Genomic DNA, 57671 nt, shown 5'->3' on the forward strand with positions numbered 1-57671 from the left:
TTATCTAATTCACCCAATGTTACTTTATCAAATCTCGGATCTTTTCTTAGACCTATAAGTACACCTGTTCTTCCAGTACCATTATCTTGTGTAACAAAAGTTTCTACATTTTCTGAAGTATAATTACCATTTTTTCTAGCATCTGCATTATTAACTGTCCAAGAATCAAATTTTGCTGTTCCATCAAATTTTCTTCCTGTAAATTCTAATGTCTTTCCTAAACCTATACTCTTTTCAGTACTTGTACTATGAGGTGCCATATCTGCTTTTACAATGAACGGATTTTTTACTTGTCCATATGCAACTGCATCATTATCTGCTTCCCCATTAGAAATACCTGTAATTTTTTTGTTATTAAGTTGCAAATTATCATTATTAACTCCAAGTACTACTTCTCCATTATTTCCTAATTTTATACTTCCAAAACGAGGTTTATTTTTTATACCTATTAAAATCTTTTGAGTATCACCACTTTTACTAACAAAAGTTTTTACATTTTCTACAGTGTGCATTGTATCTGAATTAGAATCTCCATCCCAAGTTTGTGGTGTTCCATCATCTTTAGTATCTGTAGATCCTATAATATCAATTTTTTTACTTAATTCAAAAGTTTGTTCTATTTTATTATCACCCTTAAATTTTATACTATTAACTCTTTTTAACTGTGCTACTGTTACAGCATCAGAATCTTCTCTTCCATCAGCTAAATTCTTAAGTCTTCTTTTTATACTTTCTGAACCAATTGAAAATGTTCTACCATTAGTATTAGAAATATTTGTTAAATATGAATCACTTTCATCTTTAACGGCTTTTGAACCATTACCAATTGCAACAGAATCATTATGTTCTACAATTGCACCAGATCCAATAGCTATTGAATTATCTTTTTTTGCCTTAGAATCTTTACCAATAGAAATTGCATTATTTATTCCAAATTCTTCAACTTTAACTATATGTTTATTATTAGAAGCATTTGGTACTGTTTGAAGATTTTTTCCTTCCTGTGTTATTTTTTTATTTTCTTCTCCTGCTGAAGCATTTTGTCCTATAGCAATATTTGAATTCCCAATTGATTTTGCTTGAGTTCCTACAGCAATTGAATTAGTTCCTTCATTATTTCTATTTAGTTCCTCTGCACCAATTCCCATTGTTTCATAACTATATTGACCTATTCTTGCATTATTACCTATAGCTATATTTTTTGTTCCTCTTGAATCTGCTCTATCTCCTATTGAAACTGATGTATTTCCTGATTTTGTATTTCCACCAAGTGAAACTGCCCAATCACCTGCTGTTGCATTTCTGCCTATAGATATAGCTTGTGTACCTGTGCTTTTTGCATACACCCCTAAAGCGATACTGTCTATTCCTTGTGCACCCTCATTATTAAAATTAGACGCTATTATTTCATTTTTTTCTGTATTTTTTAATACTTTATCTTTATTTTCTTTATCTTCATTTTTAGCCTCATAAATCTTATTTATTTCTTCATCATAATTAAAATTACCACTATTTTCTTGAATTATAATTTTCTTTAATTTAGATTTTTGTATAGCACTATTATTTTTATCTTTTTCTAATTCATTAACTTTATTATTTAGTCTTGTTTCATAGTCAGAATTTATACTATCTCCTCTTTTTTTTCTAACCTGAATTTCTAGTTGACGTGATTTATATTGTATATATTCTTGATAATTTTTTTCTTTTTGCTTTAAAGCTTCTATTTTCTTTAAATCATTTGATTTTTTATTTACTGCAAGATAATGAATATTATTTTCAAATGAAATATCATCATCTAATATACCACTTTGACTTAATTTTTCTTCTATAGCTCTTAATTGTGAAACATTTACAGCATCTGTTTCACGATAACCTGCTGCAACATTTGAAATTCTTCTTTCTGCTCCCTTAGATCCTACAGATAAAATCCCAACTTTACTTGATGAAGGAATTGAAAGTACACCTTTGGGTGACCACCCTTCTTTTTCTAAATCTGATACTGAATAATCTGTTCTTGATGAATGTCCTAATGCAACTGAATTATCTAATGTTGCTTCAGATAAAGCTCCTATTGCCATTGATCTATTCCCTGAATGTCCATAATCTTCATTTGTTTTATCAGTCATATTTTCAGTGTAATTATCTGCTCTTCTAACTTTAGCTCCATTACCTATTACTAAAGAATCTGTAATATTATTATTAGCATTTTTATAATCTCCTATAACAGAATTTGTACCTAAAATAAGAGAATTTCTAACACCTGGTGAAATAATTAAGTTATTTCCAACTCCAACATTGTTTCTAAGATTAGTAGACGTATCATTTTTATATGTTGCAATTTCATTTATTTTTCTTCTTACATGATCTGGTGCATCATCACTATGCGTATCTTTAGGTGATGAGCTAAGTATAAATACACCTGTACCTAATGCCACATTATTAATACCTGCTACATCATTTTTAGCACCTATTGATAAAGAGTTTTTACCCCAAACTCTAGCATCAGATCCTATTAGTGAAGAATTATTACCTTGTACAAAAGATCCTGTACCTAATGCTAAAGAATTATATCCCTTTTTTTCACCTGTAGAATCTTCATTACTTCCTACACCTGTTCCTACACCTATAGCTATACCGTTTTTACCTAATGCTTTTGATGAAGTCCCAATTGCAAGTGAATTCTTTGAATTAGCGTAAGAATATGATCCTAATGCCATTGAATTATTATCGATAGAATAAGAACCTCTTCCAAGTGAGATAGCATTATTCCCACTAGCTACTGATCTAGACCCTATAACTATTGCATTTTTACCATTTGTTACAACAACTTTACTTATACCATTTTTTTCTTGACTATTTGCTTCAACTATTCCATGTTCTTGTTCTATAAGATCTTCTATTTCATCTAAATAATTCTTATTAGGATTCTGCCCAAAATAATCACCTGTTTTTAATGGTTTAGGACTAATAATATTATTAGCTATACCATTTAAATCGTTTTTTAATAAATCTACTAATTTAAATTTTCTATTAACATTATATCCATTTGCAAAACTTTCTTCTTTATCAAAATTCATTTTAGTATTTGCATATACTTCAGAACCTATAGCTATAGATCCTTTCCCTCCTGCATATGCTCTGTATCCATAAGTCATACCACCATCTGCAATAACTTGTGATTCATTACCAGTAGAAACTGAATTATTCGCAAAAACTGCAGTTTTATTACCTAAAGCTATTGAAGATCTCCCTTCTGCTCTTGCAAGAGTTCCAAGTGCAGTAGATTCTTTTCCTAAAGCATAAGCAAGTGTACCAAGTGCTGTTGCTCCATTGTCATATGCAATAGATCTTGTCCCTATTGCAATAGCACCATGACCTTCTGCAAGTGTTGGAGACCATATTATATTACCTTTTTTATCTTCTTTTATTTTTAATTTTCCATTAACTTCTTTAAATCCATATTTCTCACCATCTGGATCTATAGCTCTATATAATTTTTTAAAATAGTGTTCTGCATCATATTCAGTAATTTTATTTGTATAAGTTTTTACATCATCAGAACCTATTGCTATAGAAGATCTCCCTCTTGCGTAAACATCATTACCTAATGCTGTCGCTTGTGATACCGCTATTGCTTTACTACCAACTGCTGTTGCTTGACCTTCTTTTGTAGAATCATCATCTAAATATTTTTTTTCTTCTTCAGTTAATCCATTTCTTTCAATTATTTGTCCCTCAGATTTAAAACCAATTACAACACTATAAGGTATATTTGAGTGAGAATCCTTACCTATCGCTACTGAATTATCCTTTGTTTCAGCCCCTTGTCCAATTGCAACTGAATATTGTCCCATTTTTTGAACTTGTGCTTTACCATCTCCATCACCCTTTGGATTTAAAGCTACGCTTCCTTTGGGAATTTCGTTCATATCATGCCATTCTCCAACTTTACCATTTTGAATAACTATATCTGCCAAGCTTATACTATTCGTCATTAAAAATATAAATACTAAACTTACTGTTATCCTTACTTTTTTCTTTAATGTTCTTTTTAAATATCGTTTCATTTCCTCTATATTTATATTTTTCATTTTTTTAATACCTCCATGTAGTTATACCTTGTTATATTTTTATATTCTTTATAAAATACATCTTGAAAATATTTTGTATTATATAATGTATTATTAATCATAAATTCTATTAATTTATCTTCATCTTCTTTTTTTATATGTACAGTTAATAATTGAATGTTATCATCAAATTTTATTGTTTTTAGCTCTTCTATGCTTCTATTTTTTAACTTTTCACTTTTTTTATCCAATAAAAATACTATTACATTTTCACTTAATTTTGATATTTTTTCCTTATTTTCTTCCAATTTATTTACATCTGGTAGCAGTAATATTAACTCATCTGCTATTTTTGTATTAAATTTATTTTTGACTAAGAAAAAATCTGCATATTGATATTCTACAGAGTATAAATCTACTTTTTTTTGGTAGTTTATTTCTCTTTCAAAATTATTTAAAATTCCTAAATAATTTTCACTAAAGCTTAAAAAACTAAAAAAATATAATATCATTATCAAAAATCTTTTCATATTCCCTCCTTATATCTTTATTCTTATATTCTTATTTTTTTTGAAATTGTCATTATTTTTTATAATATAAAATCAATATATTTTTTAAAATAATTTCATTTTTTTATTTTTGTAATATTTTTAAGAATATTTTTATATATTACCACCCCCCCCCCACATTTTTCAACTTTATTTTACATTATATTAGTCACATTTTTTAACTAAATAAAAAAAGTGAATATATACCCTGATTATATATCCACTTTTTTATTATATTCTTTTTTAACCTATTATATTAATCAACATCAAAATACAATCCATTCCCTAAACCTAATAGTTTTCTTGCAAACTTAATTGCTCCAACAGCAAATATCTTTCTTGAAAGGGCTGTATGTTTAATTTCTACTATTTCATCTTCACCTGCAAATATGGCTGTATGTTCTCCTACTATACTTCCACCTCTTACACTATGTATTCCAAGTTCATCTTTTTCTCTTTTTCCTACTCTATTAGTTTGTATCTTTAAATTTCTTACCTCTTGTATATTTTTTGCAAGTGTAAGTGCTGTTCCACTAGGTGAATCAACTTTTCTATTGTGATGTGCTTCAACAATTTCTATATCAAAATCTTCTAATAGTTGTGTTGCTAATTTAGAAAGCTTATTCAAGACTTTTACTCCAAGTGAAGTATTTGTCATCTTAAGTATAGGTATATATTTTGAAGCATTTTCTATAGCTTTCATTTCATCTTCTTTCTGTCCTGTTGTTGCAATTAGCAGTGGTTTTGAATACTCTTTCGCTAAATTTAACACAGTATTTGTTGCTAAATGATGAGAAAAATCTATAATAACATCAAAATCTTTTTCTATTTTTTTTACATCAAATGGGTCTATCATATCAACAAAAACATCTTCATTTTGTATACTATCTTTGACTATATTAGCCATAACTCCATTTCCAAACACTAAAATCTTCATTTTTTATACTCCTTTTCGTCATATTGACTTTTTTTGCAATCTGTTATATTATTTTATTATCAAAGCATTATATTAGGAGGACACAATGGTTAGTAAATCATTAACTTTCAATGGACCACAAGGTATGCACGCAAGACCTGCAGGTGCATTAGTTAAAAAAGCAAAAGAATTTGAAAGTAAAATTGAATTAATTTACAATGGTAACTCATTTAACGCAAAAGCAATAACAAAGCTTCTTTCAGCAGGGATTAAGAGTGGTGCAGAAATTACTGTAACTGCTGATGGTCCAGATGAAGAAAAAGCACTAGAAAGTGTTTCTGAATTTATATCAAATATTGTTGATTAATTTTTTAAAAAGCCTTTTTTAAGGCTTTTTTATTTTAAATAAATAGTCGTCAAAGGCTATAGAATTACAAACTAATTCTAATTCATCACTCTTTTTGTAATTACCATACTTGTCATCACCGATAATAGGGATGCCTAGATGAGCTAGTTGTACCCTTATTTGATGTTTTCTTCCTGTTAATATTTTAACACTAAATGTTATATTCTCCTTTTTAACATCAATAACTTCAAATTCACTAATAGATAAAAGTCCATTTTCATCTACTCTAACTTTATCCTCAAATGTTTTTAATTTTAACTCTACTCTAAATTTATCTCCCAACACATATTTACCATTGTTTTTAGTCTTAGCAATATATGTCTTTTTTACTTCTCTTTTTCTAATTAATTCTGTTACATGTCTTAGACTAACCTTATTCTTACAACCAATAACTAGGCCCTTAGTTTTTTTATCTATCCTATTTGCAAAGGAAATATTATACATCTCTGCTAAGCCCCGTTCGTTATCAGTACCTTTATGCATTGCAACATCTTTTGGCTTATTTATTATCAAATAGTTTTCGTCCTCGTAAACTACCCACTTCATATTTTTCGTATTAGCTCTTTTTTCTTCTTGTTTAAAGTCTAGATTAGAAATATATAAATCATCACCTACTTGTAGTCTATAGTCTTGCTTTTTCTTCTTGTTATTTACCTTTACATCGCCTTTTCGTATAGCCTTAAATATCTCACCTAAACTATTATTCTTACAAGTATTCTTTAAAAATCTGTCTAATCTTACATTCTCATTTTCTTTATCTATTACCATACTAATCTGAATTCATTTTAACGCTTTCAACTAATGCTATTAGCATAAAAGCCGTTAAATATGAGCTACCTCCATAACTTAAAAATAGTAAAGTTTTACCAGTAACAGGAACTAAACCTAGAGTCATCCCTATATTTATCAATGTATGTCCTAAAAATATTCCAACAACTCCATATATTATTACCCTTCCATAGTCATCATCTATTAATCTACTAATCTTTAACATATTAAAGATTAATAGAAAGTAAAGGAATATTACAAAACATGACCCTACAAACCCAGTTTCTTCAGAAATTACTGAGAATATGAAGTCAGTTTGTGGTTCTGGTAAAAATTTAAGTCTACTTTGACTTCCATGAAATATTCCAGTTCCAAATACTTCTCCTGAACCTATTGATATTTTAGACTGTGTTACATGCCAACCCTTATTCTTAATATCTTTTTCAGGATTCAAAAATACCTCTATTCTTGTTTTTTGATAGTCATCCAGTGCAAAGTGATATACTGGATAAGCAGACAAGATGACAATAACCCCTATTACAAGCAGTGGTTTAATATTTGCATCATTTAAAAAGAGGATACATAAGTACGAAAAGGTAATGATAAGTGTATTACCTAAATCGGGTTGTAGTAAAACTAGTGCTACTATAGGGAGTATTGATAGATATACTTTTATAATATCAAATAAGTTTTTTATACCTTTTCTAAACTTTGAGATTATTACATAAGACAAAACCATTATTGTTATTATCTTAACAAATTCAGACGGTTGTATTTGTACACCTGCTATAGATATCCATCTTTGTGCACCAAGAGTTTTTTTACCAACTAATCTTACTGCAATTAATACTACTATAGCTAGAGTATAAAGATAAAATATATATTTTTTTGTTGCCCTGTAATCAATAAACACAGATAGAAATAGTATAATAGTACCACAAAATATCCATAATAGGTTTTGTTTAACATAATGTGCTGACCTTGTTGCACTATATATAAATATGGTGCTTATGGTAACTAATATATATACTATTACTATAAGGGACTTATCTAATTTTGCAAGTCTATTCTTGTACTCACCAATATTAAAATTAATCTTCATTTGTTTTTACACCCTTTTTTAACTCTTCATATACTTCGCCTTTTAATTTTAAATTTTGATTTTTAAAATTAAATTCATCTAACCTATTTTCTATTGTTTTTGGAAAATACTTATTTAATTTTTTAGTGTTAATAGAAACATAGTAAATTACACGACTTGTATCCAATGTCTTTTCAACACTTTTTATACTTCTCATAAATAGCATAACTGTCATTAGAAAAAAAGTTATTCCAAACGAAAGTACAAGTCCTAGTAATGCCCCTACCAGCTTATTTATTCCACCCAAGTGTGCAGTTTCTAAAAATTTGTGTATAATACGAACTATGATATGTAGGACGATAAAGATAAATACAAATGAAACAATATATGTAAATACCTTACCATATTTATTACCCAATAAGTTTTCTACTATTCCTTGTATATATGGCACTAAAAATATTGATAGTAGGAAGTGACATACATCAAATATCATAAATATGGCACCTTTTTGCAATCCATATATTACCATTCCTACTGTTAATAGTATTATTACTATATCAAAAACCATATACCCCTCCTTAATATATATATTCTTTTTCTAATCTATCGGTGTTTCTACACATTATTTCATAGCTAATGGTATCGCAATCATCAGCGACCTTTGTTATACATATGTTATCACCATATATTTCTACGAAATCTCCCACCTTTATACTTCTATCTGCCTTTATCATCATTTGATCCATGCAGATATTTCCAATTATATCATAATACTTCCCATTAAAAAACACTTGACCGTTATTAGATATTCTTCTAGTTAAACCGTCAGCATAGCCTATAGATACTGTTGCAATAATATCTCCTTTTTTAGCTAAATATGTGTTCCCATAGCCAATATAGCTATCATACTTCAATTCCTTTATATAGCTAACCCTTGCATAAAGGCTCATTGCTTGTTCAAACTCTCTTGTCTTGTCTCCACCATAAATGATAATACCTATTCTACATAAATCATACATATCATTTGGTATATTTAAACTTCCATAGCTATTTAATGCGTGCTTGTATGGTATATCATATTTTCCTGAAATTTCATTGAATAAATCTATTTGCTTTTTAGTATATTCCTTATCATTTTCAGCAACAGATAAATGTGTAAAAATACCTGTAGGTTTGTAATTTTCTAAGACCTTCTCTATATCAACCTTATCAAAGCCTATTCTTCCCATACCAGTATCAAAAGCTATGTGGTATAGACAAGACTTACAATTTTTTTCTATATATTCTAATTCTGAAAAATTAGTTACAGTAAAATGTATTTTTCTTTTTTCTAGCTCCTTATACTCTTCTTTTTCTGTTGGACCTAGTATTAATATATTAATGTCTAATCCCATATCAGATAACTTTATTGCCTCTTTATATGTTGCAACTGCATACCATTTGATTCCCATGTCAAATAGCATACTAACAACTTTCTCATATCCATGTCCGTAGGCATTTGCTTTAACAACTGCCATAAATTTTTCTTTTGGTACAACCTTTAAAATCTTTTCTACATTTTTTCTGATTTTTCTCATATCTACAACTAACTTACAACGCATTTTGACCACCTTTTACTAAAGATATTATCTTTTGTATTACTTGTTCTTTAGTCATTTGACTTGTATCTATCACTGTTGCACCTTTAGCAATTCTTAAAGGAGAATTTTTTCTATTCATATCTTGATAATCTCTTTTTTGTATATCTTCTAGTATCTTATCATAACTTAGAGTTTTATCCTCTAAAAATCTTCTTTTTGCTCTAACTTCTACACTAGCTGTTAAGAATATCTTAAAATCTGCATTAGGAAACACAACTGTAGATATATCTCTACCATCTAATATTACAGAATGTGACTTAGAGATCTTTCTTTGTAAATCTACCATATATTCTCTAACTTCCTTAATTTTAGAAATATCTGATGCTTTTTTTGATATATCATTTGTTCTTATCTTCTTGCTTACATCTACCCCGTTTAAGTAGAAAGTTTCACCTGATTGTTTAATGTTAAAATCTTTTAAGACTTCTTTACTAAACTCTAAACTATTTTCTTCTAAATACAAGGCAAGTAATCTGTACATAGCTCCTGTATCTAAGTATTGTATATTTAATTTCTTAGCTATTTCCTTTGAAATACTACTTTTCCCACTACCTGATGGTCCATCAACTGCTATTATCATCTCTTATCCTTTAACTTAAATACTAATCCTATCCATTTATTTTTTATCTTCTCATCTACTAATTCTAATCCATATTCATTTGCATAAGATATGAATGAGTCTTTTTTTTCTTGTAATATACCTGAGAATATGACGTAGGTACTATCTGTCATACTTTGTATAATATTAGGTAATATCTTTTCTAATACATCGACTAATATATTAGATACAATTACTGAAAACTTTTCAAAACTGTACTTTTTAATATCCCCTATATACACCTCATAACCACTTGATATATCATTTTTCAAAAAATTATCCTTAACTACTTCTAGACAATTTTCGTCTATATCTATACCTACAACCTTTTTGTATCCTAGTTTTTTAGCTATTAACATAAGTATACCTGAACCACAACCTAAGTCAAGTAAACTATCTCCCCTAGCATATTTTTCAAGTAATTCTATGCAAAGAGCAGTTGTTTCATGTGTACCTGTACCAAATGCCATAGCTGGATCTATATGTATGACAATTTCATTGTCTTTTTGTTCATACTCTTCCCAGCTAGGATTAACAACAATATTTTCAGTTATTTTAGTTGTATGGAAACTCTTCTTCCACTCATCCTTATAGCTATCAGTATTTAACTCACTTGTGTATACCTCATAAATGATATCTTCTATTATTTTTATCTCATCTTCTATCATTTTTAATTTTTTTGTAAAAAATCTATTATTCGGTAAATAGAAGATAATTGCCCATACTTGATTTACTAATTGTATATTCTCAGTATAGTCTAATACATCATCACTAAAATTTTCTATTAATTCTAATTCAAATATGCCAAATTTTTTTAAAATTTCAAGTATATCATTTTTTGTTTTCAACATATTATTTGAGTAATATCTAATTAAAACTTTTTTTAATATCATACTTCATCGTACCCTAAATCTAATCTTTCTATACTTACACATTTAAATGTATTATCATCCACAACTACTTCTATACCATTAATACGTAGCCCTTCTTCACAAGGTACATATCTTTCAGAAAACCCTGTTTTTAGTCTTTTTAAACTTTCTCTCTTATTCATACCTAACACTCCATCGTGACCACCTGTCATCCCTATATCAGTTATGAACCCAGTCTTACCTACAAGTATCTTGTTATCAGATGTTTGTGTATGTGTATGTGTTCCATATATTGCTGTTGCAATACCTGCTAAATTCCAACCCATAGCTTGTTTTTCTGAAGTTGCTTCAGCATGAAAGTCTACTATTAAAACATCACATTCTTTTTTTAATTTAGGTGCTAACTCATCTATACTTGCAAAAGGACAAGGTATAGGTTGCATAAATACCTTACCTTGTAAATTAACTACTCCAACTTTAACACCCTTCTTATTAACCACAACATAACCATGTCCTGCATTTTGTGGATGATAGTTATATGGACGTATTATTCTTGGCTCTTCATTTAGGTATGAATAAATTTCTTTTCTATCATATGTATGATTACCAAGTGTTATTACATCAACACCCTTATCAAAAAATTGTATAGCAATCTTAGGTGTTATACCAAATCCTGCTGCTGCGTTTTCTCCATTTACAATAATGAAATCATAATTCTTTTTACGTTTTTCTAAAAATTTGTATAGTACTTCTCTACCAGGTTGACCTACTACATCGCCTACCATTAAAAATTTCATATATACCTCCAAAAAAATATAGCAGTCATACGACTGCCTTTATTATTTTGCATATTCTATAGCTCTAGTTTCCCTTACAACTGTTACTTTTATCTGACCAGGATATTGCATCTTTTCTTCTATTTCTTTAGCTATATCTCTTGATAGTATAACAGCTTGATCGTCGTTTATCTTTTCTGGACTGACTATAAGTCTTAATTCTCTTCCTGCTTGGATTGCATATGAATTTTCAATACCTTCATGAGAATTTGCAATTTCTTCTAATTGTTCTAATCTCTTTAAATAGTTAGTTAGAGTTTCACGTCTTGCACCTGGTCTAGAAGCTGATATGGCATCTGCTGCTTGAACTATTACTGCTTCTATGCTCTTTTGTTCCACTTCATCATGGTGTGATTCAACTGCATTTATTACAACTTCACTTTCTTTAGAGAACTTTCTTAAAAATTCTGCACCATTTATTGCGTGTGAACCTTCTTGTTCATGTGAGAAAGCCTTCCCTATATCATGGAACAATCCTCCTCTTTTTGCATAGTTAACATTAGCCCCTATTTCTGCTGCTATTGCTCCTGCTAAATGTGATACTTCTATACAGTGTTGTAGTACATTTTGACCAAATGATGTTCTGTATTTTAATCTTCCTAATGCTTTTAATACTTCTTTTGGTAATGTTGGAATACCTACTTCTAGTATTGCTTGTTCTGCTGCATCAAACATTGCTTGTTCTACTTCACTTGCAGCCTTATCAACCAATTCTTCTATCTTTGTAGGATGTATTCTTCCATCTTGTATTAATTTTTCTAATGCTATTTTTGCTACTTCACGTCTTACACCATCAAATGAAGATAAAACAACAGCTTCAGGTGTATCGTCTATTATTAAGTCTACTCCTGTTGCAGCTTCTATGGCTCTAATATTTCTACCTTCCTTACCTATTATTCTACCCTTCATTTCTTCACTAGGTAACTCAACTACGGTAATTGTTGCATCTACTACATAGTCTGAAGCTGACTTGTTTATCGCTGTTGATAAAATTCTTTTTGCTAATTTGTCTTTTTCTCTATCAAGTGTATATTCAAATTCTTTTATCTTAACAGCCTTATCGTGTTCTAACTCATCGTCCATTTTTGAAAGTATAATATCTTTTGCTTCTTCTTTTGTTAATTCAGCAATTTTTTCTAATTCACTAGATTGCTTATTTATCAATTCATCTAATTCACTTTGCTTCGTAATTAAAACTTCTTTTTGCTTTTCAAGTTTTACTTCTTTTTCTTCTATCTTTTGATTCTTATACTCTAAATTCTCTTCTTTTTTTGCAATCCTTGCTTCTTTTTGGCTGATTTCATGCTTCATTTGCTTTATTTCTTCATCAGCTTCTCTTTTAGTATTTAAAAGTTGTTCTTTAACTTTAATTACTTCTTCTTTTTTAAACGCTTCAATATCTCTTTCAACTTCTTTTTTAGTTGTTTCAAACTTCCTCTTGGCATCAATTATTTTTAGCTCTAATTCACTTAGTTCACCATATTTTTGAACAAATGTTTTCTTTATTGATTTTAATGAAACAAAAAAAGTAACAAGAAATATGACAGCGAATATTGCTATTACAATATAGCTTAACATATTTTCTCCTTTCTAATTTTGTTTTTCATAAATGTTTAAAATCTTCCATGTATTATTTATTTTCGTCCAAACGACAACAAAATACGCACTATTCATCCCAGATGTAAGAACAAGTAGTGTGTTTATTCTATCATTTGATACAACTTCTATTTTGTTATCTGGAACAAATACAAGTATATCAGATAAATCAGTTTTATCAATATTATTCATTATTATCTTATTTTTAAAACTATTTACGAAAAACTTATGTATATCTTTTTTGCGATTTTCTTTTACAGTTAGCATAAATTCATTTTTAGTCAAAAGAAAAGATTGACTAATTTTTTCTTTTTCAATGGGGTTTAAACTAACTGTTGTACAACCGCATAACATTATTAAAATTGTTGATATTATTATTCTTTTCACAATACCTCCACTTTTAATAGATTTTAACATATATAGCCATTTTTTTCAATAAAAAATTTAGAGCTAAATGTTGAAAATATTAGAAAATATGCAGTTTATTAAGCAAAAAAGACTATATATTATACAGCCTTTTTTATTGAATATTATATTTCTAATGCACTTTTAAGATCTTCCATACTTGAATACCTAGGTGAAGTAGGATCTTCCATAATCTTTTTTCCTTCCTTAATTGCCTCTATCGTACTTGCATTTGGTATGTTTTTACAGGTATTTTTTAACATATATTCCTCCATTCATTAATAGTATATATAAATATGTAAGATATATCAATATATTTTTTTAAATAACTGATATATATCTGAATTCTTTTTAACCTATATAGCTTAACATTCACCTACTTTCCTTTATACATTGACTTTTTTATCCTAAAAATATTTGATTTTTGTCTTTAAGTACTGATAAACTCTTGTATATTAAGGAGATGAAAATGACAAAAAAAATATTATTAGCTTTATTAATTATTCATGTCTCATATGCAAATAATACACACATTAAATTAAAAACATCATTTGAGACTAATTCAACAAAGGCACTTGGTAAAGATATTACAAGTATAAAGTACATACCAATAGAAGGTAAAATATATCATAAGACAAACCATGGTATGTTTAACGTTTTTTTTAAGTTGCGTGGAGAAAGAAAAAATATACATGTTCCAGATACAAACTTTGTATTTACAGACTCAAAAATGTATGCAGGAGCTCCAGAAGGACATATAGATGCTGAAGTTGATGAAAATAACTTAATTGATACTCTTCTAGAGGAACAAACTAAACTACAAAACCTTTACTCAGGTGTACACTTACACTATCATGGACCACACGAACATGATGAAATAGGACTTGATGAAGATCATTCAGATGAAGAAGAACATGAACATAATCATGATACTTTTTATCCAATAACTAAAAAATGGGTAAAACCTGTATTTTTAAATAATGACTTTCAGGCAAAAATTGGTGTAGAATATTTACCTAATTCATTGAATAAATTTGCATTAACATATATTCCAACCATATACAATGGTGATGATATTAGGTACTATAAGTCTTTCATATTTGATATTAAAAATACTAATTTAATAAAAGACAAATTTGCTATTACATTTAACCCTAGATTAACTACAATTAATCACTTTACACCATATATTTTAAATACAGGTGTACATTTACGTTATGCTATAGACAAAGACACTACAATAGGGTTAAGTGGAGTTAATAAATTCCAACTTGATAATTTGAAAGATTATCGTAATTTCAAAAATAGTATAACTCTTTTTTATGACTACAATAAGGAAAAATTCAGAGCTCATAAATTCTATGAGGTACTAGACCATGAACATGAAAAACTAGAGCAATATAAGTTGGAGTTTAAATTTGACCATACAGGTACATATACACTACCTGATAGTAAAAAAGAAAAATTAAAATATGCAAGTAAAGTAAATCAATACGAATTTAAGTTAAAACAAAAAATCAAAAAGCCTAACTTTCTAATTAAAGGTCTTACATTTGAAAATGTTACTGACTTAAATTACACTCTAGGATATATTGAAAATGCTCATAAATACTTAGGAACTTACAAGTTATACTCAATGCATAAACCTACACAAGCAGATAAAAACTTAAAGGTTGATGAAATATACAATAAAGAAAACCATTTACCAGAATTTTCACATACTTGGAGCAATGAAGATTTAAGTTTAATTGAAGGGCAAGTTGGTGTATTAAAAGGTGCAAAAATGTATTTTATAAAAAAAAGAAAAGAAGCAATATACTTTGATAAATACTCAAAAGAAAAAAGAATTAACCTATTTGAATTAAAAAATGTAACTAAGATAGATTACAATAACTTTAAACTTAAAAACTCTTTATACCTTTCAAAAGATAATTTCTTTAAAACTTTTGCACTAGATAATGAATTAACTTTAAGCTACCTATACAAAAATGGAATATTTGAAGCTAAACCATATATTACCCACAACTATGATGTATTTTACAAAAAAGATTTAAAACTCTACGACTACAATGTATTAACACCTGGTATAGATATTGGTATAAATTACAAAAAGGATAATTTTTCTCTAAAACTTGGTACTGATATTAAAAATGATTTTCAATTTAGAAGAGCAACTAAACTTGGTATAAATGATACATTAGGTAACCAAAATGAAATAGATAAATTAGTTAAGGGTTCTATCATATATGTTAAGCCATATTTAAAGGTAGAAAATAAATTTGGTGATCACTTAACAGTTAAAGGTGATTTTAGCTATGAATATATGAAGTCATTTGACGTTACAAGAGGTAGTACATATACGATGTATAAGCCAATAGAATTCAAACAACACAACATTAAAACTAAAATTAGTTTGCAATATGATTTATAGAAAATAAAGTGTGTAAGCCTCAAAACTTACACACTTTGCTTCATTAAAATGCAGGTATTATTAAACCATGATATTTTTCTTCTATGAACTTTTTAACTTTTTCTGAACGTAATGCTTTCATTAATTTCTTTATCTTTTCATCATTTTCTCTACCCTTTAATACTGTTACTATATTAGCATATGGTGAATCTTTGCTTTCAACTAATATTGCTTTATCTTGAGGTATTTTGCTTGAAATAGCAAAGTTAGTATTAATAACTGCACCATCAACTTCTTTTAATCTTGGACCTATTTGTTCAGCATTTAATGGTGTAATATCTAAGTCCTTTAAATCTTTTAATAATGTTAAAGCTCTCGCCTTATTTGTTGGATCATTAGGTATTAATATCTTAGCATGTTTTGGTAATTGTTTAACATCTGTATATTTATCTGAATAAAGTTTTAATGGTTCTAAGTGTACTGCTCCAACACTTACTAAATCAATATTGTTTTTCTTTCCAAATTCAATCATGTATGGTATATGTTGGAAGAAGTTAGCGTCTAAGCTCTTATCTTTTAAACCTAAATTAGGTTGAACATAATCATTAAATACAACTATTTTTAAGTCTATTCCTTCCTTTTTCAAATCATCTTTTACTGCTTCAACTATCTCTTTATGTGGAACTGGTGAAACTCCTATTACTAATGTATTGTTTTTCTTCCCTGAACATGACACTAATGTTAGTGTTAATAAAATAAATAATAAAATCTTTTTAATCATAATTATCTCCCTCTTCTTTCTTCTACTGTTTTTGCAATTTTTGTCCCTAAATATTGTATTATTTGTACCAGTAATATGATTATCACTGTTGATAGATACATTGTTTTTTGATCTGCTCTTTGATATCCTTCTATGACTGCCATATTACCTAATCCTCCACCACCAATTACACCAGCAATTGCTGTGTATGATACAAGTGAAATTAATGTTAGTGTTAGACCGTTAATAATAGCTGGCAATGCTTCAGGTATTAATATTTTAAATATTATTTGACAAGGTGTTGCACCTATTGAAAGTCCCATTTCAATTAGCCCCTTATCTACATCATTTATTGCATTTTCTATTATTCTTGCAACAAATGGTACACTAGCTATAGAAAGTGGTATTAAAAATGCTGTAGTTCCATATGATCTTCCTACTAGTAGTCTTGATAATGGTATTAATAGGACTATTAGTATTACAAATGGTATTGATCTTGTAATATTAACTAATAGTACATCTAGTATTCTATGATATATTCTATTTTCGCATAAACCACCTTTTCTTGTAGTTATTAATGATATTCCTAATGGTATACCTAGTAAACAAGATATTACCATTGAGACTAATAACATGTATATTGTTTCTAAAGTTGCATCAATCATTTTTTATACCTCCTATCAACTTCTTTGTGAATTCATTTTCTGGATTAGTAAATATTACATCCGTTTGTCCTTTTTCAATTATGTGCCCCTCCTTTATAACTGCTATTTTATTGCATATTTTTTTAATAACTTCCATTTGGTGTGTAATTACAACTATTGTAATTCCGAATTTTTTATTTATTCTTTGTAATAATTCTAATATATTATTTGCTGTTAAGGGGTCTAGTGCTGATGTTGCTTCATCTGATAAAATTATCTTGGGATTAGTAATTAATGCCCTTGCAATAGCTACTCTTTGTTTTTGACCTCCAGACAACTTCTTTATATACTCATCTTTTTTATCATACAATTCAACTAATTCTAGAACTCTTTCTATTTTTTGCTTATCGACATTACCAACTAATTCTAGAGGTAACTTGACATTTTCATAAACAGTTCTTGATTCTAATAAATTAAAGTTTTGAAAAACCATAGATATTTCTTTTCTAAATTTTCTTAAATCTTTAACACTTAAATCTTTAACAACCTTACCATCTACCGTTAATTCCCCACTATCTATATCTTCTAATCGATTTATAGTTCTAATTAATGTGGATTTACCTGCTCCTGATAAGCCAACTATTCCAAATATGTCACCTTTCTCTATTTTTAGCGATATATCTTTTAACACCTCAACATCTCCATATTTTTTACTTACATTTTTAAACTCTATCATGGTTACCTCCTAAAAAAAAATCAGACACAATTGTGTGCCTGATTCATCAATCAATAATCATACCTCTTTAATGATTGGCACACGCAAATTAGCTTGTACCAAATCAAATTTAGTTACAAGCTACCTACACATGTACATCATCATTAAAGTTAAAGCATAATTATTCATATATATTTTCCTCCGTTTTTTTCATTTATGGTGTCATTGTACAACAATTAAAAAAATATTGCAAGTACTTTTTTTAAAAAATATATGATAAAGTTATAGAAGTCCCTATTTTACTTGCACTATTGATACTCAAACTAGAAGCTAAAGTAAAATTATTATTCATCATATATCTAATCATACCTTTATATTCAAAGATATTTTTATTTGGATTTTTACCAATTAATTTAAAGTCTGTATTAGCCATTCTTGCGTTTAGTTGTATATATTCGCTTAAATTTCTTGTATACCCTATACGATTTATGAATGTAAGCTTATTATTCTTATACACAAGATCTAAACTAGGATTTAAATACCAACTATTTATCGTATTATTCCTTAATTCTAGCAATATCCCTTGCATTAGTGTATCTGTTGTACTTTCTTTTACATGTCCTATGCTTGTATTCATATACCTAAATGCTAATGAGGGGATAATAGACAAGTTTTCTGTTAACCCTAACACATATCCTGCTTTTAAGTCTAAGTTAAAAGTATCAGTATTAAACCTTGAATTTATTTCAACACTTCCATCATTAATATATCTTGTAGCCTTATTTATACTCTTACTATACCCTAAATTAGATAATAGATATATATTTTTGTATGTATAATCTCCTGTTAAATTTACACTAATTGCATCATTTTGTATATTATTTTTATTCTTCTCAAAAAAATTGTAATTCGAGTTATGCATACCAAGTGAAAGTCCCATATTAAAATCTTTAAACACTTTCTTTTTAATACCTATTGTGACTCCACTTACTCTTCTGTTAAACAAGGTATACTTCTTACCATCATTTAAATTAAATGAATTATATGTATTAAAAAATACACTATTAGGCACTACATTCTCATATTCACTAATATGATTATTAATTATTTCATTTTGTATATCAATATTTTCGCTAATAAAGCTTGAGTAATTGTCTGTAAATATTCTCTCCAGTGCCTCGGCTTCTGTGTCATTTCTTACATTTCTAAGTACTTTTGTATCCTTATACTCATCAAAAAACTTCTTTGTATTCATGTTATATGATGGTATATCTTTTAATTCTCCATCACTTAGATCTTTTAATTTCACTTTTTTATCTTTAATTTTATATACATTATCACTGACCTTTTCTACTCTTAAGAAAGTATTTTTAAGGCTATTTTCATCCATTTCTAATTTTTCATTACCCATTATCTTAGGTAAGTCTTGTTTCCCATCGTTTTGTACTACTAATTCTCCTTTTTGTACATAACTATTTGTTTGTATATCATCACTAATTATTGTCTTAGAATTAGCACTTGCATAGTAATTATTTACCTTTAGTTTCTTTCGTACCTCTAATACAGATTTATCATTTAAGACATCATTAGAAATATTTACATCTTTTTTATCTATTAGTAACTTTGATCCATTTAATATCTCATATTTAGACTTACTATCATTTTGTAAATTAAGTACTCCATCTAAAATTTGTGTTTTTGAAGTATAGTTCTGTTTACCAGTTAATATTAGAGTTCCTTTACCATCTTTTCTAAAATTAGCTGGGTTATAGTAATTGTGTTCTGAATTAAGTATGCCTGGTATTCTATAGTTATATTTCCCTACCTCTACATATTCATCCGCCTTATTTTTTTCTTTTAACCCACCTTCTATATCATTAGACCATGTATATGTTCCACTTGGTATATTAACGTACATATAGTAATTACCATACTCATCTTTTATCTTGTCTTTAGTGGAGTTATAGTATTTTTCTTCTTCAACTAAACCTAGATTAAATGCTCCAGGACCTTTTAATGCTTTTTCAAAATCAACATCGCCCCACCCATATTTATTATCTAGACTACCATTATTTTTTGCTGTAGTTAATATTACTTGCTTAATTTGGTTATACCTTAAAAAAGGATAACGTTTCTTTATTTCATAAGCTAGTCTTGTAACTCTAGGTGCTGCAAAACTAGAACCTGTCTTGCCAGATATATTACCATCTTCAAACACAACAAAAGATCTTAAAAGCATGGCTTTATAGTTAGTATCAATATCTTTTCTACTCTTATTACCCACATAAATTATGTTATTTCTAACTTCTTTTTGTGTTTCGCTATCTAATACTTGGTATACTGCTTGTAAATATGCACTAGTCCAATGATTTTCACCGCTATTACCTAGTGATTTTATACGTAACTGATTATTCTCACTACTCTTAACAGATATATATGGTTTATGCTTACTAAGTAAGCTTTTAGGATTGTGCTCTGATTCAGGATTTAAATAATCACCTAAATCTAGATTACTTCCTCTTCTTATACCATGTGATATATTAATTATCCCATTATACTCACCTTCACTATGGTGAAATTGTATATCATCGTTATTTATTCCATTTTTACCATGACTCAAAAATGAATCTAACACTAACTTAGCATGAGTTTCATTTAAATAATTATAGTTCGAAAATTTTTTTCTTAGTTTATCATTTAGCTGAGATACTATTAACCTTATATTCTTATTATCTTTACCTTCTATCTCAAAAAAATGAACTTCATTTTTTTCTTTCTTTTCTTTTTTTTCTTCTATTTTTCTTTCTTCTATTTTTCTTTCTTCTATTACTCGTTCTACTCTTTTAGGGGCATAACTAATATCTAAACTGCTAGTCCTCGCTACACCACCACCTGCACCAGAACATGATAATATATTTATTGCTAATATTAAATAACCTATTTTCTTCATCTATCTCCTCATTATTATTGCATCATCTGTATTATAGTAATTTTTTCTTAAAGATATTTGTTTAAATCCCATTTTTTTGTATAAACTTATCGCAGGTAGATTTTTAATATTGACTTCTAGCATAATAGGTTTAGTATCAGGTAGCATATTTAATAGCTTTTTAGCTAGTCCCTTGCCTCTATACTCTTTTTCTACTGCTATTTCAAATATTTCGTATACATCTATACTATCTATTAGTATCAAGTATGCTCTATTGTCTAATAAGTATGTTATATATTCCAACGATTCAAAGAATTTTTCATCATATTTTTTTGAAAAACTCTCATTATGTATTTTAGCTATACTTTTAAAATTCATCTCGTATAAATCCTATTCTATTTAATGGCATCCATCTTAAGAATAATCTTCCTTTTATTCTACTCTTCTTTACATATCCAAAGTATCTTGAATCTTCACTATTATCTGTATTATCACCCATAGCCATGTAGTAGTCATCCTTTAAAATTACACTATTACCTTCTAATAGGCTTTCAAAGACTTTCTTATCGTATTTAAAGTCTAGTATAGGCAACATTATTTGTTCATGTCCTTTAGCTTGCATTACAAATGTATATCTTCTTTGTAAGCTTGTATCTTCTAAATGGTTATATAGCCCTACTAATTTTCTGTAATCTTGACCCTTACACTTTTCTAAAAATTCTTGAGGTGTTAATACATTTATACTCATTGTAGTTCTATCAAATTCTAATACCTTTGTAATTACTACTTCATCACCTTTTTTAGGTATGTAGATTTCTTTTAAACCTAACATTTGATAAAGTGAGTCTCTACCAGTACTATACTTTCTGTCACTAATTGGTGTCCCATTACTATATATCTTATCATTTTCTATTTTAAATACAGTACCTTCTACACCAGTTATTCTCTTAGTATACATAACTTGATTATTCAGTGGTTCTTCAAAAGAGATAATATCATTTAACTTAGGCTTTGTGAATTTGTAGATTATATTATTTGAAAATATTCTATCCTTAGCTAAAATTGTAGGTTCCATTGATTGTGTTGGAATTACATAGTTTCCTAAATAGTGTAATTGTAGTACTGCTATTATGAATATTAAGAATATTCCATTAACTAAAACTCTAAAACTTTCTTTTAACTTTTCTTTTTCAAGTATTATAGACACTAGTATTAATGGTAGTGACACAGCCATACTAAGTTTAAACATATTATCATATATTCCAAATATATTTGTACCTGCTAATAGCATTATTAGGTTTAATATTACCAAATATTCTTTTTTTCTATTAGCTATTAGTAGTATAGCATTTACTACTACTGTTACATAAATACCTATTTGTCTTAAAGGTAAAATGTCACTTTTTGTCTTATCAACAAAAAATACAAATATACCTATAACGACAAAACAAGTTAAGATATTAATACCTAACACTATATTTTTATTTATCACTTTTTTTATTACTATCTTACTCGATATCTTATCTGATATATCCTTTAAAATTGTATTTAATTTCTTTTCATTTAGCAGGAATAACAAAAGTATTAAACCTGTTATAATATAGAATAAAACCCATAAAATCTTATCTAACATCTCTTCTCCTTTCATTTCTACTTATTATATCATATCTTGTTGATTTTTTCGATAAATAATGTTATTATTTATCTAGTCATACAAACTGGGGAGCTAGCGGTGCCCTGAATCCACAATCCGCTTTAGTGGAAGTCATATTAAATTTGAGGGAGACTTAGGTATTACGCCATATATTAAGGTGTTGAGAGTATAGTCTTATTTGGTAGAAATTAGGCGAATTATGTCAGGTTGGGAACGAAGCAGCATTAAGTCTAGATTTCTAGGTTTATAAGGTAGCTATTACTTGAGCTAAGATATGTGAAACGGGTGTTTGGGTTATTTCGATTATTTAATGTATGACCTTTTTTGTTTAAATGGAGGATTTATGAATTTTTTTAATGAAAATGATACCATATACCTTTTAGAGAATAATGAGAAAATTTGTTATGCTAAATTAGATGAGAATAATATAGTTTCTTTTTATGTTAAACCTAATATGAGATATATTAGCTATGGAAAGTCTTTACTTTTACACTGTGTAGAGGTTGTAAAGCTAAGAGGATATAGCGAGCTATATGTAAATACTAATGATATTGGTTTTTCAAATCTTTTAAAAAAAGAAGGCTTTGTACTAGAAAATGGTAGGTATGTTTACAAGGACTTAGATAAAACATTAAACAAGCAAAAAAGTGTATTTAATGTTAGTCTGTTTTCTTTTATACTAAACCTATTTTTATCTATAGCAAAACTATTTGTCGGTATTACATTTAATATCTCATGTATTATAGCTGACGGTATTAACTCTAGTTCCGACTGTATCACAAATTTTCTAGTTGTAGTTGGTAGCAAAATTTCAAATTCTGAAGAAAACGAAAAATATCCATTCGGGTATGGTAAGATTGAATCTATCTTCAGCTTATTAATCGGATTTATCATGGTAATATCTTCGATTGTAGCGATAATAGACTCAATTGATAATATAAATAAGAAAATATATTATGACAATAGATATATAGTTTACTTCTTTACTGTGTTATTTATATTCTTAAAGGTTATACAATACCTTTATGTTAGATATACGGCTATAAAATACGATAACCTCTTACTTAAAACTCTAATTAAGGACTATTTGTCTGATATACTCTTATCAACTTTTGTCCTAATTGGTACAATTTTAAGTATAAGCATATCAAAAAATATAGATATCGTCTTATCTACTCTAATTAATCTATACATAGTCTATCAAGGAGCAGTTATTGTAGTACAAAATACAAAATCTCTTTTAGATGCACAGAATAGAGGCTTACTAGATAAAGTAAAATCTATCCTATACCAAGACTCTAATATACATTACATTCATGATATATATATGCTAAGTTCAAATCATAATATATATATTTATGCTGATGTTAGAGTAGATGGAAACTTAACAGTTACTGTATCACATGAATTAGTAGAAAAAATTAGTCTTAAAGTTAGAAAAGAAATACCTAAGATTAAAAGAGTTACTTTACATGTAGAACCAATATATTAAAGAAGGTGAAAATGAATATAATAGGACCTGCTGGAAATTATGAGAAATTAGAAGCAGCAATCAAAGCTGGAGCAGATGAAGTTTACTTTGGGCTTAAAGGTTTTGGAGCTAGAAGAAATAATGATAATCTTGGCTTTCAAGAACTATTAGATGCTATAGACTACGCACATCTTCATGGTGTTAAATGTCTTTTAACATTAAATACTGTAATGAAAGACATTGAATTAAAAAGTGTCATAAAAAACTTTATGCCCATATATGAACATGGTATAGATGCCGTTATAGTCCAAGACTTAGGACTAATATCTATACTTCGTGAAAATTTTAAAGACCTTACCATACATGGTAGTACACAAATGACTGTATCAAATCATGTAGAAGCAAATTTTTTAAAGTCTATAGGTCTATCACGTGTTGTTTTAGCAAGAGAGTTATCTTTTGAAGAAATTAAACAAATCAGAGAAAATACAGATATAGAGCTAGAAGTATTTGTTTCAGGTGCAATGTGCATATCTTATTCTGGTAATTGCTATGTAAGTAGCTTTATAGGTGGAAGAAGTGGAAATCGTGGTATGTGTGCGTATACTTGCCGTAAAGCTTTTAAACAAGATGATGGAAAATTATGCTACACACTATCTCCAAATGATCAACTACTAGAATATGAGGAAATAAAGAAATTAGAAAATATAGGTATAAATGCTATTAAGGTTGAAGGACGTAAGAAAAATGAAAATTATGTTTATGAAACTGTTAGCTACTACCGTGATGTATTAAATGGTATTAATAGAAAGTCTGAAAGCTACAAGCTATTTAATAGAGGTTATTCGAAAGGATACTTTTATCTAGATAACAAACTAATGAATACAAAGTATTCATCAAATTTTGGATACTTAATTGGAGTTAATAAGAATAATAGTATACATCTTTATGATGAACTTGAAAATGGTGATGGAATACAATTTGTAAATTCACACTTTAAAACCCTTGATGGAGTATTTGTTAATAAGATTCTATGTAAGGGTAAAAAGGTTAAAAAAGCCTTTTCTGGTGATATTATTACCCTTGATATGCCCAAAGATACTGCCTTTATTTACAAAAACTATAGTAAAGCTTTAAATGATGAAATAAAGAATAGAATAACAACTAAAAAGAGATATATAGGTATTGATATTAGCCTATTTGCAAAAAAAGATGATAATATACGTTTAGTGTTTAAGTATAAGTCATTTAGCATAGAAGTTTTAGGCCCTGTAATATCAGAACTTAGTAAAAACAAAATCACAAATGAGGTTATAGAAAGTAAGGTATCTGAATTAGGTGACACACCTTTTATTGCTAAAAGCATTAACGTTATTTATGATGGCACTTCCTTTATACCTTTTAGTGAATTAAAGAAGCTTAAAAGAACTGCTACTGACTTACTTAAAGAAAAAATACTTGATTCATATAGAAAAGAGCCTGTAGTTGTTAATTTCAAAATTTATCCTAAAGAAAATACCAAAAAGAAATATATTCTTTCTGCACTAGTTTCAACAAAAGAACAAGAAAAAGCTTGCATTGATTTTGGGATAACTAAAATTTATCATTCTGGTTTTGATATATCAAAAGAAATGAATCTTAACAAAAAAGAAATTAAAAATGTAGGTAATCTTGCATATAACTTCCAGCAAATACGATTAGGTGAAAAAGAAAATATATTACAGTCTACAAACTGGAACTTAAATATTTTTAATAATTACAGCTTAGACTTTATGAAAAGATTTAAGAATATAGACACCGTATTCTTATCACCTGAATTAAGCTACAAGCAACTAAGACACCTTACATCAACTAGCCTAAAAAAAGGACTTGTTATATACGGACATCTAAAGAGTATGTATATAGAGCATGACTTAATGAATAAAAACTATATGCAAATACAGGGTGAATTCTTTGATAGATATATTTTAAAACGTAATAGTTTAAATAATGTAGAGTTATACTTATATAAGCCTATGAATCTTATACCTAAATTAGATTTAATAGAAGAACTGGGATTAGATGAGTTAAGACTTGACTTTACTTTTGAAACTTATGATGAAGTAATTAAAATATTAAAAAGTATAAAAAAAAGGGAAGGAAAATACAATCCTTACGCCTTCAATATGGGAGTTTCATGATTTTTAGCTCCCATTTTTTTAAATTCTGTTGGTGTTATTTGCTTATACTTAACAAAGTTATTATTAAATGTCTTAACATTGTTATAACCTACCTTAAAGCAAATATCTATTATACTATCATCAGTTGTTTTTAATAACTCACAAGACTTATTAATTCTTGTATAGTTTAAAAATGAACTGAAATTTCTATCCACATAAAGTAATAATAACTTATTAATCTTAACTTCATTAATACCAAACTTTTTAGCTACCATATATATGTCAATTTGATCATTATAGTTTTTCTTTACGAAGTTTATAATCTCAAAGGCAAGATGTTTATCCTCTTCAGATGAGGTTATAAATGACGCTCTATATAGCTGTCTATATACTGCTGGTGTCATATTTTTTTTCATATTCCAAACCTTTGTAATATGTGAACCATCTACAAATCCTGCAATCTGTGCAATTTCATCTAAGTTTAAATTAGTATAAAGTAAAAGCTCCTCTGTCTTTTGTAATCTTATCTTATACAACAACTCATTGAAAGTTAAACTTGAAAATGCTTCTATATATTTTCTAACTGTTGATTCACTCATGAAAAAGATTGTTGCTAATTTCATTATCGTCAACTTTTCAGATGAATGTGCATAAATGTATTTTATTATTGTTTGTCCCATTGAAAACTCTGATTTTTGTTCTGCATCTGCTACATTTCTTGAAATTTCTATTAACAATTCTATTATTTTTAATAGAACAGATAATTTAGTGAACTTATCCTCATTATACTCTGATAACTCAAGTATATTCTCATCACCCATTTCATTACGTATATCTAGCATTAATTTTACTATGCCCTTGACTGATTTAGAATCAAAGCTAATCTTTTCATTTTTATCTATAGCCTCAAATAGACTAGTATTTGCGTTAATAAGACTATTTAATATACTTGTTAAATGTAGTCTACTATATGAAAGTATGATATAGTTTATAGGTTTTTTTATTTCATATATTTCTAGCACCGTCCAAGGTGTTACATTTATCAATGTATCTTTTTTTACTTTATACTCATTTTTATTTATCTTAACTGTTGCATCTCCACTAAGTATAAGTATCATTTTATCTGTTGTATACAAAAAACCTTTTGCTTCCTCTAATACTTTAATCTGTATACTAACACTTTTTTTTATATCATACTTTGATGTAGTATCTATTTCGTTTAACATTACCACTCCTTTATATGAAAACAATTAGGACAAGCCGTTTATAACTTGCCCTAAATGTTATTATTAATCTTCTATATATGAATTTTCTCTTTCACATCTTGCTTTTGATTTAAAGAATACAACTATAGCTATTATTGCAACTATTGCTGCTATTACAAAGCTTATTAATGAACCTTGTGCTGTTATATTCTTATTTGCATCTATAAAGAATCTACCAAATCCTTCTGGAGCTATTATTATATATGATATACATACTAATGTCATAAATATAGCTGGTATAAGTGTGATTAAGTAATTCTTCTTACGTTTCATCAACCATGTAGATGCTGACCATAATCCTATCATAGCTAATGTTTGGTTAGACCATGCGAAATATCTCCATATTATATTAAAGTCTACTTGAGATAATATTCCACCAACTATGAATAATGGTATAGCTATCATATATCTGTGTTTTATTGATTTTTGATCTAGATGTAACATATCAGCGATTGATAATCTTGCACCTCTAAATGCTGTATCCCCTGAAGTTATAGGAGCTGCTACAACACCTAAAACTGCTAGAACTGAACCAACGCTACCTAAAGTTATCTTTGCAACCTTATTAACTACTACTGGTGCTTTACCTGCTGCTGCAAGCCCTGTTAAGTGTGCAGCGATTGTGTGATCAGTACCACCAAATAATGTAATAGCTGCTGCTGCCCAAATTACTGCTACAATTCCTTCACCTATCATTGCTGCATAGAAGACTTTACGTCCATCTGCTTCTGTTTTTATACATCTTGCAATTATTGGTGATTGTGTTGCGTGGAATCCACTTATTGCCCCACAAGCTATTGAAATAAATAGGAATGGGAATAATGTAAATTTAGAATTATAATTTATTTTATTTGCCAATTCTGTAATTTCTGGTGTGTAGTATTTTCCAGTAACATTCATATATATTAATGAAATTGAAATACCAACTGCCATAAAGAACAATGCTAAACCAAATAATGGATATAGTCTTCCTATTAATTTATCAACTGGTAAAATTGTTGCAAGTATATAATATACAAATATTACTACTATAAATATGTTATATACATGAGCATTCATCTTACCACAAACTAATGTTGTTAAAATTTGTGCTGGTGAAGTTAAAAATACGACACCTACTAATACTAGTAATATTATTGAGAATATTCTCATAACTTGTCTTGCGAATTCTCCCAAATTATTACCAACTATTTCCCCAACTGTAGCACCTTTCATTCTTACTGATAACATACCACTAAAGAAATCGTGTACTGCTCCAGCAAATATACAACCTAATACTATCCATACAAATGCCATAGGACCAAACATAACCCCAGCTATTGCACCGAATATTGGTCCTGTACCAACTACGTTTAAAAATTGAATAAATAATGATTTAAATGTTGATAATGGAACGTAGTCAACACCATCTGGTTGAGCTATTGCTGGTGTTGGTCTACTATTATCTGAACCAAATACTTTGTCTACATATTTTCCATAGAAGACATAACCTAGTATAAGGATTACTAATGATAAAATAAATGTATACATAACTCCTCCTAAGTTTATATAATATTTACATTCTAATTATATTATGATTTTTCTATTATGCAAATAAACTTAATTACAAATTTAACTTACGGTTTTTCTATCATTTCTTTTGTATTCCCTAAATTTTTTTTATCACTTAAGACTGTTATTACAATATTTTTTGCTTATTTTATATATTTTTAATATATATTAAAAATCATCTTAATACAAAAAATCTTCCGTCATTTTTGTTTTATCTATCAATTTTTTATAAACTTTAGATTTTTCTAAAAGTTCTTTATGAGTTCCAACACTTTCTACCTTACCTTTATCAATAACTACAATATTATCTACATTTTCTATAGACTTCATTCTATGTGAAATTATAATAACTGTCTTATTCTTTATTAACTTATTAAGACTTTCTTGAATCTTATTCTCATTATCCACATCAAGATTTGCAGCAATTTCATCTAAAATAAGTATGGGTGCATCTTTTAAAAATGCTCTTGCAATAGATAATCTTTGTCTTTGACCACCTGATAATTCTAATCCATTTTCACCTATTATAGTTTCATAACCATTAGGAAGTTTTTCTATAAATTCACTACAATTAGCTAGTTTTGCTGCTAATTTTACCTCATCTTCTGTTGCATTTTGTCTTCCTATACGTATATTTTCCATAATGCTTGTGTTAAATAGGGTGACATCTTGAAAGACTACAGAAATTTTTTCAAATAATGACTTTGTTGATATATTCTGTATATCTTTACCATCTATTAGAATTTTTCCACTATCATAATCATAAAGTCTTGATATTAGTCTTAAAATACTAGTTTTACCACTACCAGATTCTCCTACAATAGCTGTTACTTCTCCTTGATTAGCTCTAAAACTTACACCTTTTAACACTTCAATATCTTTATCATATGAAAAATGTACATCCTTTAATTCTATATCATATTTTCTAAGTTCTGTATCAACACCTTTTTGTAGTTTTTGTGTCATTATTTCCTTTATTCTATCAACCATTGGTGTAAGATAATATATCTCCATAACTCCTTCTTTTGAAGAATCTATTGCATCTTTAATTTTTATTGCACATAATAGATAAGAAACAAGGTAAACAGCATTAATTTCTCTTTTAATAATTAAGCTTATACCCACAAGTATGACAATAGCTAGACCTACAAAACTAAATATTTGTGAAATTGCCATAATTAAAATCATGTTAAATTCAGATTTTATGTGTACTTTTTCTCCTTCTTCCATATTATTATAAAGTATATTTTTCATCTTTTCTACGATATTAAGGCTCTTTATTTCCAACTGCATTTCAATATTTTCTTGAAAGCTTTCTGAATTTCTTCTTAATATATCAAAATATTTCTTATGTAAAAAAACTTGGTATTTTTTCGATAAGAAAATAAAGATAAAACTGAATATTGTCGGTATTATTACAGCCAACCCCATTTTAACATTCCCAATTAACATTAAAATTGAAATTATCGGGAAAAATATTGCCATTCCATATAGCTTTGGTATTGAATGGCTTATAGCGTGTTCTATACCACTAATATCTGACATTATAGTTTGTGATATATCAGATAGATTATTTTTAGAAAAATATGATAGTGGCAATTCTGATAATTGCTCTGCTATTCCTATTCTTAAATTTGCACATTCACCAAAAGTTGTGTTAAATAACTTTTCATACTCAATATTAAGAAAAATACCTAATAGAACAAGTGATACTATAGCGAATATTATATAAAAACTCTTTGTTTCAACTAAACCTTCTAGTATTTCTCTTGCAAAAATCATAAGTACTATTGCAGGTAACATATTAATGAGATATATAATAAATGAGAGTATAGTAGCTTTTACCAAATTATTAGCTCCATCTTCTGTAAGAGAAAATTTTTCCTTATAATACTTCTTCATGTTCTACCCTCCATTCATTTGCACTATTAAACTTTTCTTGTAACTTCTTGTATTTTGTATCCTTTGACATTAAATCTTTGTCGCTACCTCTTTCAATAATTTGCCCATTTTCAATTACTAATATTTCATCTACATTTCTAATACTTGTTAATCTATGAGCTATCATTATAACAGTCTTACCTTTTATTAAATTCTTTAAAGCTCTTTGTAGCTCATATTCATTTTCTGGATCTATTGAAGCTGATGCTTCGTCTAGGATAATAATATCTGAATTTTTTAAAATTGCACGAGCTATAGCTATTCTTTGTTTTTCACCACCCGAAAGATAAACTCCCTTTGACCCTATTATTGTATTTTCTCTATCTTTAAATTTTTCTAATATAGAATCACAACCAGCTAAATGTAGGGCATTCATAACTTCTTCTCTGCTAGCATTTGATTTTGCAAGCAGAACATTTTCCATTATACTTAATTTAAATAATTTTGCATCTTGGAATACAAAAGATATTGCATCTACAATACTTTTTTTAGTATATTGTTCTATAGATTTTCCACCTATCTTTATACTTCCATTATCTACTCTGTAAAATCCTGAAATAAGTTTAGCTATTGTTGTTTTACCTGAACCTGAACTTCCAACTAGAGCGTAATATTTACCACTTTCTAGCTTAAATGATAAATCTTTCAATACTATTTTTTTATCGTATGAAAAAGTTACATTAGCAAACTCTATATCATAATTTTCAAATTTTTCTATACTACCATGTTTCATTTGATCTTTTTGCATACTTTCATACAATTTTTCCAAACTATCAACTGCATAATTTGCTTGAAAAATATACATTGAAAACCACATTATTCTCATAAATGACACGAAAATAACGCCACTTAAAAATGTAATCATTATTAAATCTACTAAAAGTCCTTTTGAATTACCGAAAATGGGTAGCATTAAGACTATAGGTATAATTAAAATCGATACAAGTCCAAAAAATATCCATTGATACAAAACATATGCTTTTTTGCAAGAATTTGAATATTCATAAGCATATTTAGAGTAATCTTTAATAGATTTATATAAGTTTTTAAATGACTTAACTTTCATTCCAAATATTTTAATGACTTGCATTCCTCTAACATATTCCACAGATTCAGCACTTAATTTTTCTAATGATTTTTGATATATTTCCATAAATTTTGACTCACCCATCATAGCTGCTAATATTCCACCACAAATTATTATTAATATAACTAAAATGATACCTACTCTAATACCCACTACAAAACTTAAAACTATAGTTAATATTGGGATAATAAATGCCTGTGAACTATCTGGTATCATATGTGCTACAACTTGATGTGTTTGTGATGCATTATCATCTAATATCTTTCTAACCTTTCCAGAAGGATTTAAATCAAAAAATTTAAAACTAGACTTGCTAAGACCTTCTATACCTTTTTTTCTTAAGTTAGTTTCTAATCTAAATCCAACTAAATGTGAAAAAGTTCCCGATACAATATACGATAATGCCCCAAGCACTAAAAAAACAACCGTTCTTATGGCTAAATATTTTGAATTTTCTAACTTATTTTGCATTATTAGTTCATATAGAAATCTATAAATGTAGTAATATGCAAGAACTGTTAGAAAAGCAGACACTACAGAAAAAAATATTGCAAGAAGTATAAAATACTTTTTTTCTTTGATATATGAAAAAAGCTTTCTATAAACAAACATACGCTCCTCCTTTATGATATAAATAGACTGAAATTTACTTTCTTGTGCTTTTATTATATATCTTGTATAATAATAAATGCAATAATTATCGTTAGATATGTCTAAAAGGATTAATGTCTAATCAGGATATTTTGGAGGTTACATATGAATTACTATGATTTTGTAAAAAAATATATGGGTACTGATGAAAATTTAGATAATACAAAATATTCAAGAGTTGGTCACTCTTTTAATTTGGACACACAAAAAATCAAAGGGGTTTATTGGTTTTATCAAACCGATGAATTCATTATCGATATACATGACTTTTTTATAAAAAAACAAATAATCTCAAATAAAATATATAATATTTCTAACTATATTTCTATATACACTTGCTATTTAATTAGTGCAAAAGGTGAGAAATTTAGCCCTTACCAAACTCTAAGTTCTAATTCTTTATACTCTCTTGATTTTGATAATATGGCTAAAGATTTTCGCTTTATACTACATGAAAATTCATACTATTTATCTGTTTCTATTGGTTTTAAAAGAGAAGTATTAGAAAGAAAACTTAAAGCCCTAAATATTGATTCAAAGACTTTTTATTCAGAAATATTTTTATCTAATCAAACTATACTAACAAAAGTATTAGAACCTATTGCTTTTGATATTTTAAATTGCAAAAAGGAATCTCTTTCTGCTAAATTTTTCTTTAATGCAAAAGTTAATGAATGGTTAAGTGTGCTTATTGACACATATCTAAATAAAAAAAATTTTAAGTTATTTCCTGATGATGAAGAATGCCTTGAAAATGTATCAAAATATTTAGATGATAATTTTTCAAAAGATATTTCTCAAAATATTTTAGAAAAAATTTCAATGATGAGTGGAACTAAGCTAAAAAAGCTTTTTAAAGAAAAATATGGTCAAACAATAACAGAATACACACAAAGAAAGAGAATGAAGATGGCAGAAATGTTACTAATTAACACAGACATAAAAATACAAGAAATAGCAAAATCTGTAGGTTATCTTTCACCTAGCAAATTCAGCACTTACTATAAAAGATATATGGGCATCTTCCCTAGCGAAGTAAGAAAAATGAAGAAGTGAAATTATATAGACTTTTAAGGTTGTTGAATTGTAAAAAACAACAACTTATACATCCCCTCGTATTAATAATGCCCAATTTTTAATAAATATTATACCTGCTATTAGAAGAGCACATCCTAAGCCTGAATAAAAGAATGCAATAAAATATTCTGGCAAAATTTTTAATGCTCTTAAACCTATTCCTCCACCCATCATAATTATCATTATAACATACGACTTCACATCAAAAAAATTCCAGAATGCTACATAGTCATCATAGCTTAATATTCTTTCAGTATGCTTTTGACTCATTTTATAAAACATTGAACCAAATATTATAAAAATTATAAAAGATAAAAGATAAAGATACCACTTACCCTCAATACCCATATATGAAATTACACCTAGTCTTGCAACATTAAAACCAGCCACACACCAAATAAGTCCAGCTATTATTAATAGATTTATTTTCTTAACTTTAAACATACATACCTCCTCGATTTATGTCATTTATAGGAATAATTATATCATTTTTTTGATTTAAACCCAACAAAATTTTAGATTAAATAGTTTAATATATACTTAACTAAAGAAATCCTATTGTTTGGGATACCGCTTGATAATGGTCTCCAAATCCTGCTGACTGTTTTGCCATCCACATCGGTGTTCCGAGTTTTCGAAGACCCCATATTCTCTTTTCACTTGTTTTCCAATGTTTTCATATGATTATTCTCATCCTTCTCCTAAGGTGCTCATCTATCCTTTTCAATGCATACTTCATATTACCTATTCTAAAATAGTTTATCCACCCTATAATTACTTGATCCTCTGGAATCTTTTAACTGAATCTTCGTGTGATCTTGCTTTCTATTCTGTTTTGTCTTTCCAAAAGCCATATCCTAAATATTTTAATTTCCTTGGATTTATGACTTTAGATTTTGTTACATTTACTTATAGTCTTATTTTCTTTTCTATCTGCTTTGTTAATGACACCTTTACTCTATTAGCTGATGCATTACTTACTACTGCAATTATACAATCATCTGCACACCTTACAAAGTTTAATCTTCTTGTCTTTAGTTCTTTATCTAATTCATTTAGCATTATATTACTTAAAAGTTGTGATAGATTTCCTCCTTGTGGTGTTCCCTTAGTTGTTTCTTCATATTCCTCATTTATCATTACTCCTGCATTAAGGTATTTCCTAATTAGCGACTCTGTGTCTGGGTCGTTTATGAGGTTATGAACTAGGGTCATGAGTTTATCTTGTGGAACATTATCAAAGGACTTCTCTAGGTCTATATCTACAACATAAATGTTTCCGTCATTGAAGTACTCAAGTAATTTAACTATCGTTTCTTCTCACCTATACCTCACAGTACAAACCTTGGGAATTGCTATGAGGTTCGCTGACAACTACGCCCTACGTGAACTTTAACCACAGATTGATGACATGCCCGTCATACAAAAAAGAGATAACATTACTGCTATCTCTTTCAAAATTTCAATATTAAATTTATGCCTTTTAGCACCTCTTTAAAATAAATCTTCTAGCCTTTTCCAATTTTCATTATTCATTTCTTCTGTATAGTCTGTGTTATTAATATAAAGTCTTGTACCTTTATCTCTTACAAACCCCCAATTTATTTTACGTCTATCTGCATAGTCCTTAAATGCATAGAATTTATTTTCGATTTGCTTATCAATATTTTTACTGATACCTTTTCTTTCTCCACCTTTAGTTTCAATTATCCAAACATTTCTATTTTTCTTTTTGACTATATAGTCGGGATAAAATAGATATTCTTTGCTTAGATTATTACCATAAATAATTGATAGATATTGCCTACCTGTATCTCCGTTTTTATAGTACCAATCTACATCATCTCTACTTTCAAGATAGTTTTCTAAGAGTTGTTCAGAGGTTGATCTAAACCCTGATGTTGTCATAGAGGTGTTATATTCTTTATAAGCATTTTTTTCATACTCGACTACTTTTGTTTCATATGGAAGATACTTATAAAAATCTTCTAAAGGCAATTTCCACTTTTCAGTTTTCTTATCCAAGATTTGCATTTGTCTTGCAATTGCAGCTAGATCTAAAAAGTCATCTCTAAGTTTATAGGCATTGTTTATCATAAAAGCATACCACTCACGATTAGAAAGATTTAATAACTTTTTTCTTGATGGTATATTTTTATAGAAAAGATGTTGAAGAATTGCCCTCATTTTGTTAGATGGCACACCCGTCACTTTTTTAATCATATCAACTGCATGCAAACAATCAATTCCATGATCGTGAGTTGAGACTTCATAAGCTATTGCCCTATTTTTACCTTGCTTTTCATCAACTATATCTTTGAGTTTTATAAACTTACCAGTCCTAAAGGTAGATATAACTTTTGTTCCCACTATAAAACCATAAGACTCTAATAGTTTTTCATTATCCTTTTTAATGTTGGTTAGTTTATATTTGTCTTTAAAATAGTCATAAGCTCTATCTATAACTAGTACTTCATCTACAAACTGATAGTCTTTATTTCTAAATTCTTTTACAAGTTCAAAATCTTTGCACTTGTCTTTTAAAAACAACCTCTTAACCTCATAAGCGTTTCCACCCTGTATAACAGATTCTTTATATTTTTCATCGAATGTATAGAGGAAACAAAAATCTAATAGGTCGTTGTCATAGTGCCTTGCTCTTGGCATTCTTCTTATGCGTCCTATTGTTTGTGTTTCAAAGGTTTCTGTCATGTTTTCACGAAGTTTAACAAGTATCTTTGCTCTCGGACAATCCCAACCAGTTGATATGGCTTGTTTCATAATCAAAAAGTTTGATTTTGAGTCTTCCTCTGTAACATCAAGTGTATTTATTTTCTCCTCACTTAACCATTTAGAAAGCATTTTATTTTTATAGGTGTAACTCATGTTTGTTAGATGTTCTTCTACAAAAGTAACTAAGGACTCACTAATATCTGGAAATTGTATAATTACTAGGGGATTAATTTCCTCTCCTATCTTCTCATACTCGACTTTAATTTCTTTTCTCTTTTCATCGGCTTTTTGTATTAGATAAATAGCTTCACTTTCAAGGTCATCCATCTCGTCAGCTTCAAGACTAGGGTTTATATAAAGTGTCTTTGTTATTAGACCAGAATTTATTACCTCTTCTTCTGGTATTTCGTAAAATTCTGCCATCGGATTTTTGACAGTTGTTGCCGATACTCGTATCTCTCTATCTGAATTAAGGGCAAACAAAATATCGTCTGCTTTTGATGTGTTATTCAAATGCTCCTCGTCAATAATTGTGATAAAAGAAAGTTGCTCTCTATGTGCTTCTGCAATTCTTTCAAAAAGATTTTTCTTTTCACTATCTTTAAGGGCATTATTATTTTTATTGGTTATCATTTCCCAGTTTATAAAATAGGTATAACCTCCCTTGAAACCTTGTAGAAGAGCATCGTGTATATTAGCAGATTTTGCATGAGGAATAAATTCGTCCATTTTATCTTTTGACTGCTCCTCTAAATCTCCCTTACCTGGAGTAAGCCAGACAAATACCTTATTAGGGTCCTGCCACAAAAGATAGTCATAGATATAAGAAAGTAGAATTATTGTTTTGCCAGACCCCGTCGGACTTTTTAAAATGATTTTTCTTTTTGCATTTGGATCTGTTGTTTTATCCAAAAGATAATTTTTGGCATCTGTTTGAAAATTAAATAAATCTAACATCATAATTCGTTCACCTCTCTTAATTCTTCTGTGAAATAGTAGTCTGGAATAGTAACAACTTCAAGTTTCCTTTCCTCGATAATATCCTTGATTTCATTAGTTAGTAATATGAATGATGTAATATATAAGATGCCATTTTCTTACATTTCAGAAAGTGCTATATTTAAGTCTTCATCAGATAAAATAATTCTTCTACTATTCCCATCAATCTCGCACATATTTTCAAGCTTCACCATTTCCTTGATATAATCAAGAAGCTTAGAAGATAAAATCTCCTCATCTTCTGAAAGTTTTGGTATAAATTCTGTTTTATAATATTTAAGGTTATGAGGTAGTTGTTCTTGGATATTCTCCATTCTTTGATAAGTAATTTTTTCGCAAATATTATTTTCATTGTTTGTACAAAGGATATATTTCCTGTTTCCACCATCTTCTTTATTAAGCTGCATAACTGCATGACCTGTCGTTCCGCTTCCCTCTCATGTCAAGCGACTGACACAAAATATATTGTCTATATTTATCCAGCAAAAAGAGAGTGATTCCCCACTCCCTCTTGCGTCTATTTCCATATGATTTTTTGAACTATACTACCTTCACAGATAACTAAGTCAACATACTTTTCCATAAGTTCTCGTGTAAGTTCATTATCTGTTACTACTTCTATTTCATTAGAAGATAGTTTTATCTTTTCTTCAATCCTATCATTTTCATTATCTATCTGGTTTTTACTTTCTACAAACTTAACTTTCGTCATTTTACCAAGCTTATATTTTTCAAAATCAGACATCTTTTTTGCCTGAAGCTTCTCTATCTTCTTCTCTATATCTTTAATATTTATTTTTTCTTTGGGCTTTACTTCTGCTTCACCATATTTCTCTTTAATAAGTGCAAGTACCTGATTCTCTAACTTATCTACTCTTAAATTTCTATGTTCTACATTATTACACTTGCAGATCCTACAATGAAAATACTTGTGTACTCTCATACTTCCATCTGGTCGTTTAAACTTTGATTGAGTAAGTCCCAGAATATGATTACAAGTGGGACATCTTGCAAATCCTTGTAATGGCGATTTTGTCCTCCAAGGATAATCTGTATTCTTTCCTTTTAAGAAGCTATTCTTTTCTTTAATTTCTTGAACCTTATAAAACTCTTCTCTTGAGATAATAGCTTCATGATGATCATAAACTCTACCCCATTCTTCTTTAGGATTAAATTTAAAACTGCCAGAAGTCAATACCGACTTCTCTTGCATATTGAAGACATAAGTACCTGTATAATTTTCATTGGATAAAATATCTACCACTGTACCATTTGTCCATGTTGGTGCATCTCTTGTATCTGATGACACTATATTATATTCATAATCCATATTGGTAAGTTCTTTTTTACGCTCGTTTGGTGTTGGTATATTCTCTTCATTCATAACTGCTGCAATCTTTCTTGATGCAAGTCCTGTAAGTGCTAAGTCATATACCTTCTTCACAATCCAGGCTGTTTTTTCATCAATAATGATGTTGTGCTTATCATCTGGATTTTTCATATAACCAAAAGGTGGACTCCAAGCAAGAAACTTTCCTTGCTTCTTAAGTTCAGTAGTAACTGTCTTTATTTTCTGAGAAATATCTTTTGTATAGAAATCATACAACAAACCTTTAAACTGAATATCAAGGTCTGTTCCGTTTCCTTTTTCCCTAGCACTATCGTAGCCATCATTAATCGCAATAAACCTAATACCAAGAAAAGGAAAAATATTCTCCAGATAATCACCAAGTGAAATATAATCTCTCATAAACCTCGATAAGTCTTTTACAATGATGACATTGATTTTACCATTCTTAACTTCCTCAATCATTCTTTGAAAAGATGGTCTTTTCTCATTTGTTCCGGTATATCCGTCATCAATATATTCTTCTCTTTGGAAGCTTTTAAATTCATCATTTCTATCCAGAAAATCATTCAGGAAATACCTTTGATTAATGATACTTTTTCTCTCATCTTTCTTCATCTGATCTTCTACAGATAATCTGATATAAAGTGCAATTTTACTCATCATTTACGCCTCCCATCAAACTATCCATATTAAATTTAAAGATTATTTCAAAGTTATGATTGCCATAAACAATTATCTTCTCTACTAAACTATGAATTAAATCAGCTGGTAATTTTTCAACTTTTTTTGCTGAAAATACATCCTTAATCCCACTTAATAGCTATTTTTTATCTCTTTCAAGGTCTTTTACAACCTTTTCAACCGAAATAACTTCACTATTTATTGTTGCAATATGGCTAAGAGCAATCTCTCTTTTAAGGCTATATTCTTCTCTATCAATCTTACCTAAGCTATATTCTTCATAAGCTTTTTGAATTAGTAGTTCTTCCTTTTGAAACCTAATTTTAAGCTTTGAAATATCTTCGTTTAGCTTACCTATACTTTCGGAAAATCTTTTAGAAACTCTTTCTATCAGCTTTGCCTTACTTGTAGCCTTAGTAATAAACTCGGCTACCTTTTCAGACATTGCTTTATCAAGTTCTCTTTCCATAATAAATACTCTTACTTCATTATCTATCTTGCCTGTACAAGTATCATTTTGAAATGAGTAATAAAACCTATCATGGTTTATTCCATAAATTCTGGTTCTTCGGTAAAGCTCCTTACCTGTTGCATTATTGAAAATCAATCCCTTATATCTATTTTCATAATCTCTCTCAAAGTTATGCATTTCGGCACCAAAAGCATTATTCTTTAATCTCTCTGCTCGTCCTTGCAGCACTTTTTTAAAGTACTCTTTTGAGATAATAGGTTCATGAGCATTTTTATATATAATATGCTGACTTTCATCCACATACTGTTGCTTTATTCCTTTTGCAAGATTTTGTTGCTTAACACCTTGTACTAAAGTGCCTGTATAAGCTCTGTTAGTAAGCATTTTAGAAATAGTAGCTTTATTCCACTGTGGATCACCATCTTGTCTATAAATTCTACCTGTTTTGCAATAGACCATTCCAGTCGCATAACCCTTTGTATTAAAGTGTTTTGCAACCTCATATTGACTTTTCCCCTCAAGTTTCAATCGGAACATTTCTTCAACAATGAACCTAACATTTTCATCAACTGCTAATTTCTGTCCCTCTTTTAATTTCAATACCTTATATACATAGGGCGGAACAGAACCAATAAAATATCCGTTTCTTGCCCTATTATGCTTACTTGTCTTTATTTTTACCGAAATATCTTTAGCATACATATCGTTGACGATATTCTTAAGAGTTACTTCAAATGATTTCTTAGAATCTAAATCCTTAACAGTATCAACCTTATCATTAACAGAAATAAACCTTACTCCCAAGAACGTAAATACATTATCTATAAGTCTTCCCATCTCAAGATATTCTCTTCCAAGTCTTGATAAGTCTCTTATAATAATACAATTAATTCTTTTTTCACGAATATCTTGCATCATCTCTTGAAACTGTTGTCTTTCAAAATTTGTTCCACTATATTCATAATCTATGTAGATATTTACGACTTTGATATTTTCCTTTAGAGCATACTCTTTACAACAAAGCACCTGTGTTTCGATAGACGATGATTTCTCACGCCACTCTTCTTTTCTTTCACTGGATAATCTTGTATATACTCCAGCTTTATAAAATACTTTTTGTGCTTGTTCTTCGTTTTTTCTTATATATCTTTTGGAAGTCCTTGCCATTAACAAACACCTCCAACTGCAAGCTTAGGTTCAACTTTTTCTAACTGCTCACCAAATAACTTGCCCATTGATATTAATCTTGCCTTATGTGTATCCTTAGCTTTAGCCTTATCACTATACACCATTGCTTGAAGTAGATTTACTGCTTCAATATTGTTGAAGACAAAGTTAATTGCATTATCCTCTCCTATCTCAATACGATCTATAAAAGACACTAAAGACAATCGATTCAATTCATCGATTACAGGATTAGGAACTATCTCAGAAACGAAACTACCTTTATCGTTTATCTTCATTTTCAGTTCATCTACGATATTTTGCTTTGTAATAATTTGTTTCTCAATTTCTCTAATCTTGATAAGATAATTTTTTTCTAAATCGTTCAAATTCTTCAGTCGTTATAAGTTATTCTTCTAAATCCATATAAAGAGAAAAGAGATTGTCTAAGTCTTTCATACTTCTTTTTTTCTGCATTTAATGACTCAAAATCAACCTTTAATGTAAACTTTGAAACATCTATTTCGCTAACTTTTTTTAAGTAGCTCATTGTACTTAGATAGATATTCATTTAATGCATGAATAGTTGCATGAGTAACATAGTCTTCTTTTACACTATGTCTTGAACACTCTCCAGTATTGTTATATTCAGAGCAAATATAGAAAATCTTGTCTCTTACTTTTCGCCTGATCATAGGACTTTCACAATCTTTACAATAAAGCATACCTGATAATATATATGGCTTATCTTTAGATTGTTTCACATCACGAAGTAGCATTTTATTTGCAAGTGCAAAGATGGATTTTGAGACTATGCTTTCATGAGCATTTTCTATTGCTATCCAGTCTTCTTTTGAAACATCTACTTCATGCTTTGATTTATAATTTAATTTTGTTGTTTTTCCTTGTTCCAGGACACCAATATAAACCTTATTTGAAATAATACGGTTTACCATCTTAGCATCCCATTTTGCTTTTTTCACAACAAAACCAATATTGAAGTTATCACCATTATTTTCTTTGTGCTTTGATGGTGTGACTGTTCCAATACTGTTTAGAAAGTCGGCAATAGCCTTTGAGGAATATCCCTCTATTTTCATATTTAATATTCGCTCAATGATATGAGCTACTTCTGTATCAACTACAAGCTGATGTTTGTTTTTATCATCTTTCTTATATCCAAAAGGAGCAAATGATCCAATAAACTCACCATTCTTTCTTTTCACTTCTTTTGATGATTTCACTTTCATAGAAATGTCTCTACAATAACTGTCATTTATAAAATTTCTAATTGGAAGTATTAAATGTGTATCGCTAATATCCGCATTATCACTATCATAGTTATCATTTACAGATATGAAGCGAATACCTTTTTCAGGAGATATCTTTTGAAGATACTTACCTGACTCTATATAATCTCTGCCGAAACGAGATAAGTCTTTTACCATAATGATAGAAAACTTTCCTTTATTCAGGTCATCAATCATATTCTTAAAATTTGGACGCTCAAAATTAGAACCACTATATCCATCATCTATATATTCAAAAGATAGATCTATGTTCTTTTCTTTAGCGTAAGATTTGATTATTTGTCTTTGATTTGAAATAGAGTTGCTTTCATTACTGTCTCCGTCTTCTCTTGAAAGACGAAGATACATACACGCAGTATTTCTCATAACAATCCTCCTAAAATGATATTTTGGCAAATAGTCATTTTGGGAGATTACTTCTACCACCTATATTTTACCGCACCCTATTTCTCTTTGTCAGCCCCTCAAATTCTGACACAGGATTTACATAGATACATCTCAACAATATCCAGTAAACCAAGCTTTTCACTTTCGCTTGTAGAGTAGGTTATTTTTTTAGAATAATCATCGGCTATTTGCTTCTTATCCTTATCTTTCTTAACTTCTTTTTTCTTATTCATAGTCTTAACCTCACTATTTTTATAATAAGTTTTATGACATTGGTAGGTGCATTGGCTGCTACATTGGAATCTCACCACCGCACCTTATTAAGACGAGCCAGCTTAAACTATTGAAGTATCATTATCACCATTCGTATCACAGAGATAGATTGCCACACCTATCCTTTATGTATTCCTATTTATCGCTCTTTTTCTTTTATCCTTGGCACTTACCAGTATTCATTTAAACCAATTTCTCAGCAGAAAAGTCTTGGCGTAAGTCATAATTCTCCACAAATGGATAACGTCACACCTTGGTCTATTCAGTTATCAAAGATCAATTAGCTTTCTGCTATGTAGGATTCTTTGCTTAATAACGGAATAGATTTTCTCTTCTACCTCAAAAGCAAAAGGATAAATTTCCCCTACACTTTAATAGTGAAAATTTATCCATCTTGGTAACCAGATTTATGAAATTTTTAAAAAGAAAAGCACCTATAAAATTTTATAGATGCAAATTTTAAAAGTTATTTATTTTTACTAAATGGCTTTGTATATTGATTAATTATCTGATAACCATTTAACTTGAATGAATTTAATAATTTTACAACTTCTTTGTTATTCCCAAAGACTCCATTTTTGACAACCCCTTCTGCAAACCCTCTTATTGCGTGTGAAAATTCATCCAATAATTCAGGTGTCATAATTCTCATATCTGGACTAGGTGATGCCTCAGTTTGGAAAGTATCACTGTTATGAATCATAATCGGAATATATTTTTCTCCAAGTATATAATGATTCTTAAACCATTGTATCGAACTAAGTAACTGTTCACAGTCATATTTTGAAATTAATTCTGTTGTCGTTCTATTCTTACATTCAATAATTACATATTCAGAATTTGAAAATGCTAGTAAGTTATCAGGAGCTTCTCCTCCAAATTGAACTTCTGGGCGAGATGATGCAATACCTATAACTAATGCTATCTCATTGAGTGCTTTTTCAAATCGTTTCGCAGGATTGTCTGAAAATTTTAAATCTTCTAATATAGCCGATACATGTAGAATATATTCATTGGCATTTAATCCATTTTTTTCAATATATTTTATAATAAAGCTAGATTGTCCATTATTTGTACTAGTTAATTTTGAAAATTGGATTCCCTTAATTGGTTTTAAAACCATAGAATTAAGGTTTCTTGCTGAAAGTAATATTTCCTGTGCCATAGCCGGATTACTGAAGTTCTTATATTCAGCCATATACTGCATCAACAACCCTTTAGTTTTGTTATCATTTGTTTTATTCTTTTCTTGCTCTATAATCGAAAAACTTTCCTCATAATTTTCTAAGCATTCTTTTTCAAAAGCCTTCCGCGTCGCAAGAATCAAAGAATCTACATTACCAGATTTATTGTACACAACATTAGATAAATTAGATTTACTAGCAGAAATCCACTCTGGGTTACGCTCAAACATATAATTAGTCAAATCAAAAATATTTTTTATAGTAGGACTTGGTGTAGATTCCATTAGTTGTTCCCATAGTTGCTGAGAAAGATTCCATTGCTCTAGTGTTGCTGAACTAAAAAATTCTTTACCATGTTGATTTACAATTACATCAGCTAGTTTTTCTCCCATCAATACTATTGAACAGAAATCATTATTTGATCTAACCCCTCTACCCATTCCCTGTTCAATTTTCTGAATTTGTTCTCTACACAATCTGTTGTCATTTGGATTCATCCCTTGTATTGCTAAATCATACTCACTCCGTATACTTGGTAATCCATCAACAACAAGCATTCGGCAAGCATCATCTGGTAAGTCAATTCCATCATACTTGTTTACTAGAATCGTAATTCCCGTGAATTCTCCACTTTTTAATTTATCAACACCACTTTGTATATTATTTTCATTTGATGAAAGAATTTGACTAGGACTTATATCACTCCAAAAATTAGCTCTATCAAAAGATGGTACAATAACTACAACATTATGTTGCTTAGCAATATTACAAATTTCATTTTTTATCTCTTCATTTGTTATCTTAGCATTTAAATGTTTAGGAAAAATTATGAGCCTTTCACCAATATCATTTGCCTTTTCAGGTGTAATAATATTTGAAAGTTCTTTTTTGTTTAATCCAATACTAGATACAAATACACTATCATCCGCTAGTGTCGCACTCATAAATATCCTACGCTGAGCTTCTTCAAAACTAGTTATTTTATTTATAGGAGTACCTTTTAACGTTATTTCGACCCTACGAGCAGAAATAACACAATTAGCTGTTTTCCAATTATCACGCATCAATGGAAGATTAAACAATACGAATGGTTCATCCTTATAATCTTCATCAGAAATACTATTATATATTTTTTGACATTCTTTTTGCCAAATCCAAAACGGAACCAAGTAACTATATCTCGGATCATTTCTATCTTTTATATCACAAAAATTTTGACTTTCATTGACTTCTGTATAATTAGATACATATGAAATTATTTTTTTATATAAATCATGATTAGATTCAATAGTTATTGTGTGTTGCCTTTCTATCGTATCTAAACAAGCGTGTACATCATCGATTATGATACTACCAATTTTAACATTATTACTTGAGCGTAACCCAAACATGCTTTTACCATTAATTAATTTGTGTATATTTGTTACTAAAATTGCTTTATTATGCTTGAAATAATAATCTTCTTCACCTTTCGCACCTTCATTATCATAAGCAACCCTAATCCCTAGCTTTATTGCTTCGTCACAAACTTGCTTCATTAAAAAATTATCTGGAACAATATACACTGCAGGACCTTTTCCTTCGTTTAAACAACTCTGTAAAATTGTTAACCCCACAACAGTTTTTCCACTTCCAGTGTTCATTTTTATTATTGTGTTTTTTTCATTTCGTTTATCAAACCACTGCTTCCAAACTTCTGTTTGAACATCACGAGGATACCCATAGCTTTTATCCTTTGCAGGCAATGCCATAAAAATATCTCTTGGTTCTATAGATGCTTGGTTAGAAGAAGATTTCAATTTTGAAAAATTAATAGCCATATTATCCCCTCTCTTTTATAAATAATACAAATTAAAACTCTGTATTTTTAAAATTTATTTTCTGAATACATGATATAATTATACCATTTTTAAACATATTTTTCCATTCTAGCAAATTAAAAGGAGCCGATAGATTTTATCTTCCTAGCTCCTTTAAGTTAATATTACCTAAAGTCTTTCAGCAATTCTCTTAACGTGTCCAATATCTTATTTCTTCTCTTTATGAGAGCTGTATGAGATATTTTTTTAGTTTCAGCTACTGAGCGAATAGTTTCATCATTGAAATAAAGCCTATCAATGATTTCTCTTTCTTCATCATTTAATTTTGATAGTGCATCTCGTACTGCCTCTATCATCATTTGTGTCTGAACAATCTTATCTACATCAAAGCCTTCGTCAACGATGCTATCTTCAAAATGTCCATCATGGTCAAAAGAAGAAAATCGAGTAGGGACTAAAATGTAGCCCCTCTCACACCACTGTACGTGCCGTTCGGCATACAGCGGTTTAATTCAAATAATAATCCAAACAACTTTGAAGTCCTCGCTTTGCTAGGATTTCTTTAGTTATATGGCATAATCCTGTTGTTTTGGCTACCAATTGATAATGGTCTCCAAATCCTGCTGACTGTTTTGCCATCCACATCGGTGTTCCGAGTTTTCATAAACCCCATATTCGCTTTTCTCTTGTTTTCCGCTGTTTCCATATGATTATTCTCATTCTTTTCCTAAGGTGCTCATCTATCCTTTCCAATGCACGTTTCATATTTCCTAACCTAAAATAGTTTATCCCACCTCTAATTACTTGATTTATTCTATTGATTCTATAAGTCATTGGTATTGCCCAACTTCTCTTTGTTAACTGTTTCAGTTTCCTCTGAAATCTTTTAACTGAATCTTCGTGCGGTCTTGCTTTCCATTCTGTTTTATCTTTCCAAAAGCCTTAATTCCCTTGGATTTGTGATTTTGGATTTTGTTGCATTTACTTTTAGTCTTAGTTTCTTTTCTATCCATTTTGTTACTGACGCCATTACTCTATTAGCTTATGCGTTACTTCTTACTGTAATTATGCAATCATCTGCATATCTCACAAAGTTTAGTCCTCTTGCCTCTAGTTCTTTGTCTAATTCATTCAGCATTATATTACTTAAAAGTGGTGATAGATTTCCTCCTTTTGGTGTTTCCTTAGTCGTCTCTTCATATTTCCCTTTTACCATTACTCCTGCATTAAGGTATTTCCTAATTAGTGACTCTGTGTCTGGGTCGTTTATGAGATTATGAACTAGGGTCATAAGTTTATCTTGTGGAACATTATCAAAGAACTTCTCTAGGTCAATATCTACAACATAGATATTTCCGCCATTGAAATACTCAAGTAATTTAACTATCGCTTGCTGTGCTCTGCGATTTGGTCTAAAACCGTAACTGTTATCACTAAAGTGTGGTTCTGCTATCGGTGTTAGTACCTGTGCAATTGCTTGTTCTATTACTCTATCTACTATTGTCGGTATTCCAAGATTTCGTACACCACCATTTGGTTTAGGTATTTCTACTCTTTTAACTGGTTTTGGTTTATACTTTCTTTGTTTAATCTTGTCTTTAATTTCTACCCAGTTATCCTTAAGATATTGATCTATTTCTTTGGTAGATATTCCATCTACTCCTCCTGCACCTTTATTTGCTTTTACTTTATTTAGTGCTACAAGCATTTTCCCACTGCTGAGTATATGTTCTAGTAGTTCTGCCATTTGGATTGTCTCCTTTCTTTGTTATGCTCTGTATCCTCATACTCCTATCTCCTGTGAAAATTTCTCGCCGTTACGTCTTTGGTACTATTCTCTTGTCAGATATGGATACATACTTTTGCAAGTCTATTTGACTTTGAATTATTTAACCCTTCGCTCCACCTCTATTACAAATGTTTCAATACTACTATGGCTTTTGCTGACTTCTCACTATTAGTTGTTACTACTACTTCGCTAGTGAGACCTCACGGGATAAGTCATCAATCTTCTCTTGTCTAACTGCCTAATTTACTTATATGGGTTACGATTGTCTTTTGGACTTCACGACTTTATGCCCGTTTATCCGCCATACAAGTTTCTGTTCGTCAAGCTACAATTTCGCTATCCCTTCTTCTCACCTATACCTCACGGTACAAACCTTGGGAGTTGCTATGAGGTTCGCTGACAATTACGCCCTACGTGGACTTTAACCACAGATTGATGACATGCCCGTCATACATAAAATGGGCTATAACCTAGTAAAAACTAGGCTATAGCCTATTTATATTCTAAAAAACTGTCAAACTCGAGATTTTATATACAAATTATATTATTTTTTTGTTTTAACCCCCAACAAAATTTTAGATTAAATAGTTTAATATATGCTTAAATCATGATATAATCTATATTATTCATTAGAAAGGATATAATCATGTTTATAGAACCTCAAATAAAATTTATAGAAAATTCTTGTACTAAAGATGAAAAAATAGAAATAAATATAGCGTGTATATTGGAGAAACAAATGATATATGTAGAAGAACTGAACAACATTATGAAGTTTTAAAAAAGAATAATAATTCTTGGCAAAAAAATCTCAATAATGCTGGTTTATACATAATAGGTCACGAACATTTCAATAAATCATTAACATTAGATATAGAAAATAAATTAATGCTTTATTTAACTTCAATAGATACTGTTGAAAATGTTTGTAATGGTAGAGGTAATCCTCAAAAAGAATACTATACATCAGATGAATTCCCTGATATTTTTAGTGACATTTGGAATAAATTGCATGAATACAATAAAGATCTATTTATTGATAAAAATATTATTGAATCTTCTGCACTATTTAAAGCTTCTCCATTTCATAAACTAACAGAAGAACAACTTAAGATTAGAAATAATATATTAGAAAAATTAGATATAATACTAGCTGATAAAGAAGCAAAAAATAAGCTAATTTTTGTTGAAGGTAATCCTGGAACTGGTAAGACAGTATTAAATAGTAGTATATTCTATGAATTGGTTCTTAGAAACAAAGAAATTAATGAAAATATAGAAAATGGTAAAACACTAAATGTTTGTATGCTCGTTAATCATGATGAACAACTAAAAGTATATGAACAAATAATTGAAAAATTATGTAAAGACTTCGGTAAAGTTCTTAAGCCTATTAAATTTTTAAATTACGCAAAAGATAAAACAGATTTAGTTGATATCGTATTTGTTGATGAAGCTCATCTTCTTTTAACTCAATCAACACAAGGGTATAATAAGACAAATAAAAAATGTAATAATATGTTAGAAGACATTGTAAAAAAAGCTAAAGTTACTATTGCTATGTTTGATGAAAATCAAATGCTTACAACCGAACAATATTTATCTGATAGTGACATTAATAAATTTAGAAATATGTCTGAATTTCCAGTAATACATTTAAAGACTCAATTAAGAATAAATAGTTCCAAAGAAGTTCTTGATTGGATAAATAATTTTATTGAAAACGGTATAATTAATGAATTACCTACTAACTTAGGTAATTATGAAATAAAGTTCTTTGACACTCCAGATAAACTTGATGAAGCTATTAGAAATAAGGCAAATAATGATAAGACTAAATTATCTAGACTTATAGCTACATATGACTGGAACTATAATTTTAAGAATAAAGATATTTCTATGGTAGCAGAAGAAGCTAGTAAATATAATTGTGTAAATATAGGTGACTGGCATATGCCATGGAATAATGTTATACCTCATAAATCAAGCAATAAAAATGATGCATGGGCTGAACAAAAAGAAACAATAAATGAAGTTGGTTCTACATTTACTATACAAGGTTTTGATCTAAATTATGCTGGTGTAATATTAGGACCATCAATTAAATATGAAAATTGGAAAATAGTGTATGACACTTCAAAAAAAGTATCTCGTAAAATGACAGAAAACCGTACAACTACTAAGAATGTAAAACAAAGTTTTGCTGAAATATTTTCTAAAAACGAATTAAGAATCCTTATGACACGTGGTGTTAATGGATTATACATTTATGCATGTGATGAAAACTTGAGAAACTATTTAATGAAACTTCAAAAAAAATAAGAAGTGTGTCCTATACTAAAACTTGTATGTCAAAAAGACGATAGAGTTTTTAATTTCTATCGTCTAATACCTTTTTAAATCTTTTTTGACCAATATATTTTTAATAATTTAGAAAATATTATTTGTACAATTGCAACTATCATTAACGCTAAAAAGGCTTCATAACTTACATACGCTACAATTAAAGAAACAATTACAATAATCATTGAAAATATAGGTATTATATTTTCTCCTGACTTCATCTTTATTAATATCACTCTTTCATCTGTTTCTTTAATATACATCTTTTCCAATATATCTTTATTCCTATATGCTTTAATAAACATTGACATATAGAATACACATGCTAATTCAATTCCAATAAAAAATCCTACTACATAATCTGTCATATATTCTTTTAATGGAAATTTATATTTTAAATAAAAATTGCCAATAACAACTGCAAGTAAGGCTAGTATACATAATAATAATAAAATATTAATTCTAAATCCTATTTCTTTTTTATATTTTTCTAATTTGTTCATATTAATAATCATCCTCCTATATACTAAATATTTCTTCAATACTCATATCAAAAAACTTAGCAATTTTAAAAGCCAACGGCAGTGACGCTATATATTTTCCAGTTTCAATGGAAGTTATGGTCTGTCTTGTTACTCCAACTTCATTTGCCAATTCTTCTTGAGTTATTTTATGTTGTTTTCTTAATTGAGAAATTGTATTTTTCATTTTTTTCCTCCAATAGCAAGCTTGCTTTACATATATAGTATAGCTTGCTTTACTTTTTTTGTCAAGCGTGCTTTGCTTTTTTTACTTTTATACTCGAAAATAATTATGAGTAAAGAAATGGATAAAAATAAAGAGCAACTATTAAGAATTTCTTAATAGTTCACTAGATCGATATTCCGTCATTGAAATTAGATATGAAGATGAAAATATTTGGTTAACTCAAAAGATGATGGCAGCTCTTTATAATGTAAGTGTATCGGCAATAAATCAGCATCTAAAAAAAATATTTAACGATAATGAACTAGACGAAAATTCAGTTATTAAGAAATACTTAATAACTGCAAATGACGGAAAATCATATAACACAAAACACTATAACCTACAAACAATTATTGCAGTAGGGTTTAAAGTAAATAATGAACGTGCCGTCCAATTTAGAAAGTGGGCAAACCAAATTGTAAAAGATTTTACAATTAAAGGGTGGGCAATGGATGATGAAAGACTCAAGAATTCTGGCACAAAACTTACCAAGGATTATTTTGAAAAATTACTTGTAAAAATTCGTGAAATTAGATTATCTGAGAGAAGATTCTATCAAAAAATCACAGATATTTATGCCACATCTTTAGACTATGACCCATCTGCAAAAGCAACAAAAAGATTTTTTGCAGCTATTCAAAATAAATTGCACTACGCAATTCACGGAAAAACTGCAGCTGAATTAATTGTAGATAGAGCTAATCACAAAACTAAAAATATGGGACTTACAACTTGGGAAGGATCACCAGATTCAAAAATTCATAAATATGATGTAGTCGTTGCAAAAAATTATCTAAACGAAAAAGAATTAAATCAAATGCAAAGAATAGTATCTGCTTATTTAGACATGGCAGAAATGCAAGCAGAAAGACATATCCCGATGACAATGGAAGATTGGGAAAAAAGATTAAATGGATTTTTACAATTATGGGATAAAGAAATTTTAAATGATGCTGGAAAAGTATCTGCAGCTCTTGCTAAAAAACACGCAGAGAGTGAGTTTGAAAAATATAGAATTATACAAGATAGACTCTACAAGAGTGATTTTGATAAGTTCCTAGAACTAGAGGATAATACTAAAGATTTAGAAAAATAAATTGATAGGGCAGGCCTTAACGGAATGCCCCATTTTAGCATATACACTTATAACTAAGCTAAATAATCAAACTCATCACTAAGTAGGCTAATATTATCATTATCCATATACTCTTGGTATAACTTATCTAATACTTCTTCATCATTGATTCCTTTTTCAAAACTAATTAATGCTTTTATAAAGCCTTCATAGTTTTCAGTTGCCATGCTTTTTATAATATTCTTCATTTCTTCATAACACATAGTATACCTCCATTTCAACTTAATAATCAGATGCATTTTATATTTTAAAAATAGGATAAGAAAATACATTATATTTATTTAATGCTAATTCAATAGCTTTAGCCATTTCATATGCAAGGTTTACTGGAACTGCATTTCCTATCATCTTATAGGCATCATTTAAATTTGTATAATAGAATTTAAAATCATCTGGAAATCCTTGTATTCTTGTTCATTCTTTAACAGATAATCTTCTATATAATTCTTCTTCCCCTGGTTCAAATATTTGCTTGTTCATTCCAGTCACGTACTCTATTTCTACTCATAAATATTGGGGAATATGAACCTATAAAATATTCATGATTTGAGAAATTACAATTATCTCCATTAGTTTTATTTTTTTCTAATGCTAGAATTGCACTATTTTTTAGATCATAAATTGCATCTCTAAAAGTCAATTTATAATCATAGGGTTTAGGTGGCAAATTAAACTTAATATTTAAATCTTTTCTAAATCCAACATAAAAGACTCTTTTTCTATCTTGTGGAACACCATAATCACTTGCATTTAACAAATGAATAAATACATCATATCCAGCTTCTTCAAATTGAGAAACTATATTTTTTTACTGCATCATTATGTATTTTTGCCATCATTCCTTTTACATTCTCTCAGCAAGTAAAAATTTAGTTTTTTTATCTTTTAAAATTCTTATATACTGATAAAACAATTGCCCTCTAGGATCATTAATTCCTTTAAGTGCACCAGCTTCACTCCATGATTGACAAGGTGGTCCTCCTATAATCCCATCACAGTCTGGAAATTCATCAGAAGGTATTTTACATATATCACCTTTTATCAATTTTGTTTCATGATTTTTTCCATATGTTTCCCAAATAGATTTATCAAATTCATTAGCTGCCACTATCTCATAACCAGCCTTTTGGAATCCTAAATCAAGTCCTCCTGCTCCTGAAAACAAACTGATTAACCTCATCCTTTATCTACTTTATTTCAAAATATTTTATATTACAATTATATCATTTAAGACGTTCTTTTAACAAGATTTTATATATAAAATGATGACCAATATTTTTAATTTTAAATAAAAAATGCCACCTCATATGATTTATTTCATATTAAAGATAGCATTTTTACTAACAATTTTTAGGCTTTATTGAACATAACCATTGATATATTCTCTTAGTAAGTATCCATAGTAATATTCCAATAATGGTTAGTAAAACTCCAACAGTTAAAGAAATGATTAGGTCAGGGTAAACTCCTAAACTAATGCTAGCATTATTTAACCAATGTAAGTCTATTTTCAATAATTCAAATATGAATTTCACAATACTCAAAAATATTGTAAGTGGACCACTAATTATGAAAGCCCACGCAGTTATTCCTGTTACAGGAAATATTACTAACCAAATACATGTAGCTATGATATACCACATACACCACTTTAAACTTTTCATACTTATCTCCTTTTTTTATTTTTTCCTACCCAACTTTATTTACAAGACTCTTAACTAAGTCCTTATCTTCTATCTTCGTAATTCCAAAACTCTTTTTACCAGCATCTTTGATGGAAGCACCATGAAAATCCGTAGTAGTTTTTTGAGCATTAAATTTTGCTATATCTTTTAAGGTATTGATATCCACATAATTGTCAATCAAGATTATTTCTTTCTTAGCCTTCTGGATAAGTCCCACAATAAATCTAAATGCATCATATATTTGCCCATCGAAAAATATATTTTACTTTTCAGCTTCTTATCTTTTTCCAATTGTTTTAACTCCACTCTGTCAATACGAGCGAACATCTCTCCGTTAGAAAGCAAAAAGTTTCTCATCTCCACAAAACTATTTATGATTTTAATGCTTACTTCCACTGCTACTTCACTTTTAAGTACAACAGAAAGTATAGCAATACCTTGTTCTGTAAATACATATGGCATATATCTTCTACCGTCATAATTATTATTGAAACTTGAGCTTCCATTTTGGAATCTCAAGTTTTTTATTTCTTTTGCTCTATAATTGAAACCATATCTCTAAAATAAACACCTAATTTGGTTCTGATACGATATAAAATATCCATGCTTACAAACTCTCCTCTACACATTTAGATATAGTCACAGGAGATAATTTACAAGCATTCTCCAAATTTTTCTTATTCATATTTTTATCTATTTTATAACATTCCCAGTTCTGTAAATATATATGGCATATATCTTCTACCGCCATAATTATTATTGGAACTTGAGATTCCATTTTGGAATCTCAAGTTTTCATATTCTTCTTCTGTTAATTGAAAATAAAAATGTTTTGGGAATCTATCATTACTTGCTTACAAACTTTCTACAATCCATTATAACATTACCACTGTGATTTTTAAAGATTTAAATAATATTCGTCTGGAAAGTAAAATACCCAATTTTGTCCCGTCCCAGTACCAGACAAAACTCTATAATAACTTTACTTAGGTAGTTTTTTAATGTCTAATTGGTTTAATTTCTCTAAAGATATAAGTTGTGTCTTTGCAAGATTTCTAAGTTCAATCATTCTATCTCTTTGCTCTAATCCTTTTTCAATTAAAATTGCATTATAGGATTCCATATTAGCAAGTACTAATAGTTCATTAAGACTTGCATAGTCTCTCATATTCCCTTTTAAGTCTGGATTTTCTTAACGCCACTGTTTTGCTCTTTTACTAAAGAGTGCAACATTAAGCATATCTGTTTCACTTGCATATTTAAATGATAACTGCTCATCTGTATGAATCTTATAATTAATCTTTAATATTTCTCTATGTAGATTCCAAGTAAGAGATAGTTTTGATTTTTCATCTTCTTTAAGTCTTTGATAATCTTTATAAGCATATGTACCACCATATCTACCCAACTTTACGAATAGACCTACTGCATTAGTTGTTTTCTGCCACTTTTGAGGTGATAAAGTAAAAGCATTACTATCAGTATCTTTTAAATACCCCTCGAATTGTACTGACCCCAAAAAGTTGGACACAAGATTGGAGGTGCAGTACAAATTCGAGGGGGTTAAAATCTGGATTATTTAACTGCTCCCAAATTCCAAGATATTTATTTTGCTATATCAGTAAGACTTATATAATCATTTTTAAAATCTTCTGTGTAAACCTCAATATCAAAGCCTTTATATGTAAGATATATCTATGCAAAAAGACCGCAGCTTGAAACTACGGTCTTTTTTTGCCACTATTCCCATTCTTCTTTTCCAAACGTCCGATATATACCAAACCATTCAAAATACTAGATTCTATTTTTTCTGATACCATTAAATCCATCTAATTATAGGACGTTTTCAATTTTTTTGTCCCATCCTAGTCCCAGTATCAGACAAAAAATTATAATAACACTTCTTTATTCAAACCTGTATCACTCCAAGAAAGTATATAGGCATTTTTCTCAGGGTTAGATTTAATCACTTTCATTTCATAATTATCCCAAACAATTGCTACCTGATTTTCTATTGCAATCGCATCTGTTAGCTGTCCAGCATAAAACTCATCAAAACCTACTCTGTCAGGCTCATCATAATGAGGGCAATGCAAATAGGGAATAATGCCTAAGCCTTTAACCCATATAGGCTTTGGGTTTTCAATATCTTCTATAAACTCACTATCACTATGTCCTGAAATAAACCAACATATAGAGCCTGCACTTAAGCCAGAGAGTACTTTGCCGCTTTTATAAGCTCTAATTAGCGCTTTATCTACACCATATTCTTGCCAAACTTTCATCATATATTGGGTATTGCCTCCGCCAACATAGATGATGTCAGCATTTTCAATTTTTTGATTAACCTCTTCCGTATTTACTTTTGTGTTTGATAAATACAAGGTGTCAGTTTTGCATCCTAACTCCCCATATAATTTATTAATAATTGTTACATAAGCCTCAGCATCTTTACTTGCTGTCGGAATGAATAGAAAATTTGGTTTTTCTTTTTTTGCTGACTCTACAATAAATTTATCTATCTCATAAGTTTCATTTAAGGCTACTTCTCCGCCTCCAATTGCTATAATCATAAAATTCCTCCTATTTTTAAAATTTTTTCCTTTAGTAAAAGTCTTGAACTTCTGATATTTTTATATCTCTTTTCCTCTATAATATTATAATACGAAACCCACTAGCATATTCAAAATTCCCATTATGAAATATTCATTTATTCCCACTCAATTGTCGCAGCAGGCTTAGATGAAATATCGTATACTACCCTATTTACTCCTCTAACTTCATTAACTATTCTATTTGAAACTATTTCTAAAAATTCATATGATAGTCTTGAGAATGTTGCAGTCATAAAGTCAATAGTATTTACTGATCTTATCGCTACTACATATTCATATGTTCCAACATCTCCCATAACACCTACTGTTTTAACAGGTAATAGCACTATAAATGCTTGGCTTACCTTGTCGTATAGATCATTTTTTATTAATTCTTCTATAAATATATTATCTGCTTCTTGTAATAGTCTAACTTTTTCTTCTGTAACTTCTTCTATTACCCTAATACCTAAACCAGGCCCTGGGAATGGATGTCTTTTTATTAACTCATAGAGTTGAAAAATTTCCTTTTTGTTTCTTTATAAGCTTTAATAATTCATTTTTAGCTAATGGATCTAGTGCTGATGTCGGTTCATCTAATAACATCAAGTCAGTTTCTGAAATAAGAGATAAACCTATATCTAATTTTTGCTTCATGCCTCTAGAATAATTTGAAATTAATTTATTTCCATTACCTTGCGAAAGACCTATTTTATATAAAATGTCTTCTGGACACATTTTTTTCGATTTTTTAGAAACTTGAGAGCAAAAATATAAAAATTCTAATCCAGTCATGTACGGGTAAAACATTGGTACATCTGGTATATAAGAAGTTTTTCCTATATGATGGGATAATATCAGATATACATTTCATTAACGTAGTCTTACCACTTCCATTTTCTCCTATCAATCCAATTATAGAATTTTTAGGAATAGATAAATTTAAGTCACTTA

At 28.9% G+C, this 57671-nt stretch carries 48 protein-coding genes, 1 other RNA gene and 11 pseudogenes (1 of these 60 running past the window's edge); 8 read left to right on the plus strand and 52 right to left on the minus strand.

Features of this window, described 5'->3' with window-relative positions; translation table 11 throughout:
• From IMK15_RS02685 to dapB, 3 genes and pseudogenes are all read right to left on the minus strand, one after another.
• Window positions 1–4091, minus strand: a pseudogene (locus IMK15_RS02685) (hypothetical protein); the annotation flags it as partial.
• Window positions 4088–4600, minus strand: coding sequence for a hypothetical protein (locus tag IMK15_RS02690; RefSeq protein WP_192941792.1), 513 nt, complete (start codon window positions 4598–4600; stop codon window positions 4088–4090). The pseudogene IMK15_RS02685 and the gene IMK15_RS02690, both read right to left, overlap by 4 nt.
• Before the next feature lie 274 nt (window positions 4601–4874).
• Window positions 4875–5555: a 4-hydroxy-tetrahydrodipicolinate reductase gene (gene dapB, locus IMK15_RS02695; RefSeq protein ID WP_192941793.1), complete on the minus strand. Its 681-nt coding sequence runs from the start codon at window positions 5553–5555 to the stop codon at window positions 4875–4877.
• A gap of 85 nt (window positions 5556–5640) precedes the next feature.
• On the opposite strand from dapB, the gene IMK15_RS02700 reads away from it, so the two are divergent.
• Window positions 5641–5901: an HPr family phosphocarrier protein gene (locus IMK15_RS02700; protein ID WP_192941794.1), complete on the plus strand. Its 261-nt coding sequence runs from the start codon at window positions 5641–5643 to the stop codon at window positions 5899–5901.
• Window positions 5902–5919: 18 nt separating this feature from the next.
• On the opposite strand, the gene IMK15_RS02705 is transcribed toward IMK15_RS02700, so the two are convergent.
• The 10 genes from IMK15_RS02705 to IMK15_RS02750 form a co-directional block, all read right to left on the minus strand.
• Entirely contained in the window at window positions 5920–6708 is a 789-nt protein-coding gene (locus tag IMK15_RS02705) for an RluA family pseudouridine synthase (protein WP_192941795.1), read from the minus strand.
• Window position 6709: 1 nt separating this feature from the next.
• A complete protein-coding gene (gene rodA / locus IMK15_RS02710; protein ID WP_192941796.1) occupies window positions 6710–7810 on the minus strand; it encodes a rod shape-determining protein RodA in 1101 nt (366 codons plus the stop codon).
• Complete coding sequence (locus IMK15_RS02715) at window positions 7800–8357, minus strand: CvpA family protein (RefSeq protein ID WP_046328846.1); 558 nt, start codon at window positions 8355–8357, stop codon at window positions 7800–7802. The genes rodA and IMK15_RS02715 overlap by 11 nt, the downstream gene beginning before the upstream one ends.
• 10 nt (window positions 8358–8367) lie before the next feature.
• Window positions 8368–9390: an alanine racemase gene (gene alr / locus IMK15_RS02720; protein WP_192941797.1), complete on the minus strand. Its 1023-nt coding sequence runs from the start codon at window positions 9388–9390 to the stop codon at window positions 8368–8370.
• Window positions 9380–10009, minus strand: a complete 630-nt coding sequence (gene cmk, locus IMK15_RS02725) for a (d)CMP kinase (protein ID WP_192941798.1) — start codon at window positions 10007–10009, stop codon at window positions 9380–9382. The genes alr and cmk overlap by 11 nt, the downstream gene beginning before the upstream one ends.
• A complete protein-coding gene (gene prmA, locus IMK15_RS02730; RefSeq protein WP_192941799.1) occupies window positions 10006–10920 on the minus strand; it encodes a 50S ribosomal protein L11 methyltransferase in 915 nt (304 codons plus the stop codon). The genes cmk and prmA overlap by 4 nt, the downstream gene beginning before the upstream one ends.
• On the minus strand, window positions 10917–11696 hold the full coding sequence (locus tag IMK15_RS02735) for a TIGR00282 family metallophosphoesterase (RefSeq protein ID WP_192941800.1): 780 nt from the start codon (window positions 11694–11696) through the stop codon (window positions 10917–10919). Before IMK15_RS02735 ends, prmA begins: the two co-directional genes overlap by 4 nt.
• A 42-nt stretch (window positions 11697–11738) precedes the next feature.
• Complete coding sequence (rny, locus tag IMK15_RS02740) at window positions 11739–13313, minus strand: ribonuclease Y (RefSeq protein ID WP_192941801.1); 1575 nt, start codon at window positions 13311–13313, stop codon at window positions 11739–11741.
• Between the two features lie 12 nt (window positions 13314–13325).
• Complete coding sequence (locus tag IMK15_RS02745; RefSeq protein WP_192941802.1) at window positions 13326–13718, minus strand: hypothetical protein; 393 nt, start codon at window positions 13716–13718, stop codon at window positions 13326–13328.
• Between the two features lie 143 nt (window positions 13719–13861).
• Complete coding sequence (locus IMK15_RS02750) at window positions 13862–13999, minus strand: hypothetical protein (RefSeq protein WP_192941803.1); 138 nt, start codon at window positions 13997–13999, stop codon at window positions 13862–13864.
• A gap of 206 nt (window positions 14000–14205) precedes the next feature.
• Between IMK15_RS02750 and IMK15_RS02755 the strand changes: the two genes are divergently transcribed.
• A complete protein-coding gene (locus IMK15_RS02755; protein WP_192941804.1) occupies window positions 14206–16167 on the plus strand; it encodes a hypothetical protein in 1962 nt (653 codons plus the stop codon).
• 43 nt (window positions 16168–16210) lie between these two features.
• Here IMK15_RS02755 and IMK15_RS02760 read toward each other — a convergent pair whose 3' ends face one another.
• The 6 genes from IMK15_RS02760 to lepB all read right to left on the minus strand — a co-directional run bounded on the left by IMK15_RS02760 (window position 16211) and on the right by lepB (window position 22827).
• Entirely contained in the window at window positions 16211–16924 is a 714-nt protein-coding gene (locus IMK15_RS02760; protein WP_285162441.1) for a MetQ/NlpA family ABC transporter substrate-binding protein, read from the minus strand.
• A gap of 5 nt (window positions 16925–16929) precedes the next feature.
• Complete coding sequence (locus tag IMK15_RS02765; RefSeq protein ID WP_046328854.1) at window positions 16930–17571, minus strand: methionine ABC transporter permease; 642 nt, start codon at window positions 17569–17571, stop codon at window positions 16930–16932.
• Complete coding sequence (locus IMK15_RS02770) at window positions 17564–18286, minus strand: methionine ABC transporter ATP-binding protein (protein ID WP_046328855.1); 723 nt, start codon at window positions 18284–18286, stop codon at window positions 17564–17566. The genes IMK15_RS02765 and IMK15_RS02770 overlap by 8 nt, the downstream gene beginning before the upstream one ends.
• A 241-nt stretch (window positions 18287–18527) precedes the next feature.
• Window positions 18528–21215, minus strand: a complete 2688-nt coding sequence (locus IMK15_RS02775; RefSeq protein ID WP_192941806.1) for an autotransporter domain-containing protein — start codon at window positions 21213–21215, stop codon at window positions 18528–18530.
• On the minus strand, window positions 21216–21572 hold the full coding sequence (locus IMK15_RS02780) for a GNAT family N-acetyltransferase (RefSeq protein WP_192941807.1): 357 nt from the start codon (window positions 21570–21572) through the stop codon (window positions 21216–21218).
• Complete coding sequence (gene lepB, locus IMK15_RS02785; protein ID WP_192941808.1) at window positions 21562–22827, minus strand: signal peptidase I; 1266 nt, start codon at window positions 22825–22827, stop codon at window positions 21562–21564. Before lepB ends, IMK15_RS02780 begins: the two co-directional genes overlap by 11 nt.
• A gap of 76 nt (window positions 22828–22903) precedes the next feature.
• Here lepB and ffs point away from each other — a divergent pair.
• The 3 genes from ffs (at window position 22904) to IMK15_RS02800 (ending at window position 26499) form a co-directional block, all read left to right on the plus strand.
• Window positions 22904–23166: signal recognition particle sRNA large type (gene ffs / locus IMK15_RS02790), an RNA gene on the plus strand.
• Window positions 23167–23191: 25 nt separating this feature from the next.
• Window positions 23192–24340, plus strand: a complete 1149-nt coding sequence (locus tag IMK15_RS02795) for a cation diffusion facilitator family transporter (RefSeq protein WP_192941809.1) — start codon at window positions 23192–23194, stop codon at window positions 24338–24340.
• A gap of 11 nt (window positions 24341–24351) precedes the next feature.
• The gene (locus IMK15_RS02800) at window positions 24352–26499 is read left to right on the plus strand and encodes a peptidase U32 family protein (protein ID WP_192941810.1); all 2148 of its coding nucleotides are present in this window, start codon (window positions 24352–24354) and stop codon (window positions 26497–26499) included.
• Here IMK15_RS02800 and IMK15_RS02805 read toward each other — a convergent pair.
• The 4 genes from IMK15_RS02805 to IMK15_RS02820 form a co-directional block, all read right to left on the minus strand.
• Window positions 26472–27704, minus strand: a complete 1233-nt coding sequence (locus IMK15_RS02805) for a helix-turn-helix domain-containing protein (protein ID WP_192941811.1) — start codon at window positions 27702–27704, stop codon at window positions 26472–26474. The genes IMK15_RS02800 and IMK15_RS02805 overlap by 28 nt on opposite strands.
• 63 nt (window positions 27705–27767) lie before the next feature.
• Complete coding sequence (locus IMK15_RS02810; RefSeq protein ID WP_192941812.1) at window positions 27768–29273, minus strand: carbon starvation protein A; 1506 nt, start codon at window positions 29271–29273, stop codon at window positions 27768–27770.
• 201 nt (window positions 29274–29474) lie between these two features.
• Window positions 29475–31196: an ABC transporter ATP-binding protein gene (locus IMK15_RS02815; RefSeq protein WP_192941813.1), complete on the minus strand. Its 1722-nt coding sequence runs from the start codon at window positions 31194–31196 to the stop codon at window positions 29475–29477.
• Entirely contained in the window at window positions 31180–32934 is a 1755-nt protein-coding gene (locus IMK15_RS02820; protein ID WP_192941814.1) for an ABC transporter ATP-binding protein, read from the minus strand. Before IMK15_RS02820 ends, IMK15_RS02815 begins: the two co-directional genes overlap by 17 nt.
• A gap of 144 nt (window positions 32935–33078) precedes the next feature.
• On the opposite strand from IMK15_RS02820, the gene IMK15_RS02825 reads away from it, so the two are divergent.
• A complete protein-coding gene (locus tag IMK15_RS02825; RefSeq protein ID WP_192941815.1) occupies window positions 33079–34029 on the plus strand; it encodes a helix-turn-helix transcriptional regulator in 951 nt (316 codons plus the stop codon).
• 45 nt (window positions 34030–34074) lie between these two features.
• Here the strand turns inward: IMK15_RS02825 and IMK15_RS02830 are convergent, their stop codons facing one another.
• From IMK15_RS02830 to ltrA, 13 genes and pseudogenes are all read right to left on the minus strand, one after another.
• On the minus strand, window positions 34075–34494 hold the full coding sequence (locus IMK15_RS02830; RefSeq protein ID WP_192941816.1) for a hypothetical protein: 420 nt from the start codon (window positions 34492–34494) through the stop codon (window positions 34075–34077).
• Window positions 34495–34726: 232 nt separating this feature from the next.
• The gene (locus IMK15_RS06695) at window positions 34727–34843 is read right to left on the minus strand and encodes a group II intron maturase-specific domain-containing protein (protein WP_408022175.1); all 117 of its coding nucleotides are present in this window, start codon (window positions 34841–34843) and stop codon (window positions 34727–34729) included.
• Between the two features lie 116 nt (window positions 34844–34959).
• Entirely contained in the window at window positions 34960–35361 is a 402-nt protein-coding gene (locus tag IMK15_RS06450; protein WP_319016684.1) for a reverse transcriptase domain-containing protein, read from the minus strand.
• Between the two features lie 183 nt (window positions 35362–35544).
• A complete protein-coding gene (locus IMK15_RS02840; RefSeq protein ID WP_192941817.1) occupies window positions 35545–37743 on the minus strand; it encodes a DEAD/DEAH box helicase in 2199 nt (732 codons plus the stop codon).
• Between the two features lie 137 nt (window positions 37744–37880).
• Window positions 37881–38189 carry a hypothetical protein gene (locus IMK15_RS02845; protein ID WP_226869176.1) on the minus strand — a complete coding sequence of 103 codons (309 nt, stop codon included), beginning with the start codon at window positions 38187–38189 and terminating at the stop codon, window positions 37881–37883.
• 110 nt (window positions 38190–38299) lie between these two features.
• On the minus strand, window positions 38300–39793 hold the full coding sequence (locus tag IMK15_RS02850) for a recombinase family protein (RefSeq protein ID WP_192941818.1): 1494 nt from the start codon (window positions 39791–39793) through the stop codon (window positions 38300–38302).
• Between the two features lie 160 nt (window positions 39794–39953).
• Window positions 39954–41453 carry a recombinase family protein gene (locus tag IMK15_RS02855; protein ID WP_226869177.1) on the minus strand — a complete coding sequence of 500 codons (1500 nt, stop codon included), beginning with the start codon at window positions 41451–41453 and terminating at the stop codon, window positions 39954–39956.
• Window positions 41453–43126: pseudogene (locus IMK15_RS02860) on the minus strand (recombinase family protein). The gene IMK15_RS02855 and the pseudogene IMK15_RS02860 overlap by 1 nt, the downstream one beginning before the upstream one ends.
• 98 nt (window positions 43127–43224) lie before the next feature.
• Complete coding sequence (locus IMK15_RS02865) at window positions 43225–43380, minus strand: hypothetical protein (RefSeq protein ID WP_192941819.1); 156 nt, start codon at window positions 43378–43380, stop codon at window positions 43225–43227.
• A 506-nt stretch (window positions 43381–43886) separates the two neighbouring features.
• Entirely contained in the window at window positions 43887–46424 is a 2538-nt protein-coding gene (locus IMK15_RS02870) for a DEAD/DEAH box helicase family protein (protein WP_192941820.1), read from the minus strand.
• 164 nt (window positions 46425–46588) lie between these two features.
• Window positions 46589–46867, minus strand: a pseudogene (locus tag IMK15_RS06455) (sigma-70 family RNA polymerase sigma factor); the annotation flags it as partial.
• A 217-nt stretch (window positions 46868–47084) separates the two neighbouring features.
• A pseudogene (locus tag IMK15_RS06460) lies at window positions 47085–47303 on the minus strand (group II intron maturase-specific domain-containing protein); the annotation flags it as partial.
• Window positions 47304–47466: 163 nt separating this feature from the next.
• Window positions 47467–48171, minus strand: a complete 705-nt coding sequence (ltrA, locus tag IMK15_RS06465; protein ID WP_226869179.1) for a group II intron reverse transcriptase/maturase — start codon at window positions 48169–48171, stop codon at window positions 47467–47469.
• A 762-nt stretch (window positions 48172–48933) separates the two neighbouring features.
• Here ltrA and IMK15_RS02885 point away from each other — a divergent pair.
• Window positions 48934–50535, plus strand: coding sequence for a DNA/RNA helicase domain-containing protein (locus tag IMK15_RS02885; RefSeq protein WP_192941821.1), 1602 nt, complete (start codon window positions 48934–48936; stop codon window positions 50533–50535).
• A gap of 74 nt (window positions 50536–50609) precedes the next feature.
• Here IMK15_RS02885 and IMK15_RS02890 read toward each other — a convergent pair whose 3' ends face one another.
• Both IMK15_RS02890 and IMK15_RS02895 read right to left on the minus strand, forming a co-directional pair.
• A complete protein-coding gene (locus IMK15_RS02890; protein ID WP_192941822.1) occupies window positions 50610–51059 on the minus strand; it encodes a hypothetical protein in 450 nt (149 codons plus the stop codon).
• Window positions 51060–51075: 16 nt separating this feature from the next.
• Window positions 51076–51264, minus strand: coding sequence for a helix-turn-helix transcriptional regulator (locus IMK15_RS02895; RefSeq protein WP_192941823.1), 189 nt, complete (start codon window positions 51262–51264; stop codon window positions 51076–51078).
• Window positions 51265–51490: 226 nt separating this feature from the next.
• On the opposite strand from IMK15_RS02895, the gene IMK15_RS02900 reads away from it, so the two are divergent.
• Window positions 51491–52399: a virulence RhuM family protein gene (locus IMK15_RS02900; RefSeq protein ID WP_226869180.1), complete on the plus strand. Its 909-nt coding sequence runs from the start codon at window positions 51491–51493 to the stop codon at window positions 52397–52399.
• A gap of 59 nt (window positions 52400–52458) precedes the next feature.
• Here the strand turns inward: IMK15_RS02900 and IMK15_RS02905 are convergent.
• From IMK15_RS02905 to IMK15_RS06620, 14 genes and pseudogenes are all read right to left on the minus strand, one after another.
• Window positions 52459–52641 (minus strand): annotated as a pseudogene (locus tag IMK15_RS02905) (DNA-binding protein); the annotation flags it as partial.
• A 37-nt stretch (window positions 52642–52678) separates the two neighbouring features.
• On the minus strand, window positions 52679–52786 hold the full coding sequence (locus tag IMK15_RS06605) for a DNA cytosine methyltransferase (RefSeq protein WP_264291107.1): 108 nt from the start codon (window positions 52784–52786) through the stop codon (window positions 52679–52681).
• Window positions 52787–52846 (minus strand): annotated as a pseudogene (locus IMK15_RS06660) (hypothetical protein); the annotation flags it as partial.
• Window positions 52847–52898: 52 nt separating this feature from the next.
• Window positions 52899–53618, minus strand: a pseudogene (locus IMK15_RS06610) (DNA cytosine methyltransferase).
• Between the two features lie 160 nt (window positions 53619–53778).
• Window positions 53779–54102, minus strand: coding sequence for a hypothetical protein (locus IMK15_RS02915; RefSeq protein ID WP_192941824.1), 324 nt, complete (start codon window positions 54100–54102; stop codon window positions 53779–53781).
• A 25-nt stretch (window positions 54103–54127) separates the two neighbouring features.
• Window positions 54128–54289: a hypothetical protein gene (locus tag IMK15_RS06485; RefSeq protein WP_226869184.1), complete on the minus strand. Its 162-nt coding sequence runs from the start codon at window positions 54287–54289 to the stop codon at window positions 54128–54130.
• Between the two features lie 17 nt (window positions 54290–54306).
• Window positions 54307–54585, minus strand: a complete 279-nt coding sequence (locus IMK15_RS06490; RefSeq protein WP_226869185.1) for a hypothetical protein — start codon at window positions 54583–54585, stop codon at window positions 54307–54309.
• A 12-nt stretch (window positions 54586–54597) separates the two neighbouring features.
• A pseudogene (locus tag IMK15_RS06700) lies at window positions 54598–54642 on the minus strand (hypothetical protein); the annotation flags it as partial.
• A gap of 179 nt (window positions 54643–54821) precedes the next feature.
• Window positions 54822–54959 (minus strand): annotated as a pseudogene (locus IMK15_RS06705) (ORF6N domain-containing protein); the annotation flags it as partial.
• A gap of 146 nt (window positions 54960–55105) precedes the next feature.
• Window positions 55106–55818 (minus strand): annotated as a pseudogene (locus tag IMK15_RS06710) (KilA-N domain-containing protein).
• Window positions 55819–56012: 194 nt separating this feature from the next.
• A complete protein-coding gene (locus IMK15_RS02935) occupies window positions 56013–56696 on the minus strand; it encodes a peptidase E (protein WP_192941825.1) in 684 nt (227 codons plus the stop codon).
• Window positions 56697–56833: 137 nt separating this feature from the next.
• Window positions 56834–57229, minus strand: a pseudogene (locus IMK15_RS02940) (GMP synthase (glutamine-hydrolyzing)); the annotation flags it as partial.
• Window positions 57225–57527: an ATP-binding cassette domain-containing protein gene (locus IMK15_RS06615; protein ID WP_192941826.1), complete on the minus strand. Its 303-nt coding sequence runs from the start codon at window positions 57525–57527 to the stop codon at window positions 57225–57227. The pseudogene IMK15_RS02940 and the gene IMK15_RS06615, both read right to left, overlap by 5 nt.
• A protein-coding gene (locus IMK15_RS06620) for an ATP-binding cassette domain-containing protein (RefSeq protein WP_192941827.1) crosses the window boundary here: on the minus strand, window positions 57469–57671 show its 3' portion. 58 nt of this gene lie beyond the right edge of the window; only the last 203 of its 261 coding nucleotides appear in the window; the start codon falls outside the window, past its right edge; the stop codon is at window positions 57469–57471. The genes IMK15_RS06615 and IMK15_RS06620 overlap by 59 nt, the downstream gene beginning before the upstream one ends.

The sequence above is a fragment of the Sneathia sp. DSM 16631 genome, from assembly GCF_014892235.1.
Lineage (GTDB): Bacteria > Fusobacteriota > Fusobacteriia > Fusobacteriales > Leptotrichiaceae > Sneathia > Sneathia vaginalis.

Bases quoted from the DNA above. Each gene is read 5' to 3' on its own strand.
- IMK15_RS02900 (WP_226869180.1), top strand. From the start codon at position 51,491: ATGATGGCAGCTCTTTATAATGTAAGTGTATCGGCAATAAATCAGCAT.
- IMK15_RS02810 (WP_192941812.1), bottom strand. From the start codon at position 29,273: ATGTATACATTTATTTTATCATTAGTAATCCTTATACTAGGTTATGTC.
- IMK15_RS02895 (WP_192941823.1), bottom strand. From the start codon at position 51,264: ATGAAAAATACAATTTCTCAATTAAGAAAACAACATAAAATAACTCAA.
- IMK15_RS02935 (WP_192941825.1), bottom strand. From the start codon at position 56,696: ATGATTATAGCAATTGGAGGCGGAGAAGTAGCCTTAAATGAAACTTAT.
- cmk (WP_192941798.1), bottom strand. From the start codon at position 10,009: ATGATAATAGCAGTTGATGGACCATCAGGTAGTGGGAAAAGTAGTATT.
- IMK15_RS02865 (WP_192941819.1), bottom strand. From the start codon at position 43,380: ATGAATAAGAAAAAAGAAGTTAAGAAAGATAAGGATAAGAAGCAAATA.
- IMK15_RS02870 (WP_192941820.1), bottom strand. From the start codon at position 46,424: ATGGCTATTAATTTTTCAAAATTGAAATCTTCTTCTAACCAAGCATCT.
- IMK15_RS02840 (WP_192941817.1), bottom strand. From the start codon at position 37,743: ATGATGTTAGATTTATTTAATTTTCAAACAGATGCCAAAAATTATCTT.
- IMK15_RS02890 (WP_192941822.1), bottom strand. From the start codon at position 51,059: ATGAACAAATTAGAAAAATATAAAAAAGAAATAGGATTTAGAATTAAT.
- IMK15_RS02775 (WP_192941806.1), bottom strand. From the start codon at position 21,215: ATGAAGAAAATAGGTTATTTAATATTAGCAATAAATATATTATCATGT.
- dapB (WP_192941793.1), bottom strand. From the start codon at position 5,555: ATGAAGATTTTAGTGTTTGGAAATGGAGTTATGGCTAATATAGTCAAA.
- IMK15_RS02795 (WP_192941809.1), top strand. From the start codon at position 23,192: ATGAATTTTTTTAATGAAAATGATACCATATACCTTTTAGAGAATAAT.
- IMK15_RS02915 (WP_192941824.1), bottom strand. From the start codon at position 54,102: ATGAAAAGTTTAAAGTGGTGTATGTGGTATATCATAGCTACATGTATT.
- IMK15_RS02765 (WP_046328854.1), bottom strand. From the start codon at position 17,571: ATGATTGATGCAACTTTAGAAACAATATACATGTTATTAGTCTCAATG.
- IMK15_RS06615 (WP_192941826.1), bottom strand. From the start codon at position 57,527: ATGTTTTACCCGTACATGACTGGATTAGAATTTTTATATTTTTGCTCT.
- IMK15_RS02750 (WP_192941803.1), bottom strand. From the start codon at position 13,999: ATGTTAAAAAATACCTGTAAAAACATACCAAATGCAAGTACGATAGAG.
- IMK15_RS02755 (WP_192941804.1), top strand. From the start codon at position 14,206: ATGACAAAAAAAATATTATTAGCTTTATTAATTATTCATGTCTCATAT.
- IMK15_RS02705 (WP_192941795.1), bottom strand. From the start codon at position 6,708: ATGGTAATAGATAAAGAAAATGAGAATGTAAGATTAGACAGATTTTTA.
- IMK15_RS02805 (WP_192941811.1), bottom strand. From the start codon at position 27,704: ATGTTAAACGAAATAGATACTACATCAAAGTATGATATAAAAAAAAGT.
- IMK15_RS02735 (WP_192941800.1), bottom strand. From the start codon at position 11,696: ATGAAATTTTTAATGGTAGGCGATGTAGTAGGTCAACCTGGTAGAGAA.
- IMK15_RS06605 (WP_264291107.1), bottom strand. From the start codon at position 52,786: ATGATAGGAAATGCAGTTCCAGTAAACCTTGCATATGAAATGGCTAAA.
- IMK15_RS02820 (WP_192941814.1), bottom strand. From the start codon at position 32,934: ATGTTTGTTTATAGAAAGCTTTTTTCATATATCAAAGAAAAAAAGTAT.
- IMK15_RS02690 (WP_192941792.1), bottom strand. From the start codon at position 4,600: ATGAAAAGATTTTTGATAATGATATTATATTTTTTTAGTTTTTTAAGC.
- IMK15_RS02845 (WP_226869176.1), bottom strand. From the start codon at position 38,189: ATGCAGCTTAATAAAGAAGATGGTGGAAACAGGAAATATATCCTTTGT.
- rodA (WP_192941796.1), bottom strand. From the start codon at position 7,810: ATGAAGATTAATTTTAATATTGGTGAGTACAAGAATAGACTTGCAAAA.
- alr (WP_192941797.1), bottom strand. From the start codon at position 9,390: ATGCGTTGTAAGTTAGTTGTAGATATGAGAAAAATCAGAAAAAATGTA.
- IMK15_RS02815 (WP_192941813.1), bottom strand. From the start codon at position 31,196: ATGAAGAAGTATTATAAGGAAAAATTTTCTCTTACAGAAGATGGAGCT.
- IMK15_RS02825 (WP_192941815.1), top strand. From the start codon at position 33,079: ATGAATTACTATGATTTTGTAAAAAAATATATGGGTACTGATGAAAAT.
- rny (WP_192941801.1), bottom strand. From the start codon at position 13,313: ATGTTAAGCTATATTGTAATAGCAATATTCGCTGTCATATTTCTTGTT.
- prmA (WP_192941799.1), bottom strand. From the start codon at position 10,920: ATGATATTAAAAAAAGTTTTAATTAGATATTACTCAAATAATATGTTG.
- IMK15_RS02800 (WP_192941810.1), top strand. From the start codon at position 24,352: ATGAATATAATAGGACCTGCTGGAAATTATGAGAAATTAGAAGCAGCA.
- IMK15_RS02855 (WP_226869177.1), bottom strand. From the start codon at position 41,453: ATGGCAAGGACTTCCAAAAGATATATAAGAAAAAACGAAGAACAAGCA.
- IMK15_RS02770 (WP_046328855.1), bottom strand. From the start codon at position 18,286: ATGATAGAGTTTAAAAATGTAAGTAAAAAATATGGAGATGTTGAGGTG.
- IMK15_RS06490 (WP_226869185.1), bottom strand. From the start codon at position 54,585: ATGCCATATGTATTTACAGAACAAGGTATTGCTATACTTTCTGTTGTA.
- IMK15_RS02715 (WP_046328846.1), bottom strand. From the start codon at position 8,357: ATGGTTTTTGATATAGTAATAATACTATTAACAGTAGGAATGGTAATA.
- IMK15_RS02850 (WP_192941818.1), bottom strand. From the start codon at position 39,793: ATGAGTAAAATTGCACTTTATATCAGATTATCTGTAGAAGATCAGATG.
- IMK15_RS02780 (WP_192941807.1), bottom strand. From the start codon at position 21,572: ATGAATTTTAAAAGTATAGCTAAAATACATAATGAGAGTTTTTCAAAA.
- ltrA (WP_226869179.1), bottom strand. From the start codon at position 48,171: ATGGCAGAACTACTAGAACATATACTCAGCAGTGGGAAAATGCTTGTA.
- IMK15_RS02830 (WP_192941816.1), bottom strand. From the start codon at position 34,494: ATGTTTAAAGTTAAGAAAATAAATCTATTAATAATAGCTGGACTTATT.
- IMK15_RS02700 (WP_192941794.1), top strand. From the start codon at position 5,641: ATGGTTAGTAAATCATTAACTTTCAATGGACCACAAGGTATGCACGCA.
- lepB (WP_192941808.1), bottom strand. From the start codon at position 22,827: ATGTTAGATAAGATTTTATGGGTTTTATTCTATATTATAACAGGTTTA.